This is a genomic window from Providencia sp. wls1943 (assembly GCF_009706275.1).
GTDB lineage: Bacteria > Pseudomonadota > Gammaproteobacteria > Enterobacterales > Enterobacteriaceae > Providencia > Providencia zhijiangensis.
The window spans coordinates 1-57671 of record NZ_WLTU01000017.1 but is presented as its reverse complement, the minus strand read 5'-3'; the positions used below and the strand labels follow the sequence as shown (position 1 = coordinate 57671).

The following is a 57671-nucleotide window of genomic DNA, read 5'->3' as shown; positions in this document are numbered from 1 at the left end:
CTTACTTTGAAAATAAGCAGCAGCAAACGCCTGTAGAAGCTTCGGATATCACCGTATTAGTGCGCAGTCGTCGTGAGGCGATATTGATCCGTGATGCGCTAAATCAACTGAATATCCCATCGGTGTTCCAATCAAATCGAGAAAGCGTGTTTGCGACCCAAGAAGCCAAAGAAATTCTCTGGCTATTATTGGCAGTATTAACACCAGAAAAAGAACGGGTGTTGCGCAGCGCCTTAGCGACGGGGTTATTAGGCTTAACAGCAGAAGATATTGATAACCTAAATTACGATGAAAAAGCGTGGGAAAACTTAGTTGATGAGTTTGCTCACTATGCTGTAATTTGGCGTAAACGCGGTGTTTTACCCATGTTACGTGGGATTATGTCTAAGCGACATATCGCTGAAACCTTGCTATCGGGTTCTGAAGGTGAACGCCGTTTGATGGATCTCATGCATATCGGCGAATTACTGCAAGAGACGTCTCTCCAACTTGAAGGTGAGCATACACTAACCCGTTGGTTAGCGCAGCAGATCGCTCACCCAGACCATCAATCAGATGCACAACAGATGCGCCTTGAAAGTGATAGACATTTGGTGCAAATCAGCACCATACATAAGTCTAAAGGGCTAGAATATAAAATTGTCTGGTTGCCGTTTGCGAGTAACTTTTTGCCTCAATCAAAAGGCCTGTTCCATGACCGTGATGATTACGTTACGAAGCTCGACCTTGATGATTCACAAGAGTATGTCGAATTAGCGGATGAAGAGCGTTTAGCTGAAGATTTACGCTTATTGTATGTGGCACTCACTCGCGCTATTTATCACTGTAGTGTTGGAGTCGCGCCGCTTATCAAAGGCAATCGTAAAAAAGCAGGTAATACGGATTTGCACCTATCCGCGCTGGGGTATTTGCTGCAACAAGGCCAAGAAGGCGACAGTGTTTTACTCAGCAGTACGCTTGAAGCACTCAGTAATGATGTGATTGATGTGCAACCGATAGATCTCCCTGAAATGGTAAAACTGGATTTAACTAAAGAGGCCAGTGATGAATTATCAGCAAGAGCGGTTTCTCGACACTTTGATGATAGCTGGCGTGTAACAAGCTATTCTGGTCTGAGTTATAGCACCTCCCATGGAGAAGAAGAGCAAACCTTATCTGCTGAGCAATTTGCTAACTCATTAGCCCCTAAGATGGATATTGAAGTCAGTCATGATGTTGAGGTGCAAGAAACACAAGAAAATACACTGACTCCGCACCAATTCCCTAAAGGTGCTGCGCCTGGCACATTTTTACATAGTTTGATGGAAGAAATTGATTTTTCAGGTGACATTTCATCCGAATGGCTAGAAGAAAAACTACAAGTATCAGGCTTTGATACTCAATGGGTTTCGATGTTACAAGGCTGGTTGAATGCCATTCTTAATGTACCGTTAGCTGATGATGGGCTCTGTTTGTCGGCTATTCCAGCTCAAGATAGGCTGGATGAAATGCAGTTCTATTTACCGATTGATAGCTTGCTCAATGCAAAAGAGGTTGATCGCGTTACCCACAAGCATGATCCTCTATCAAAACATTGTCCTCCGCTTAATTTTGAGCAGGTACAAGGTATTTTAAAAGGCTTTATAGACTTAACCTTTTGCTGGAAAGGGAAGTTTTATTTATTGGATTATAAGTCCAACTATTTAGGTGAAGATGCCTCTTATTACACTCAAGAGGCAATGGCTGAAGCGATGATTGACCATCGATATGATCTGCAATATCAGCTTTATTCGCTGGCATTACACCGTTTTTTACAACAGAGGATGCCAAATTACGATTATGAAACTCATTTTGGTGGCGTTTATTATCTATTTTTACGGGGAACTGAACGCATAGATTCTCAAAATGGCATCTTCTTTTATCGACCAACAATTGAATTTATCAGTGAGTTTGATGCGCTATTTCATGATGCTCAATCTAAGGAGCCACAATGATGAAAGCGTTATTTAATCAAGCTATTGAAGCGCGTATCTTCACGCCTCTTGATGTGCAATTCGCCTATAACGTTGCGAATGAAGATAACCCGATTTTATTGCTAGTGGCAGCGCTGCTTAGTGCAGAAACTATGTCTGGACATGTTTGCTTATCGTTGGAGGATATTCGCCCTGACGTGCTATTTATGGGAAGACATCCTGAGTTTACGGCGCAATTATGGCAAATGATTGGAGAGCCAAATCAAGCCGCTATCAGAGCTGCATTATTATCCAGTGAATCCGTGTGTGAAGTTGGGGGTGGGTCTGTTGCTCCATTGCTACTATCAGGTGATTTCCTTTATTTCCAGCGTATGTGGCAATACGAGCAGTGCGTAGCTCACTTCTTTTCAGAAACTGAGTTAGCCGATGTTAGGAATGATAATATTGTTAATGATTCGAAAATTCAGCCGATTTTAACGGAGCTTTTCCCTGAATCAACGCAGATAGATTGGCAAAAAATTGCCGCTGCTATTGCGTTAACTAGCCGAGTCTCGGTTATTTCAGGGGGACCTGGAACGGGGAAAACGACGACGGTCGCGAAAATTTTAGCGGGGCTGATTAAGTTAGGTCATCAACAGCAACATCGTTTGCGTATTGAATTAGCCGCCCCAACAGGTAAAGCTGCCGCTCGTTTAACCGAGTCATTAGGGTATGCGATGAAACAGCTGCCGCTAAATGACGATGAGCGTGAATCACTCCCCTCTCAAGCCAAAACATTGCACCGATTATTAGGGGCTCAGCCTGAAAGCCAGCAGTTTCGTTATCACCGTGATAATCCGCTTGCACTCGATATCTTGATTGTTGATGAAGCTTCAATGGTGGATTTACCCATGATGGGCAAGCTCATAGAAGCACTGCCTGACTCTGCCAAACTGATATTTTTAGGTGATAAAGATCAGCTTGCTTCCGTTGAGGCGGGGGCGGTTTTAGGGGATATCTGCCGCTTCGCGAATAAAGGCTATAGCCCTGAGCGAGCCGCTCAGCTGGAGCGATTGGCAGAATGCTCATTAAGTGAATTTACCTCAAATGAAGGGCCTGCTATCCGTGATAGTTTATGTCTATTAAGACACAGTTATCGTTTTTCAGCGGATTCAGGAATTGGCCAGCTGGCTTTCGCCGTCAATGCTGGAAATGTGAAACGGGTGGATGATATTCTTACACAGGGTTTCACGGATATTCATAACTATATCCCTAGCGCCATGCCAGATAACGAAAACGATGCTGAAGCTGAAATGAGCGAAAGCTACGCTAACATGTTATTAGATGCGGTCGGGTTCTATCAGCACTATTTACTAGCCGTTAAAGCAAGGGAAAACCCTGCTGATGTTCTACATAAATTTAATCAATACCGTCTACTTGCTGCATTGAGGGAAGGGGCTTACGGGGTTTCTGGTTTAAATGACAAACTTGAGAAATTACTCCATCGCCAAGGGTTAATTACAAAACCGTATAACTTGCAGCATAAGCATTATGTTGGAAGACCGATCATGATCAGCCGTAATGATAGCGCACTAGGTCTCTTTAATGGCGATATTGGTATTATCTTGTTAGATGAAGAGCGGCAAATGAGAGCTTATTTCCAGTTCCCTGATGGCTCCATTCGTGGGATCCAACCCAATCGACTGCCAACACATGAAACGGCGTACGTGATGACGGTTCATAAATCTCAAGGTTCAGAGTTTGCTCATACCGCCTTGGTTTTACCTTATGTATATTCGCCCGTAATCACCCGAGAGCTCGTCTATACCGCGATGACACGAGCTAAAAATGAACTTTCATTGTATGGCAGCAAGAAAGTGTTACGCCGTGCGATAGAAACACCGACTAAACGCCGTAGTGGCTTAGCGCTACAGTTTGAACACTACGGTTTGAGCAGTTAAATTAATTCTTAGACATTTAAGGTACCAATATGGAAAACCAGCAACAAATGACCGCTGTGACAGTAACATTGAATGCCAAAATTGATCCTGCTCGCCGTGCAGATTTGGAAGATGCATTTGATCAAGCCATGGAAAAATTAGGTAAAGAAGGGCAAATCCAAGTTAGTGGTGGAGGTACCCAATTAGCTGAAAATGGCGAAGTTGCTGAGTGTGATATTGAATTGGCACTAAGCGATGCAAGTGATGAGAATATCAGCCTGATTATTCAAATGTTTTCGGCGATGTTAGCCCCTAAAGGTTCCCGCTTAACTATTCATGGTGAAGACGTTCAAATCGATTTTGGAGCGGATGAAGGGTTGGCGATTTATTTCAATGGCACAGATTTAGCTGATGAAGTCTATGAAAATAATGATATTAACGATCTTTTTGATCAGCTTGATGAAGCGGTTGAAGATATCGGTGGGATCCACGGTGTTTGGGATGGCCCAACAGAAACCGCATTCTATTTTTACGGCACCTCTTTTGCTGAAATGGAAGCGATTTTACGTCCACTATTAGAGCAAAACCCACTGTGCGAGAAGTGCCGAGTTGTACAAATCGCTTAACTTAATATTAGGTCGCATCAAAGAAAAACCCAGAGTATTACTTGAATATCTGGGTTTATGAACGTTAGTTAGAGAGTATGGCGAACTAATTTGTTTGCCAACTTTCTGGGAGATTTCAAGCGGCTTGGCTTTTAATATCCAGCATTAAAATTTTCGATTTACGCTGATAGTTATAAAGTGCCTGCTTTTTGACAGGAAGCATCTCAATTTCTGCTGGAATAAAACCACGTTCTTGGAACCAATGAATGCTCCTTGTGGTTAAGACAAACAGTTTATCCAGTTCTAGTTGTTTAGCTTGTGCCATAACCCGTTGTAGTAATTCTTCACCGCGTGATGAGCTACGGTAATCAGGATGAACAGCCACGCAAGCCATTTCGCCTAGTTTCTCTTCAGGATAGGGGTAAAGTGCTGCGCAGGCGATCACCAAATTATCGCGTTCAATGATTGTGAACTTATCGATCTCCATTTCGAGTTGTTCCCGTGAGCGTCTAACTAGAATACCTTGCTGCTCAAGGGGTCTGATCAGCTCTAAAATCCCACCAATATCATTGATATTCGCACGGCGAGTCTTTTCTGAGCTTTCCATGACTATCTGTGTACCGATACCATCACGGGAGAAGAGTTCTTGGATCAGCGAGCCATTTTCTTGGTAGCTAAGTAAGTGGCTACGGCGTACGCCTCGGCGGCAGGCGGAAGCTGCACCACGCAAGAAGCGAATTGTTCCAGAATAATAATCCCCTTCAGACTCTAATTCTTGGATCCGTGTTTCCGCCTCATTTGGGAAGAGTTCAGACAGAATATTACCGTCTTTATCGGCTACCCCTTGAGATGAACAGAAACCAATCAGTTTTTCGGCTTTAATTTTAACGGCAAGCTGAGTCGCAATCTCTTCCGAGGTAAGATTAAAGCTTTCACCTGTTACAGAAACAGCCACGGGACCAATTAACACGATAGATCCATTATCGAGTTGGGCATTGATGGCATCTTCGTTGATGCGACGAATACGGCCGCTATGGCAATAATCAATCCCATCATCGACACCTAAAGGCTGCGCAATCACAAAATTACCACTCACGACGTTAATATGTGCCCCTTGTAATGGCGTATTGCCTAAACTCATCGATAAACGAGCGGTAATGTCGAGCTGCAATGCTCCAGAAGCTTGCTTAACGTATTCAAGGGTATTCGCATCAGTGACGCGGGTATGTTTATGATAAATGGCATCATAATTATGTTCAGCGAGGATCTCTTCAATTTGAGGTCGAGCGCCATAAACAACGACAATACGAATGCCAAGGCTATGCAGTAGACCTATATCGTTGACAATGCTAGGAAAATTTTCATGCGCAATTGCTTCACCGCCAAGCATGATGATAAATGTCTTGCCACGGTGGGCGTTTATATAAGGTACCGAATGGCGAAATTCATCAACCAACTCGGTGCTGCGCTCTTTCATAATTACCCTCTTAACTGAATTTTTATTCGCAATAACTGTATTTTTATTCTTTTTGGCGGAAAATATCAAGTAAAAGTTAGGACAATAAAAGTAACAAATTTATTTTTAAGGTTTACATATCTCTAAATATAAATGGATATAATCACAACAATACAATCTGCATATCAGATAATTGCCAATAAATGTTATTCGACAATTGAGCATCATTAACTATTTAAATTACGCAAGTGTGGCGTTTATATTGCATTGAATAGATGCGTGCTGGGATATAAATAGAATAGATTGGTAATGACAAAGGATGAAGAACTAGATAGAGTGCGAATTAGTCGCTAATATATTATCTCTTGTCTTAGATATTATTAAACTTTTCAGGATATAGATTCGGAATTATTGATGAGTCATCAAGATCACAGCCCATCAAAACGTCGCCTATTGCAAGGTGCGGCGGCAGTTATGCTATTAAGTGTCAGCCCATTCGGTTTTGCTGCCAGTAGTAGCGTTGTTGCCGTGCGTATTTGGCCAGCCTCGAGTTATACCCGTATTACGCTAGAATCCAGCATTCCTTTAAAGTATCGCCAGTTTGTTTTAAACAATCCTGAGCGTATTGTTGTTGATTTAGAGGGCGTTCAATTAAATAACGTTCTTAAGAATATGGGTAGCCAAATTCAGTCTAGAGACCCTTACTTAAAATTAGTGAGAGTCGGGCAGTTTGATCCTAAAACGGTACGTTTGGTTTTCGAAGTTAAAAACAAAGTATCTCCTCGATTCTTTACTCTACCGCCAGTTGCTGAATTTAAACACCGTTTAGTCATGGATTTCTATCCAGGTAAAGGTGTTGAAACCAACGACGACCCATTATTGGCACTCCTTGAAGATTACAACAAAGGTGATTTAGAAGAGAGTATGCCGGTACAGGCGAAAAAACCGGGGAAAGCGGGTACCGATAGGCCGATTGTCATTATGATTGACCCAGGTCACGGTGGGGAAGACCCCGGTGCGATTGGTAAGTATAAGACCCGTGAAAAAGATGTGGTTTTACAAATCGCCCGTCGCTTGAGAACGCTGATTGATAAAGATCCGAAAATGCGGGCCTATATGACGCGTAATGAGGATGTCTTTATTCCATTAAAAGTTCGCGTGGCGAAAGCGAGAAAGATGCAGGCCGATTTGTTTGTTTCTATTCATGCGGATGCATTTACCAACCGTTCAGCGAATGGTTCATCGGTTTTCGCATTGTCCACGAAAGGGGCAACCAGTAACACGGCGCGTTACCTTGCTCAAACTCAGAACGAAGCTGACTTAATTGGTGGTGTGAGTAAAAGCGGCGATGCGTATCTCGACCACACCATGTTAGATCTGGTGCAAACAGCCACGATCAATGACAGCTTGAAGTTTGGGGATGAAGTTTTAAAACGCATGGGCCGTGTTAACCGGCTACATAAAAACAAAGTGGACCAAGCTGGTTTCGCAGTATTAAAAGCCCCAGAAATTCCATCCATTTTAGTGGAAACAGCCTTTATCAGTAACTTAGAGGAAGAGCGCAAACTCAAAACCGCTAAGTTTCAACAGCAGATGGCTGAGTCGATTTTTGAAGGAATCAAAGCTTATTTCCGTAATGGTGGTGAGCTAGCTATCCGTAATTAATCGCGAGATTTTACATATCGAAGAAGGTGGCAAACAGCAATGTGAGTCGCCTTTTTTATTGGCTGAAAACAAGAAATTAAGTGATTAAGAATCAGTTTTGGTTTTGATATGGCTAAGGAAAATGAAGTAAAGGGTATATAAGAAAAGAAAAAAGAATTGGTTGCGGGGGCTGGATTTGAACCAACGACCTTCGGGTTATGAGCCCGACGAGCTACCATGCTGCTCCACCCCGCGACTGAAGAGGTTAAATATATCAGGAATTGGTTGCGGGAGCTGGATTTGAACCAACGACCTTCGGGTTATGAGCCCGACGAGCTACCATGCTGCTCCATCCCGCGCCTGAATATTTCACTACTTTGGGATACTACTTTGATTTTACTGCTGAATTTACTTTGACTGAATCAAGTTTGACTAAATCAAGAAATTGGTTGCGGGGGCTGGATTTGAACCAACGACCTTCGGGTTATGAGCCCGACGAGCTACCATGCTGCTCCACCCCGCGTCCGATAGCGGGCACTATACTCGGGATGAGATCTGATGCAAGTTTTTTCGTGTTTTTTTTTCATTTTTCATTAAGTGGCGTTTAAAAATCGCACAAAATGTAGTTTTTTTGTTCTTTAAAGGTTTCTAATCCAAAAATAACCTCACTAAATATTTATAGCCGTTTCATTCTCAATTTGGGTTTGCTATTGTGCGCTTCATATTGGATATGTGTTAGGTGGTATAAAGATGAATTCATGGCTGAAAGGGTTAATCGCGGGCGTCTTCTTTTCTTTACTGGCTGGGTGTCAATCTCATCCAACAGATAAAGGGCAACAATATAAAGACGGAAAATTGCATAGAGACTTGCAACAAGTTAATCAAGTTAACGTGCAAGGACGACCAATCAATGCGCCGGATTTTAATCGCCAGGTGACGGAAATTCAAAATGCATCGCCACGCTTATTCAACAACAATAATGAAACTTACCACGCAATAGAAAACTGGTTGATGGCAGGGGGCGATCCTGCTCAGTTATCGCGTTTCAATTTGTCGGCTTTCCAAATGGAAGGAATGGACAATTACGGAAACGTCCAATTCACGGGATACTACACGCCAGTCATTGAAGCTCGTCGCTCGCCGCAAGGTAATTACCGCCATCCATTGTATGGTATGCCGTCAAAAAGCAAGGGGCGCTTACCTAGCCGTGCGCAAATATATAATGGCGCACTCAGTAACAATTTGATCTTGGCTTACAGCGATTCTCCTGTCGACAATTTTATGATGGAAGTGCAAGGCAGTGGTTACGTGGATTTTGGCGATGGTAGCCCACTGAATTTCTTCGCTTATGCAGGCAAAAATGGTCATGCATATAAAAGTATTGGCAAGGTGCTAGTTGATAGAGGCGAAGTGCCTTTAGAAAAAATGTCCCTACAGGCTATTCACGACTGGACAAACACCCACAGTGAACAAGAAGTGCGTGAATTACTTGAAAGTAATCCATCGTTTGTTTTCTTTAAACCGCAATCTTTCGTCCCTGTCAGAGGCGCGAGTGCGGTGCCATTAGTGGCAAAAGCGTCGGTAGCATCGGATAAAACCTTGATCCCACCGGGAACCGCATTGCTAGCCGAAGTTCCTGTGTTAGATGGAAATGGGAAATTTACGGGTAGATACGAAATGCGTATGATGGTAGCTCTCGATGTGGGTGGCGCAATTAAAGGGCACCATTTCGATATTTATCATGGAACAGGGCACGATGCAGGTAAAATGGCCGGTTTTTATAACCACTATGGTCGAGTATGGGTTCTGAAAAAGAGCCAGCCTGTTTTTAGTGCGATGTAGCCCCATTTACTGTTTATTCGGTTTTCGTTTTAACTAAGGTTGTTTGTGATTATGCAAGCTCAGCTTTCTGATGCGTGGATGCAGCGATTCGCTGGAATCGGGCGTTTATATGGGCAACAAGCCCTTCATCTTTTTGCACGCTCACATGTGTGTGTTATTGGTGTAGGCGGCGTTGGTGTGTGGGCTGCTGAAGCATTGGCGCGTTCAGGTATTGGTACTATCACCCTGATAGATATGGATGATATCTGCGTGACAAATACGAATCGCCAACTTCATGCATTGAAATCAACGGTGGGGCTACCTAAAGTTGATGTGATGAAAGAGCGCATTTTGGCAATCAACCCTGAATGTACCGTGAATGTTATCGATGATTTCATTACGGTGGATAATGTGGCTGAATACCTCTCTTTGGGATTTGATTACGTTATTGATGCCATTGACAGTGTAAGACCGAAAGCGGCGCTGCTGGCATATTGTCGACGTTTTAAAATTCCTGTCGTGACGACGGGAGGTGCTGGTGGTCAAATCGATCCGACCCAAATTCAAGTCGCAGATTTAGCAAAGACAGTTCAAGATCCTTTGGCAGCAAAATTACGCGAACGTCTGAAATCAGACTTTAATGTCGTGAAAAATGGCAAAGGTAAATTGGGAATCGATTGTGTATTTTCGACGGAGCAGTTGGTCTATCCACAGAGTGATGGAACGGTGTGCGCAGCGAAAAGCACGGCAGATGGTTCAAAACGTATGGACTGTGCATCAGGATTTGGTGCGGTCACGATGGTGACGGCCAGTTTTGGCTTTATTGCGGTGTCCCATGCGTTGAAAAAGATGGTCGCAAAGGCACAAAGAGAAGCTAAACAGTAGAGTTGAGGCTAGGGTGTAGCCTCAACGGGATAATCATTCTGCTGGGGTCATTTCACCCGCAATGTTTTTGATTGCAGTAATCAATGCGTGGATCCCATTTTGGCGGGATTCACTCAGTTGCCCTGATAAGCCAGTCTGGCTGAAAATCTCATCGAAGTCAGTTGCTAAAATTTGCTGTGCATTTTTCTGTTCAACGCAGGCGAGCAAAATAGCAAATAATCCTTTTACTACACGTCCTTCGCTATCCCCATAAAAATGGAATGTGTCATCATCATTGAGAATAGCGCCAATCCATACACGGTTTTCACACCCATGAACTTCTTGAGTCTGCTGCTTTTCTTCTTCTGTGAGAGAGGGCAGTTTTTTCGCGAGTTGAATAAGTAAGCGATATTTATCTTCCCACGCTTTTTGTTTGGAAAACTGTTCAACGATTTCGTGAATGACAATTTCTGTGCCAAATGGATGAGAAGCCAGTTCATGTCGAGACAAAGTCATTAGATTACCTTTTAATCATTTAAAATCGAAAGTGCAAATTTCACTGAATCAATAAATTTATCAATATCTTGCCTGTTGTTATATGGCATGGCGGAGATACGTAAACACCCGCTGATATTGAGTGAATCCATCAAGGGTTGAGCACAATGTTGTCCATAGCGTAATGCAATTTTCTGTTCGGTCAAGAAAAGCCCTAAATCACTATGGTGAATATTGTGGAAATTGAAAGATAAAAGTGGCGAATTTTGCGTGCGATAGCAAATCGCACCTTCGAGTTGAGAAAGCTGCTCATAGGCATAGTCTATCAAGGCACAAGTATAGGCTTCTGCTTGCGCTAAGTTTTGCGTTGAAAGCCACTTGAGTACAGCAGAAAAGGCTATTACACCTGCGATATTCGGGGTTCCAGCTTCAAATCGTTGAGGTATTGGGGCGAGGGTGAAGCCTGAAAAATCAACGTAATTTAACATTTTACCGCCACCATGCCATGGACTCATATTGGCTAAATGTTCAGGTTTTCCATAGCAGATGCCTAAACCTGTTGGCCCATATAATTTGTGTGCTGAAAACGCGTAGAAATCTACATTAGTTTTCATGACGTTAAGAGGATGGTGTACAACGCCTTGAGCACCATCAACAACGACTTTTGCACCAAATTGATGAGCAAGTGTGGTTATCGCGCTAATGTCCGTCTGGTAGCCCGTTACGTTAGACATTTGCGTTACTGCAACAATTTTACTTTTGGCGTTCAAGATTGATTGCAGCGCATTGAGGTTTAAGGTTAAGTCAGGAGTCACCGACCATTTTACGATCTTTGCACCTGTTTGTTGTGCCAACATCAGCCACGGCAGTAAGTTTGAGTGATGCTCAGTCTCACTGACGATAATTTCATCACCTGCTTGAAGTTTCTCACGGAAATAGCTCTGCGCAATCAAGTTAATAGATTCAGTGGTGCCACGTGTCCAGATAATGGATTTTTCGTCTGGCGCTTGGATATATTTTGCCGTTAATACGCGACCTTGTTCGTACAAGCGAGTAATTTTTAATGCTTCAGGGGATTGCCCGCGATAGACCGAACTACCTGAAAAACGGTAGTAATCGTCAGAGGCGTTGATCATATCCAAGGGTTTTAGGGCGGTGGCGGCGCTATCAAGGAAAACAATGTCAGAGCCGATGGCTGGAAATTGCTGGCGAAATTGAGGAGCGTTAAAGTTATCCATTATGCTGATTCTTTGATGTTAGCTATCCAACAGGTGAATGTGGCTATAGTTGTGGTTATGAATATGCGTTGATTATGATAATAACGGAAAACAGTGAATAAGTAGATGGAGATAAAAAATGTTATTCAGTTATCGATTATTAGAAATAATTTGTTACACTTAATAGGAAGATTTTTGCGCAAATTTTTGAATAATTGCGCGCCTGAAAAAAGTTAACACACTCAGCTGATGAAGGTTTGCTTTTTAACTTAATGGTTAAATTTAATTTAAGATGCACTTTATGGGCTTTTTACTCGAAATCCGATGGGATAATGTTTTTTTATCTTTCATAATGGATTTTATGGCGCCCAAAATAAAAAAAGCACCGCGCTTAGGCGGTGCACTATAAAAATCACTATGGACAGACAGGGTAAATGTACAGGAAGTGAAAAAAACAGTAGCAATCGCTACAAAGCCTGGATTAACCAGACAACTTGCAAACACAACATCACAACCACAAAGCCAAAAGTTTCAAAGTAACTAAACTCTGCAACTTTTCGTTCCGGCTTAGGAAGTGCGCATACTATAGGTATTTACTGGCGTATCCTCAAGGGACAATTTATAATGCTTCGGATGAGAAAAACTAATGCGTATAACGAAGCTGAGTCGAAGAGATTATGTCTAAAAGATTACCGCCTTTAAATGCTCTGAGAGTGTTTGATGCCGCCGCCCGTCATTTAAGTTTTACTAAAGCGGCAGATGAATTATTTGTGACACAGGCTGCTGTCAGTCATCAAATAAAAAGCTTAGAAGATTTCCTCGGATTAAAACTATTTCGCCGTCGAAATCGTTCATTGCTGCTGACGGAAGAAGGGCAAAGTTATTACCTTGATATCAAAGAAATTTTCTCGTCTTTGAATGAAGCGACGAGAAAGCTTCAAGCCAGAAGCGCAAAAGGCGCACTAACTGTAAGCTTATCACCAAGTTTCGCGATACAATGGCTAGTTCCTCGGCTTTCAGGATTTAACCAAGCTTTTCCGGGCATTGATGTTCGTATTCAAGCAGTTGATCGGGAAGAAGATAAGCTAGCGGATGATGTGGATGTGGCCATTTTTTATGGCAGAGGAAACTGGACAGGCTTAAGAACGGACAGACTTTACGCCGAATATTTAATGCCAGTGTGTTCACCTTCGTTAATGACCGGAGGGAATCAACTGAAGAACCCGGAAGATTTAGCGAAGCATACGTTGCTTCATGACTCTTCTCGCCGTGATTGGCAAGCTTATGTTAAGCAATTAGATTTGCAAAATATTGTGAATGTGCAGCAAGGGCCCATTTTTAGCCATAGCGCTATGGTGATCCAAGCGGCAGTTCATGGGCAAGGGGTAGCATTAACCAATAATGTGATGGCAAAGAATGAGATTGATGCTGGCAGATTGGTGTGTCCGTTTAGCGAAGTATTAGTCAGTAAAAATGCATTCTATCTGGTCTGCCAAGAGAGTCAGGCCGATTTAGGGAAAATAGCGGCATTTCGTCAATGGATCCTTGCGCAAGCAGCCAGTGAGCAAGAAAAGCTTGGCTTTATTACCAATGACCAAGATTTGACGCATATACAATAATCAAACAGTTAAAACGAAGGTGCTATTGTGAATAGTCGTTTGATGTTAATTTTTGCAGGGATTAGTGGATTTTTTATTGTTGCATTTGGTGCCATTGGCTCTCATGCACTTTCTCCAATTATGAGCGCTCATCAAATGGCTTGGATTGATACAGGGTTACGTTATCAAATGTTTCATACCGTCTCATTAATGGTGCTGGGTGCGGTATTACTGCGTAAAGTCATTTTGTGGTTCTATTGGGCAGGTGTGTTTTTCTCCGTAGGGATACTTCTTTTTAGCGGTAGCCTTTATTGTATGGCCTTATTGCAGGTAAAATACTTCTCTTATTTTACGCCAATAGGTGGCGTTTGCTTCCTCGTTGGCTGGCTTTTAGTTGTTATTGGCGCTATGCGTCTAAGGAAATCGGCGTCACGCAATGAGTAATAAAATTGCATTATATTGCCGCCCGGGCTTTGAAAAAGAGTGCGCAGCAGAAATTACAGATAAAGCAGGGCAACGCGAAATATACGGTTTTGCCCGCGTTAAAGAAAATAGCGGTTATGTTATTTTCGAATGTTATCAATCTGAGGATGCAGACATCCTTGCGCGCACACTTCCATTTCGTGAATTGATTTTTGCTCGTCAAATGTTTGTGGTGGGTGATTTATTAAAAGATTTACCGCCAGAAGATAGAGTCACACCGATTGTGAACGCGCTTAGCCAGCAGGTTGAGAGAGCGGGTGATCTGCGTGTTGAGGTTGCGGATACCAACGAATCAAAAGAATTGATGAAATTCTGCCGTAAATTTACGGTGCCTCTGCGTAATGCATTACGCCAAGAGAAAGTCTTATTAGCGCAAGAGAACTTTAAACGCCCAGTCGTCCACGTGTTCTTTATTGCGCCGGGGTGCTGCTATACCGGTTATTCTTATTCGAATAATAGCTCGAATTTCTATATGGGTATTCCGCGCTTGAAGTTCCCATCGGATGCACCAAGCCGTTCGACGTTAAAGCTGGAAGAGGCTTTCCATGTGTTTATTCCTTATGAAGAGTGGGATGAGCGTTTAGCGAGTGGCATGAAAGCCGTGGATTTAGGGGCATGTCCGGGAGGATGGACTTACCAGCTCGTCAAACGCAGCATGATGGTGGAAGCGGTAGATAATGGTCCAATGGCAGAAAGCCTGATGGATACAGGACAAGTTCGACATCACCGCGAAGATGGTTTTAAATTTAAGACAACCTCTCAAAACATCACGTGGCTCGTATGTGATATGGTGGAAAAACCTGCCAAAGTGGCTGCATTAATGACTCAGTGGCTGCAAGAAGGCTGGTGCCGCGAGACCATTTTTAACTTGAAGCTGCCGATGAAAAAACGCTATGAAGAAGTGGCGCATATTCTGGAAAAAATGAAAGCTCAGCTGAAAGAGAATGGTATCAACGTTCTGATCCAAGCGAAACAGCTTTACCATGACCGTGAAGAAGTCACTGTGCATGTCCAACGTGTTTGGTCTGCAAACCCAATGGCACGTGAATATTATTAAGTCAAAGTTGGCTTGAATAGTAAAAAGGTCACTGTGAAGTGACCTTTTTTGTGCCTACTATTTAGCTTGATAGCGTAATTGATTCAGATTACCTTTCAAGGCAATGTCTGTTTTTAATGTGGCAATATCGCGACAGATAAGCGCGATTTCTTGTTGGTTAATCAGTTTTTTCTGCCATTTTTCTTCAAGACCATCAAAGTGGGCGTACAAATTTTCAATCGTGTGGAATCGCTGAAGTAGCTCCGTGGCACTTTTGGCACCAATCCCTGCCACCCCAGGAACTTTACTGCTGCTGATCCCCGCTAAACCCCAGTAATCAGGAAGTTGTTCAGGCGTGACTCCAAATTCATTCTCGATGAAAGGTACGTCCAACCAACGTTTTTGAAAATAGTCACGGATACGCAGGTTTGGAGAAAGTAGCTGGCAGTAACCTTTATCGGTAGAGACGATGGTGACGGTATGCCCAGAATCGGCAATACGTTTGGCAAGAGTGGCGGCTAAATCATCAGCTTCATCACCTTCAGATTGCCAGCAATGAATACCATTTTCCTCAAACTGAGCAACGAGCTGAGGTAACTCAGCTTGCAAGTTTTCAGGCATAGGCTGACGCCCGGCTTTATAGTCGGGCAGTTTCTCATGACGCCAACTATGGTGGCGACCTTCTTCATCAAATACCGCCACGATATGGGTGGCGTTAGTGTGGTTAATCAACTGAGAAATAGCGGACAAACAGGTCTCTCCACATGGGCTACCCTGAACCGCATGGATACGTCGAATTAAGTTTAAAGCATCAATAATTAATAAATGGATCATAAGCCGTTTGGTGGTTAAACGCGCCATCCTTGGCACGTAGGTGATTATTTCACAATTTCATAGCAAGGTTCGTAAGCGGTGCCACCCGGCAACTTCATACGATGCTGTTTCACGAAACCTTGGAGTAAAATGTCCATGCGTTTCATGATGTCGCTATCCCCATGAATTTTGAAAGGACCATGTTTTTCAATCGCTTTCATGCCGACTTCTTTGACGTTACCGGCGACAATTCCAGAGAAAGCACGGCGTAAATCGGAAGCCAGTTTTTCTGGGGATTGGCCCGGATGCAGATTCAGTGACGCCATATTTTCATGGGTTGGTTCAAACGGATGCTGTAGGTCAGGGGCGATTTTAATCGACCAGTTGAAGCTGTATGCATCACCCGTATTACGACGGCACTCTTTCACTGCAGACATACCTTTTTTCATCACGCGTGCCACTTCTTGCGGGTTGTCGATAATGATTTGGTAATGTTTGCTCGCTTCATCTCCCAGAGTATGGCGAATAAAATCATCCAAAACAGAGAAGTATTCAGCGCTCTCTTTTGGTCCAGTTAGGACTAATGGCAGCACCTGCTCGGTATTTTCAGGATCCATCATAATACCCAACAGATACAGCAGCTCTTCTGCGGTTCCCACACCACCAGGGAAAATAATGATCCCGTGGGCTAAACGGACAAATGCCTCAAGACGTTTTTCAATATCTGGCATGATGATCAGTTCATTCACTAATGGGTTAGGTGGTTCAGCCGCGATGATGGATGGCTCAGTTAACCCGATAAAACGACTGTCTTTATAACGTTGTTGAGCGTGACCTACCGCGGCACCTTTCATTGGTGCCTCCATGGCTCCCGGTCCACAACCGGTACAGATGTTCAGCTCGCGCAAGCCGAGTTCATTACCGACTTTACGACCATACAGGTATTCATTTTCATTAATGGAGTGACCACCCCAGCACACGATCATATTCGGTTCTTCACCAATATGTAGCGCACGAGCGTTACGTAAGATGGAAAAGATCATATTAGTGAGGTGGGTGCTATTTTCTAAATCGAGATGGAACTGCTGTTTGGCATTGGTGATTTGAGCGTGAACAAACAGGATGTCGCGCAGTACAGCAAACAAGTTTGCTTGCAACGAGCGAATAATTTTACCGTCAACGAACGCTTTTTCTGGCGGGTTGATAAGCTCTAATTTGATACCACGCTCACGGCGTAAAATATTGATATCAAAACCTGCACTTTTTTCTAAAAGCTCTTTACTGCTGTCAGTTAAGCTTCCTGAATGTAATACCGCTAAGGAGCAGTTTCGATATAGCTGATACAGATGGCTGCTCGCCGTACGTTTCAGCATATCGACTTCAAGTTGAGACAATAGATCCATAGATCCTAATGGACTGATATGAGTAATCAAGTAACACTCCTTTGCCCAATTGGGCTCTTGACGCGTGAATTACATTGAAAATGATTTAAATAGCATTCTCTTAAATTACACTGATTTTCAATTTAGTAGGTACTTATTGCCGTGCCAAACGACCCGTGTCAGGCTCGAATTGTTCATTACTGCGCCATGGGTTGATATCAAGCCCACCTCGGCGAGTATAGCGTGCATACACCGATAATTTTTCTGGTTTGCACAGTATTGTTATGTCGTTGAAGATGCGCTCCACGCACTGTTCGTGGAATTCATTATGATGACGAAATGAGACGAGGTAACGTAATAACGCTTCACGGTCAATTTTTGGACCGCGATAATGAATTTGTACTGAGCCCCAATCAGGTTGGTTGGTTATCAAACAATTTGATTTCAACAGGTGGCTGACGAGGGTTTCTTCGACGACCTCTGCTTGGGTGCAATCGACCAAATAGTCGCGATTAAATTCATAGTTATCGATGTCAATCTCTTGCTCATCAATACAAACACCTTGGAATTGGTGAATGGCTTGCTGAGTGAAGTCATCAAGTTTATAAAGTGTAACCTTAACCTCGCCATTAGCACAGCGGCTTAGGTCATTTTGCAAAACGCTTCGCACATTTTCCCACGTTTCGAATCGGGTCTGATTGAAACTATTGAGATAAAGCTTGAAGCTTTTTGACTCCACCAGATTTTCACTTGTCGCATCTACACTGACAGAGCCTATCGCCACTTGAGGAACGCCACGGGCATTTAGCCAAGAGAGTTCATACAGTGTCCAAATATCGGTACCGTGGAATGGCAGTGTATCAGCATGAATATTCAAAGGATCGCGATTAAGGCTACGCGGCACCGCTTGCAATAAAGTGGCATCATACTGGTCATGATAAGCCGTCTTTTTCCCGAGAGTTAAATTATCGAGAGCGGGGTTATTTTGATAGTGAGACATTGTGATCCTTATCTTTTCGGTGTGTCAGTGCTGAACATTGGCAAACTGAGTGCGTTTTATTCGCTGGTTAACTTCTGTCATAATACCACTTATCCGTAATATTGAGTCTGCCAATTTAAATTGGTTTCAATAATGTCATTTCTCACAATTGAAAAACGATGAATACAATAATCTCTGATTTAATTAAAAATTTTACCAGCCAGTATGTGGCTAAGTGGCAAGAAGCTACGGGGCTTCCGCCTGTGTCTGCCGAGTTGTATGGGGTACCTTCTCCTTGCATCGTTCGTACTGGTGATGATGTGGTTTATTGGGAGCCTCAACCGTTTCCATTAGAAGAGAAAAGCTTAAATAATGTAGCTAATGCGCTAGATCTCCAATTACAGGACGATATTCACGCTTTTTATACCACTCAGTTAGCTGGAGATATGAGTGCGACGTTTGGTGGCTTGTCATTGAATTTGGTGCAAGTGTGGAGCGAAGAGGACTTTATTCGCTTACAGGAAAACTTGATTGGGCATTTGGTGACTCAAAAGCGCTTAAAGTTAGCACCAACGCTGTTTATTGCTACGTTAGACTCTGAATTAGAGATGATTTCTCTGTGTAATTTAACCGGAGAAATTATTGTAGAAACGTTTGGAAGCAAGCAACGACAAGTTATTGCAGAAAATCTTGCGAGCTTTATTCAACAACTGAAGCCCGTGATATTATCTCAGGGGTAAGAGATTTATAGCATGGTGTTGTAGGTTATTGCCTACAATTGGGTTAAGCCATATCTTAATAATTTTTCATATTATCGAAATGAGAACTATTTAACTTTTAATTTCATAGCGTTACTATCCATTTTAAGTTTTTTACTATTTTTTGAATAACCCGAATGTAGAGTACTAGGTTGTTTGCTTAATGGATTTAATACATTCTTATCGGGCTGGACAGGGTAGTTGTTTAGCTTTTTTACATATAAAAAACAAGGGAATGGATAACCTAGCGGAACAGTTGGTCTGCTAAATTTTTATCTAACAGGATGTTAGGCGGCAGGAAGTCGCATTGCAGGATGCAAGTCAATTGAGAGATAAGTAGCCAGTTAGTTTTTAACTGGCTACTTTTTTTTTATTTTTGGGCTGCATTGGAGTGTTGAGCAAGGGATTCAATAATGCTTTGAGACATAGCTTCTCTCAGTGCTTCGCGCTTACGGAATTCGGAACGTCTCTGGCTTTTCACTGACTCAATATCACGCATCGGCTCTTGAAGTGGTAATTGATACCAACCTTCGGCATTTAAAACGCCGCCACACTCTTCCCAAAAAGTATCGTAGCTGGATTTTAAATGCTGGCTTTTGATATGGCTGTTATTTGAAATTCCGAGAATAGATTTGATTTGAAAATAAGCAGCTACCGCATAAATAGCAGACATCAAAAGGTTTTTAGGTCTCATTGCATGCATCTGCTTTGTGATGGATTTCACTTGCTCTACACTCTGCTCTGTCGATGGTCCTTGTAGAGAGCAGACATACAGCTGGCCTTGTTCACCAAATGAGAAACTCATCAAATAGATTTCATCACCCGTTTCATTGAGTAAATGGATGGAGAGATCCCCTTCACGTGGATATTGAGAATAAATCATTTTTAATTGGGCAAAATCACCGGATTTTAGCTCAATATTCGCCACCGTTAAGCCATCTCGTTTATCCGAAAACATGGCGTTAATAGCTTCAGGCGTAAAGGTTTTTTCAATTAAATCTAACGTGTGGCTTGCAGTTGATAATTTCTGTTTACCGCTCCATGCTTTATGCAGATATTTGTTGATTGGTCGCTCAATAAATTGAGGTACACCATCGATAGTCGCTGATAGCTGGGCGCTTTGGTATGTATCGCACATCGATTGATATTGCTGATATTGTTGTGAAGGCAACTTAGCAATGCGGATCTTTCTTTTTAGCTGTACGTATTTGTTAGTGAAAGATTTCCATGTCTTGTTTTGTTGACGCCACTGCTTTAATAGTCCCATAGATAAACCATCTTTATGTTAATAATGAAAAAAAAGCAAACTGTGTAGAAAAACATTTGATAATAAATGCTGAGCATACAACAAATGATAAATAAACATTCATTATTTTAATAAATGTTAAGAATGGAAAATTGAAAGTCAATTTTTAGGCTCATGATTGTTTTTTGCTTGTCTCATCCCCATGTTTGCGGCAGAGCTATATTTGCGACAGACTATGTTTATGACAGAACCATGTTTGCGACAAAACGGTGTCCAAAAATACGGTATATTTTGAATTATTATAGTTGAATAGGTTTTAGTATGAATATTGAGCAACGCATCCTTGAGAAACTCGGTCATCTTGAAATAGAGATGAGAGCCAAATCCTTATGGGAAGAAGTACCACCAAGTCCAGACGCGTTTGAAAGTGTAGAACCTTTCGCCATCGATACGATGGAAGCTGCGCAATGGTTACAGTGGATTTTAATTCCTCGGTTGACTGCGATGATTGATCAAGGTGCCATGTTGCCGAGCAATTTTGCTATCGCACCATATTTTGAAGAGATCTACAAAGACGATGAAGAAGGGCGCTTTATTGCATTCCTCGATCATTTGCGTGAGTTAGATAGCTACTTTCAATTCACCGTGATGGGTGAATAACGGATGCTGGATATTATCTACCAAGATGAGTATGTAGTTGCTGTTAATAAACCAGCAGGTATGTTGGTGCACCGCAGCTGGCTCGACAGCAAAGAAACGGTGTTTGTGATGCAAACACTGCGTGACCAAATTGGGCAGCATGTTTTTCCAATCCATCGTCTTGATAGGCCGACATCGGGTGTGTTGTTGTTTGCATTATCCAGTGAGGTAGCAAGGTCGCTCGCCGAGCAGTTCGAGCAGCATACCATGGAAAAAGTGTACCATGCGATTGTCCGAGGCTACGTTACACAAGGGGACAGATTGGATTATCCGTTGCTCGAGGAACTCGACAAAATTGCGGATAAACATGCCACTAAAGAGCCTCGGTTACAAGAGTGTGTCACCCATTACCAGCCTTTGGCGACAGTCGAATGCCCTGTGGCGATTGGCCGCTATGATACTGCGCGTTTTAGCCTTGTTGAGCTTAAACCTGAAACTGGACGCAAACACCAATTAAGACGCCACATGTCCCATTTACGTCATCCAATTATTGGGGATAGTAAACATGGAGATTTACGACAAAACCGCGGTGTGAGTGAGCATTTTTCAGTTTCTCGCTTGATGCTGCATGCTAGCCAGCTAATATTTATTCACCCTATAACAGAAGAAAAAATATCGTTAGTCGCGCCATGGGATGCACAATGGCTGTCATTAGTTGAGCAATTTGGATGGGTTGATACTGTTTCGAAGCTCGACATTAATGTGATTGATTATCTTATTTGACAGGTTTTTATAAGGAGGGCGTAATGTCCAAAATCGGAATTTTTGTCGGGACGGTGTATGGTAACGCATTAGCGGTTGCTGAAGTGGCGCAAGAGATTTTCGAACAGCAAGGCCATGAAATTGAAGTTTTTGAGGAGCCAACGCTGGCAGACTGGCAAACCTACAATGCGGGTGAAGGCGTTGCTTTAGTGATCACCTCCACCACCGGACAAGGCGACATTCCTGACACTATTGCACCTCTTTTCTATGAAATTAAAGATGTTGTCGGCTATCAGCCTGAATTGAAATATGGCGTGATTGCTTTAGGTGATAGCAGCTATGAGAACTTCTGCGGGGCTGGTAAACAGTTTGATGAGTTATTAGCTGAGCAATCTGGCAGCCGTATTGGTGATGTGCTGTTTATTGATGCGACAGAAGTGGAAGAGCCTGAAGAGTTTGCCAAAGCGTGGTTACAGTCTTGGGCGGACATGCTGTAAATAGCGAGCATTACGCATCTGCACTGTAAACATATTGGCTTACAGTGCAGTGAGGAAGCTGATTATTTACGAGTGAGTTTCTCGAGATCTGCTTCAATTTCCGCGATTTTATTGGACACCACGTGTTCTAAATGACGTAGGTCATCCAAAATTTTGTGTTTTAAATCAATATCAGTTTGGTCGTTTTGACAAATTTGATCCAGTTCTTCAATTACATAACGTAAGTTAGTATTGATTTCGTTAATTTCTTTGAAATTGTTGCTGCCATCAGTTGCTGCAACGGTCTTACGCTGACGTGGGTATTTAAACTTCACGCTTTTAGCGAAAAACTCGCCTTTATCTTTGCGAAAGTAAATTTTTAAAATATCGTTATTAGCTTCTTGGCGCAGGGAATAGCGGTCGATATCTTGCGGATTGCTGATGCCTAAACTTTTCAAATTGTCGTACATGTTAGCTCGCTTAATCGTAAGGGACTGTGTCGATGACTTTTAAGGTTATAAATAAGGGCTATAAACAAAGCGGTCTCTTTTTATAACCATTTACTGAGCCCTAATTGCTTATAAAATGATGAGTGACAAAATAACCATCTAATAATAGCAGCTAATTGACCAAGGGCAGTAAATTCTCGGTCATATTATGCGCGATTAATCCAGTTTGACCAACCTCTGTTTGTAATAGAATCTACTTTATTATTTACATTATCTATCTATAACCCAGAGGTTTCTGCTGACTCAATGCGAGGTTTATGCTTGAAATGCAGGATTTTCCATTGCGAATCAATGGAAAAGTGGAACAATAGCTTAATGGGACACTCGGCTACCCGATTCGCAGATGGACATGCGTTTCGGGGTAGCTTCGCGTTTTACACCTTATGTCCCTTAAAATGTCAGGGAAGGTGAGAGGGTGTAGAGTTTGATGAGTAATTGATTCGGTAACTTACGAGTAAGCCACTCATTTATAATTACTCGTCAATACTTCTTAGCAACTCATTGATGCCGACTTTCCCGCGGGTTTTTTCGTCGACTTTTTTCACGATCACGGCGCAGTACAGGCTGTAGCTACCATCTTTGGACGGTAAGTTACCAGAAACGACAACGGAGCCAGCAGGTACGCGACCATAGAAAATTTCACCCGTTTCACGGTCATAAATTTTGGTACTTTGACCCAGATAAACGCCCATAGAAATCACGGAGCCTTCTTCAACAATTACGCCTTCAACGACTTCAGAACGTGCGCCGATAAAACAGTTATCTTCGATAATTGTTGGGTTTGCTTGTAATGGCTCCAGAACACCGCCGATGCCAACGCCACCAGATAAGTGAACATTTTTACCGATTTGCGCACAAGAACCAACCGTTGCCCATGTATCAACCATAGTTCCTTCATCAACATACGCACCGATGTTGACGTAAGATGGCATCAATACGCTGTTTTTGGCGATATAAGCTCCTTGGCGTACGGCTGCTGGTGGAACAACACGGAAGCCTTCACGTTCAAAGCGAGCTTTGTCGTAATCCGCAAATTTCATCGGCACTTTGTCAAAATAGCGGCTTTCAGCGCCTTCGATGACTTGGTTATCATGAATACGGAAAGATAATAAAACGGCTTTTTTCAGCCACTGGTGAGTGACCCAAACACCTGCAATTTTTTCTGCAACACGCAGTTTACCGCTATCTAATAAAGCGATGGTTTCCATCACGGCTTGTTTAACCGCTGGGGTAACGGTATTTGGAGTAATGGATGCGCGATCTTCGAATGCTTGCTCAATAATTGTTTGTAATTGTTGCATTAATGCTGTTTCTCCTTCAATGGTTCTCAGTCAGGTAACATGCCATAAATTAGACTGGCACTATATTTTATCCTTCGATTTAAGGGCTTCTGTCAACCTTTCTGATAACTCTTGTTGCATATTTTTATCCAATGCTTTGTGTTCTTTATCTGCCAATACAAAAAAGTCTTCGACTTTTTCACCAATGGTTGTGATGCGGGCGCCGTATAAAGAAATCTCCATCTGAGCGAAAATGTGGCCTACTTTGGCGAGCAAGCCGGGTTGATCAAGGGCGAATAACTCCATGTAGGTACGGCGGTCATTATTGGAGTGTAGAAAATTCACTTTGGTTGGTACGCTGAAATGGCGTAGCTTCGCTGGGAGTGTTCGTGGTTTTGGTAACGGAATTTCAGGTTGCTGAACGGCAAGTAACAGCGCCTTGCGAATATGTTCATATCTATCTTTCGAAAGTGGCGAGCCGTTAGGTTCTAGCACCACGAAAGTATCCATCGCCATATTATCTTTATTGGTAAAAATTTGAGCGCTATGAATGCTTAGATTGCGTCTATCCAGCTCACTGGCAACGGCTGCAAATAAATGTGCTTTGTCGTGGCACCAGATAAAAATTTCTGTTCCGCCATGTTTCGGCTGAGTACTGATTAACACCAAAGGCTGGGTTAAATCGTGTTTGAGCAAATGGTTGGCGTGCCAAGCCAGTTGAATCGGCGTATGGCGCAGAAAATAATCTGCATGACAGCGTGACCACAGAGTGTTGAGCTGCTCTTCATCGACATGAGATTGGCGCAGTAGCGATAGCGCTTGGTAGCGATGGTGACGAATGCGCTCGCGAAGGTCGGGAGTGCTTTGCATACCCTGGTTGAGTTGATGCTCGGTTGAAAGATAAAGCTCGCGGATCAAGCTTTGCTTCCAGCTATTCCATAATGTGCTGTTGGTGGCACAAATATCGGCAACTGTTAAGCACATTAGGTAATTTAAGCGCGCTGTCGATTTTACTTCCCCTGCAAACTGTTTAATCACATCAGGGTCTTGAATATCTCGGCGTTGGGCTGTCACGGACATCAATAGATGATTTTTCACCAGCCATGATACAAGCTCGGCATCTTTGGTTGTAAAATCGTGTTGAAGGGCGAATTCATAGACAAATTCAGCGCCCAAATCGGAGTGATCCCCAGAGCGCCCTTTAGCAATATCATGAAACATCGCTGCTAAGCGCAACAGTTCCGGCTGCAAAATCTTAGGGTAAACACTGACGCATAGCGGGTGCTCGCGGCGATTCTCTTCCTGTGTAAAACTGTCGATTTTCTGTAAGACGCGAATAGTGTGCTCATCCACCGTATAGGCGTGGAACAGGTCGAATTGCATTTGTCCGACAATGTTGCTCCAAAATGGTGTATAGGCGCTGAGAACACTGTGTAAGTGCATCGGCACAAAGGCTCCCTTTATCGCTCTTGGGTGGCGCAATATTTTGATAAACATGCGGCGAGCTTCAGGGATTTCGCATAATGGGACTTTCAGATCGCGCCGTGCAAAGCGTAATTGACGTAATGTGGTGGAGTAGATCCCTTCAATATTGGGGTTGCGAGCCATTTGATAGAACATTTTCAAAATAGCTTCTGGCTGTTTAATAAACAGCATTTCGTCAATCACATCGATTAAGTTGCCACGTAGTTGAAAGTATTCATCAATAGGACGCGGTTTTTCATTGGGATTCAAGGCCAAAATAGCTTCATCAAACAGTTGCAGCAGCATTTGATTCAATTCCCTGACGCGGCGAGTGACGCGATAGAAATCTTTCATCATGCGCTCGACAGGTTGGTTCCGCTCGCCAGTGTAACCTAATGATTGTGCGACACTAAATTGACGATCAAACAGTAGTCGGTTGTCATAGCGCTTGACTACTAAATGCAAAGCAAAGCGGATTTTCCATAAAAACGATAAACACTCTTTGAGCTCTTGACGTTCTTCTTCGGTGAGGAAACCAAAGCCGACCATTTCATCGACGGTTGTCGCACCAAAATGACGGCGACCTACCCAAAGTAAGGTATGAATATCCCGTAATCCACCTGGGCTGCTTTTAATATCTGGCTCTAAGTTGTAGCTGGTACTGTGATAACGCTGATGGCGTTCCTGCTGTTCGGCTAATTTTGCGGCAAAAAATGTGGCGGAAGGCCAAAAATCATCACTAAAAATGGTTTTCTGTAAGCTTAAGAATAGGGTGATATCACCACATATTAAGCGCGATTCAATCAGATTAGTCGCTGTGGTTAAGTCTTGTTTTCCTGCTTCAATGCACTCTTCCAATGAGCGAACACTGTGCCCGATATCAAAACGTAAATCCCACAGTAAGGTAATAAATTGACCGACTTTAGCGGCAATTTCTTCAGGAAGTGGTTGCTGGCTGAGAATTAAAATGTCGATGTCTGATAGCGGGTGTAGCTCATGACGACCATAGCCACCGACGGCAATTAATGACATCCCTGAACATTGGTCAAAATGGTAACTCTGCCAAAGCTTGGTGAGCAGGGCATCAAGGTAGTCACTGCGAGCGCGGAGTAAATCCACGACATTTTTCCCTTGGTGAAAAGCAGATTCTAGCCAAGCATCAAATTGGTCAACGTGTTGCCGAAGCGCTGAGAGCTCAAGATCGGAAGGTTGGAATTGCGTGGGGGATAAATAGCTGTTTGAAGGTGCCGTCATCATCATCTGTCCGTGTTGAGAGCCATACAGAAATTATGATCAGCTTACGTTTTTTTAGGGGGGATGAACAGAAAAACTAAGCTCCCCCTAGGAGGAGCTTGAAATACGATTACTCGTTGATCAGAACCGCAGAAATAAATGGCTCTTCTTCTTTACGCAGAGTTAAAATTTCACAGCCGTTGTCAGTCACCGCTAAAGTGTGCTCGTACTGTGCAGACCAACCACGGTCTTTAGTTTTGACTGTCCAGCCATCTTTCATGGTACGAATACGGAAATCACCGGTATTCACCATTGGTTCGATAGTGAAAGTCATACCTTTTTGCAGCACAACGCCGCTGTCATCGGCATCATAATGCAGAACTTGTGGCTCTTCATGGAAGCCTTCACCGATACCGTGGCCGCAATATTCACGAACCACGGACAGGTCTTGTTTCTCAACAAATTCTTGAATGGCTTTACCAATGGTGCGTAAACGAATACCGGGTTTCACCATACGGATTGCCAGATACAGACTCTCTTGCGTCACTTGGCACAGGCGCTCACCTTGGATAGTCGGTTTACCAACGATGAACATTTTAGAGGTATCGCCGTGGAAACCATTTTTGATGACAGTGACGTCGATGTTAACTACATCACCATCTTTCAGAATTTTATCGTCGCTTGGAATGCCGTGGCAGATAACATCATTCACAGAAATACAAACAGACTTAGGGAAACCATGGTAGTCAAGGCAGGCAGGGATCGCTTGTTGTTGCTCAACAATGTGTTTGTGGCAAAGGCGATCCAATTCACCTGTACTGACTCCCGGCACAACATGCGGTGCGATCATTTCTAACACTTCAGCTGCTAGGCGACCAGCAACACGCATTTTCTGAATATCTTCTTCAGTTTTGATAATAATAGCCATGAGTTCAGTCCATATATGTCAGCAGGGATTTGCGACATGTTAAAAAAAGGGTTTGGAAATGGGCAATTGTTGCGACATTTTTACCGTTGATGCCGAGTATGGTAACAGTCACCGCATTTTCTGCCAACTAGTAGGCGATATGTTTAGATGCCCACAATTCGATTATACAAGCCGATTAAAAACAGATAATGGAGCACAGGGTAAGCCAAGCCGCAGGCGTGGTTTGTTCAAATTGAGCTTTTTAGAGCACAAATTGTCAAAATTATCAGTCGATTTTTGATGATGAGTTTTTCATCTTGGCTATTTTTCGCTATCGTTTTGTTGTTGCTCTATATTTGCTCAGTGGTTCTTTTGTAACGGGCAAAATTCGTTGAGATTTGAATAATGGTCTTGGTTTTTATCAGCGAAAAAAACAACAATTATTGGATTGTAACTGCATTTTATGGTATAAAGCGCGCCGGCAATCCATATTTTTCTCTTTATCTCATTTTTTAATCTAATTTGGATTAGTGAGTGAATCTTAAAGGCATCGATTGGATGTGCGTAAACTAAAACTCAATTGTGTAATAACACACACGAATCGGCACGTGCGCCGGGGTGCTCTTATGCGTTTAGACGCAGCTATAGAGTCGGTAGCATGGGATTCGTGGAGGCATAACCCCAATTACTTATATACAGAGGTATAAAATGGCAACTGTTTCCATGCGCGATATGTTACAAGCGGGCGTTCACTTTGGTCACCAGACTCGTTACTGGAACCCTAAAATGAAACCTTTCATTTTCGGCGCTCGTAACAAAGTTCATATCATCAACTTGGAAAAGACTGTTCCAATGTTCAACGAAGCTCTGGCTGAGTTGACTAAAATTGCTTCTCGTAAAGGCAAGATTCTGTTTGTTGGTACTAAACGTGCTGCAAGCGAAGCCGTTCAAGAAGCTGCTGGAAGCTGTGATCAATATTTCGTAAACCACCGTTGGTTAGGTGGGATGCTGACTAACTGGAAAACTGTTCGTCAGTCAATCAAACGTCTGAAAGATCTGGAAGTTCAGTCACAAGACGGTACTTTCGACAAACTGACCAAGAAAGAAGCGCTGATGCGTACTCGTGAACTTGGTAAGTTAGAAAACAGCTTAGGCGGTATCAAAGATATGGGCGGTTTACCAGACGCTCTGTTCGTTATCGATGCAGACCACGAACACATTGCTATCAAAGAAGCTAACAATCTGGGTATCCCAGTATTTGCTATCGTTGATACTAACTCTGATCCAGACGGTATCGACTTCGTTATCCCTGGTAACGACGATGCAATCCGTGCAATCAAACTGTATCTGGGCGCTGTTGCAAACACCGTTCGTGAAGGTCGTTCACAAGATCTGGCTGTTCAAGCAGAAGAAAGCTTAGTAGAAGCTGAATAATAAGGCAAAAGCCCTTATTAACCAGGTATTGCTATATATTGGTTAGAAGGGGCCTACTTAGGCCCCTTTTGTCTCTGTGAATCAGAATTATCCTTGTGGGAAAGTCCCGTGAGGCATATCGAGGAATAAATCACATGTCTGGAATTACCGCTGCATTGGTAAAAGAACTGCGCGAACGTACTGGCGCAGGTATGATGGAATGTAAAAAAGCATTAGTTGAAGCTAACGGTGACATCGAATTAGCAATCGACAACATGCGTAAATCAGGTCAAGCGAAAGCAGCTAAAAAAGCAGGCCGTGTTGCTGCTGAAGGCGTTATCCTGACTGAAGTTTTCAACGACGGTAAAACTGGTGCGCTGATCGAACTGAACTGCGAAACTGACTTCGTTGCTAAAGATGCTGGTTTCTTAGCATTCGGTAAAGAAGTTTTAGCTTCAGTTGTTGCTGATAAAAACGCTGACATCGACGCTCTGAAAGCAAAATTCGAAGAAGCTCGTACAGCTTTAGTTGCGAAAATTGGTGAAAACATCAATATCCGTCGCGTTGCTATTCTGGAAGGTGCACAAGTAGGTAGCTACCTGCACGGCGCTCGTATCGGTGTTCTGGTTGCTGGCGAAGGCGCAGATGAAGAACTGCTGAAACACATCGCTATGCACATTGCTGCAAGCAAGCCAGAATATGTAACTCCAGAAAACGTTCCAGCTGACGTTGTTGCTCACGAGCACCAAATTCAGTTAGACATCGCTATGCAATCTGGTAAACCACGCGAAATCGCTGAAAAAATGGTTATCGGTCGCATGAACAAATTCACTGGCGAAATCTCTCTGACTGGCCAGCCTTTCGTAATGGATCCAAGCAAATCTGTTGGTGACTTACTGAAAGAAAAAGGTGCTAACGTAACTAACTTCATCCGCTTTGAAGTTGGTGAAGGTATCGAGAAAGTTGAAACTGACTTCGCAGCAGAAGTTGCTGCAATGAGCAAGTAATCAACGAAAAGGGCCGCCGATTGGCGGCCTTTCTTTAATACACTGCATATTTCAAGCTGCATGCATTCGCCTCTTTTAGTGTAGCGATTCAACTTCCTGCAACTTGAACTATTTTTGTGTAGCATTCTGTATCAAATACATTTTTCGGCATATAGAGCGAGACTCTATATGTATGACTCCAATAATGACCTGTTAGGACACAACTCATGGCAACCAATGCAAAACCCGTTTATCAGCGTATTCTGCTAAAACTAAGTGGCGAGGCTCTACAAGGTGCAGAAGGTTTTGGTATCGATGCTAGCGTTTTAGATCGTATGGCTCAGGAAATCAAAGAACTTATAGAACTGGGTATACAGGTCGGTGTGGTTATTGGTGGTGGTAACTTGTTCCGTGGTGCCGGTCTGGCACAAGCTGGCATGAACCGCGTTGTTGGTGACCATATGGGGATGCTAGCAACTGTGATGAATGGCCTGGCAATGCGTGATGCGCTGCACCGTGCATACGTTAACGCAAGACTAATGTCTGCGATTCCACTCAATGGCGTGTGTGACAACTATAGCTGGGCTGAAGCTATCAGCTTACTACGTCACGGCCGTGTGGTTATCTTCTCTGCAGGAACAGGAAATCCATTCTTCACAACGGACTCAGCAGCTTGCTTACGCGGTATTGAAATTGAAGCTGATGTTGTACTGAAAGCCACAAAAGTTGATGGCGTTTACTCGTCAGATCCTGCCAAAGATCCTGATGCCGTTCTGTATGAAAACCTGAATTATCAAGAAGTTCTTGAGCGTGAATTGAAAGTTATGGATTTAGCTGCATTTACGCTAGCACGCGATCACAACCTGCCAATTCGTGTTTTCAACATGAATAAGCCAGGCGCATTACGCCGTGTTGTGATGGGTGAAAACGAAGGAACTCTGATTTCTCACAATTAATACTCAGAGACATGACCTGAGTTTGAATGTATTATCTAACATAAATTCAGACAATTTAAGCGAGGCTGCTTTGCGGCCTTTAATAACAAGTTCTTAAGGGTTGATAACGTGATTAACGAAATCCAAAAAGATGCTCAAGACCGTATGGAAAAGAGCCTTGAAGCACTAAAAAGTCAAATCAGCAAAGTTCGTACTGGCCGCGCTTCACCAAGCCTGTTAGACGGCATTTCTGTTGAATATTACGGTTCTGCGACGCCTCTGCGTCAATTAGCTAACGTGACTGTTGAAGATTCACGTACATTAGCAATTTCTGTTTTTGACCGTAGCATGTCACCTGCAATTGAAAAAGCGATCATGGCGTCTGACTTAGGTCTGAATCCATCTTCAGCAGGTACTGTTATTCGCGTTCCACTTCCTCCATTAACGGAAGAGCGTCGTAAAGACTTAATTAAAGTGGTTCGTGGTGATGCAGAGCAAGGTCGTATCGCGATTCGTAACGTTCGCCGTGACGCTAACGATAAAGTTAAAGCTTTACTGAAAGACAAAGAAATCAGTGAAGATGACGAGCGCCGTTCACAGGATGACATCCAAAAGCTGACTGATAACTTCATCAAAAAAGTGGATGAAGCATTAGCTCAGAAAGAAGCGGAGCTGATGGAGTTTTAATCCATCTTGATAATAAAGCCATCTGAACACATTTTTTAAAAGTGTGCTTTAGTATGGCTTTATTATTTATCATTTCTATTAAACAATCCTTTCTCATCGCTAAGCTGATATAATCTCAGTATTGAATTAATACAGAGCATCTGATCACTATGAAACGTCTTACTATCCTGGGTTCTACAGGTTCAATCGGTACAAGTACACTTTCTGTTGTTCGTCAAAATCCTGATCAATTCCAAATTCTTGCATTAGTCGCAGGTAAAAATGTGACTGAGATGGCAAGTCAATGCCTTGAATTTAATCCTAAGTATGTCTCAATGGCTGACGAAAGCGCAGCGAAAGCGTTACGCACTATTCTGACGGAAAATAACTGCAAAACAGAGGTTTTATCCGGTACAGAATCTGCAATTGAACTTGCTGGATTGGATGAAGCGGATCAAGTGATGTCAGCAATTACTGGCGTGGCGGGGCTACTCCCAACGTTGTCTGCAATCCGCAAAGGGAAAAGAATATTATTAGCGAATAAAGAGTCTCTGATTACCAGCGGCCGTTTATTCTTTAATGCGATTCGAGAGCACCAAGCGACAGTTTTTCCGATTGATAGCGAGCATAACGCGATTTTTCAAAGCCTACCTGAAGAGATTCAATTGAATTTAGGCTTTGCCGACCTGACGGCTTCTGGGATTTCCAGCATCGTATTAACTGGGTCTGGTGGGCCATTTAGAGATACGCCGTTATCTTATTTTGACCAGGTGACACCTGATGAGGCATGTAATCATCCTAATTGGTCAATGGGGCGTAAAATCTCAGTAGACTCCGCGACTATGATGAATAAAGGTCTGGAATATATTGAAGCCTGCTATTTCTTTAATGCTAACGAAAAACAGATGGAAGTGATTATTCACCCTCAATCTGTAATCCATTCTATGGTTCGTTACCGTGATGGAAGTGTTATCGCCCAGTTAGGAACGCCGGATATGCGCACGCCTATTTCGTACAGCATGGCTTATCCTCAGCGCATTATGTCGGGCGCTAAGCCATTGGATTTCACTACGTTATCTTCACTGACTTTTGTGGAGCCTGATTACCAACGTTATCCTTGTCTGAAACTGGCTATTGATGCATGTCACCAAGGGCAAGCGGCGACTACTGTATTAAATGGCGCGAATGAAATTACTGTCGGTGCTTTCTTAGAAGAGAAAATTCGCTTTACAGATATTGCAAAAATCAATCACAAGATTATGGATAAATTAGATTTTTCGGAACCCACGTCCATTGACGAGGTCTTAGAAATCGATGCTTGTGCTCGTCGTGAAGCAGCTCAGCTAATTGCTCAAGAATTTTAATCTTGATATGTGATTTATTTAGTTGCTGATAACTATAATATATCTTTAATATGTGGCGTGTTGAGAATAGAAAGCTTATCAACAATAAGCATATTAAGGATGTGTCTTATCAGCAATTATAATCATAAGAGTTATGATTGAGTCAGATTTCCCAAGTAGTACAGACAAGGATTAACATTTAATGAACTCTAGTGGTGAAAATCTCTCTGATTCTATGATGCCTAAGCATGTTGCCATCATTATGGATGGTAATGGGCGATGGGCAAAACAGAGAGGAAAATTCAGAATTACTGGTCATCGAGCAGGTGTTGAATCTGTACGTAGTTCTGTGCGTTTTGCAGTAAAGAATAATATTCGTTCCCTGACACTTTACGCATTCAGCAGTGAAAATTGGAAAAGACCAGAAAAAGAAGTCAGTTCGTTGATGGATCTGTTTGTTTTTGCATTAGATAATGAAGTCAAAAACCTGCATAAAAATAACGTAAAACTGAAAATTATTGGTGATGTTAGTCGCTTTAGTGAAACCTTAAGAAAAAGAATTGATAAAGCGGAAGCATTAACCGCAGGTAACACAGGTTTACAACTGAATATTGCCGCTAACTACGGTGGACGCTGGGATATTGTTAATAGCGTTAAACAAGTTTATGAAAAAGTGAGTCGTGGGGAGTTATCTATTGATGACGTAACTGAAAGTACGATTAGCGACCATGTTTGTATGCATGACCAAGAGTGTGTCGATTTGGTGATCCGTACAGGTGGAGAACATCGCATTAGTAATTTCTTGTTATGGCAGGTTGCTTATGCGGAATTTTATTTCACCAACGTTTTATGGCCAGATTTTGATGAAATGGTGTTTCAGGATGCAGTCGATGCTTTTAGTAAGCGAGAACGGCGCTATGGTGGAGCAGAATCAGATGACGAACTCGTCAAATAAAAGGGGATGGATGTGCTGAAGTATCGTTTACTCACTGCGGTGATTTTAATTCCAATTGTTATAGCTGCACTTTTTTTACTGTCCCCAGCAAATTTCGGTTTAGTGGTGATCGCAGTCTGCGCGTTGGGTGCATGGGAATGGGCGCAATTTGCAGGATGGCATTCACAAACTAAACGTATCGGTTTAGCGGTTGTATTTGCGGCGGCATTACTCGCAATTCAATTTTCTTTACCAGACATGATCGCACTTTCAAGTTCTCCGTTTATTTTATATAGCCTCTGGGCAGGTTTAATCTGGTGGGTTGCCGCCATTTTATTAGTTGTGACATACCCAACTTCTGCCTCATGGGGCAAATCGGTCATCATTCGCTTACTGTTCGGCGTATTAACTATTGTGCCTTTCTATAGTGGCATGATGGTATTAAGAACCATTGGTTACCAAGCTGATACTTCTGTAGGGGCATGGTGGTTACTCTACGTTATGTTATTGGTGTGGGGGGCTGACTCTGGTGCTTATGCATTTGGACGTACAATTGGTCGCAATAAAATGGCACCAAAAGTTTCTCCAGGGAAAACATGGGAAGGGTTAATCGGTGGTTTAATTACCGCTGGAATTATCTCATGGTTATTTAGCTTATATGCACCAATCCCTGCAATGCCAGATTATTTACTAGTGACTTCAATTATTGTTGTTGTAGTATCTGTGTTCGGTGACTTAACAGAGAGTATGTTTAAGCGCCAATCCGGTATTAAAGACAGCAGTCATTTAATTCCAGGTCACGGTGGGATACTCGATAGAATTGATAGTCTAACTGCGGCAATCCCTGTATTTGCAGGGCTGAATTTGTTAGTTTTTAACGGTTTTGGTCTTTAGGAAGATTAATGGGATTTATTTGGAGCTTAGCGGCGTTTATTATTGCGATTGGCGTGCTGATTACAGTGCACGAATTTGGGCATTATTGGGTCGCGCGCCGTTGCGGTGTTTATGTTGAAAAATTCTCTATAGGGTTTGGTAAGACGCTATGGCGTAAAGTCGATAAACATGGGACAGAGTTTGTTTTAGCGTTGATCCCACTTGGTGGCTACGTCAAAATGCTCGATGAGCGTGTTGGTGAAGTAAGCCCTGAACGCCGTCATTTAGCTTTCAATAATAAGACCGTTGGACAACGTGCCGCCATTATCAGCGCAGGGCCTCTTGCGAACTTTTTGCTCGCTATTGTTGTCTACTGGATTGTCTTTATGATTGGGATTCCGTCTGTTCGCCCAGTCATTGATAACATTAAGCCAAATTCCATTGCTGCTGAGGCAAATTTTGAGCCTAAAATGGAACTAAAATCGATAGACGGTATCGAAACACCTGATTGGAATTCAGTTCGTTTAGCGCTAGTGAGTAAAATTGGTGATAGGGAATTTACTGCACAAGTTTTACCTCAAGGATATAATGAGCCAGTTTCTAAAACAGTGGATTTAAGCGCATGGCAATTTGACCCTGAAAAGCAGGATCCTATTTTATCTATAGGGATTATGCCAGTGTCTGCGAAGGTTGACCCAGTCATCCATAAGGTGACGGAAGGCTTAGCGGGCGAGCGTGCCGGTTTAAAGCCAGGAGATAGAATTATCAGTGTCAACGGAGAGCTGCTGGATACTTGGAATCCAGTGACGAGAATAATCCGAAATAATCCGGGGACACCATTAAAATTAGCCGTACAACGTGATTCGACATTGATTGATTTAACCTTGGTTCCTGATGTTCAGGAAGGTAAAAAAGGTGAGCGTTTTGGCGTTGCAGGTGTCGAACTAACTGTATTACCGCTAGCTGATGAATATAAAATAGTGCAGCAATACAACCCTGTATCTGCACTGTTTCAAGCTAGCGACAAGACTTGGCAGTTAATGAAACTGACAGTCAATATGATGGGTAAACTGGTTGTTGGGGATGTCAAACTCAATAACTTGAGCGGGCCGGTATCTATCGCAAAAGGTGCGGGGGTTTCGGCGGAGTCAGGCTTGGTATATTATCTGATGTTTATTGCGCTGATTAGCGTGAACTTAGGTATCATCAATCTATTTCCATTGCCTGTGTTAGATGGGGGGCACTTACTCTTCTTATTAATTGAAAAAATTAAAGGGAGTCCAGTGTCTGAGCGAGTACAAGACTTTAGTTTTCGAATTGGTGCAATGGCATTGATTCTGTTAATGGGACTTGCACTTTTTAATGATTTCTCTCGCTTCTAATTTTGTAAGCTTGGGACCAGTAAGGAATACGCATAACAACGATGGCGATGAAAAAGTTGCTCATAGCGTCGCTGCTTTTAGGTAGCGCCACTGCATACGGTTCAGACGGATTCGTAGTTAAAGACATTCGTTTCGAAGGTCTACAACGCGTCGCCGTTGGTGCAGCATTATTGAACATGCCTGTCAGGGTCGGGGATTCAATCGATAACGAAGATATTAGTCGTTCGATTCGCTCACTATTCTCTACAGGTAACTTCGAAGATGTTAGGGTCCTGCGTGATGGAAATACGCTGATCGTTCAAGTTAAAGAACGACCAACCATCGCGAGTATCACTTTTACAGGTAACAAATCTGTAAAAGATGACATGCTAAAGCAGAACTTGGAAGCATCCAATGTCCGTGTGGGTGAAGCATTAGACCGCACTAAAATTGCGAATATTGAAAAAGGTTTAGAGGACTTTTACTACAGTGTTGGTAAATACAACGCGACAGTAAAAGCGGTGGTCACGCCATTACCACGTAACCGCGTGGATTTGAAATTTGTGTTCTCTGAAGGCGTGTCTGCAAAAATTCAGCAAATCAACATTGTGGGTAATAAAAACTACTCAACAGCGGAATTGGTGAATAAGCTCCAATTACGTGACGATGTGCCATGGTGGAACTTGGCGGCTGACCAAAAATATCAAAAACAAAAATTGGCGGGTGACTTAGAAACCCTGCGCAGTTTCTACCTTGATCGTGGTTATGCACGTTTCAATATCGACTCGACGCAAGTGAGTCTGACACCAGACAAAAAAGATATCTACATTACGATTAATGTCACTGAAGGAGATCAATATAAGATTTCTGGTGTGGATGTTAATGGTAATACGGCAGAGCATTTAGCGGATATCCAAGAGCTGATCACCATCACACCAGGTGAGTTATACAATGGTGCGCAAGTGACTCAGATGGAAAACCAAATTAAAGACCTGTTTGGTCGTTATGGTTATGCCTATCCGCGCGTAATGACTCAGCCAGAAATTAATGATGCTGATAAGACTGTTAAACTGCATGTTAACGTTGATGCAGGTAACCGTTTCTATGTTCGTCAAATTCGTTTCCAAGGTAACGATACCAGTAAAGATTCTGTTTTACGCCGTGAAATGCGTCAAATGGAAGGTGCTTGGTTAGGTAACGATTTAGTTGAATTAGGTAAAGAGCGTCTGAACCGTACTGGTTTCTTCGAAACGGTTGATGTTGAAACTCAGCGTATTCCGGGTAGCCCAGACCAAGTTGATGTTATCTATAAAGTTAAAGAACGTAATACCGGTTCAATGAACTTTGGTGTTGGTTTTGGTACTGAAAGTGGCGTGAGCTTCCAAGTCGGTGTCACTCAGGATAACTGGTTGGGTACAGGTAATGCGGTTGGAATTAACGCCAGCCGAAATGACTACTCAACAAACGTCGAGTTTTCAATGACAGACCCTTACTTCACGGTTAACGGTGTAAGTTTGGGTGGACGTATCTTCTATAACGACTTTAGTGCGAAAGATGCGGACTTATCTGGCTATAACAACAAAACGTATGGTTTAGATAGTACATTAAGCTTCCCATTCAATGAAAATAACTCCTTCCGTATTGGTGCGGGTTATGTTCATAACGACCTGTCTGACATGCGTGCGCAAGCCGCGATGTGGGATTATCTACAATCTATGGGTGAAAACCCACCAGTGACTAAAGACGGTCGTAACAAGGAAAGCTTTAGAGCAGATGACTTTACACTGAATTTAGGTTGGACGTACAACTCCTTAAACCGTGGTTTCTTCCCAACATCGGGTAACAAAACCAGTGTTTCAGGTAAAGTGACAATTCCAGGTTCGGATAACGAATACTACAAACTGCGTTTTGATACTGCCCAATATCTCCCACTGAATGATGATGAAACGTGGGTTGTGTTAGGTCGTGCGCAGGCGGGTTATGGTGATGGTATCGGCAGCAAGCAAATGCCATTCTATGAGAACTTCTATGCAGGGGGCTCTAGCACCATCCGTGGTTTCCGTTCGAATAACATTGGTCCTAAAGCTGTTTATTTGAAGAATGTGAACGGGAAAGATGGTCCAGAGCCAGGTAGCCCATCTAGCGATGCGGTTGGTGGTAATGCGATGTATGCAGGTTCATTTGAGCTGATTACACCAACGCCATTTATCGACGAAAAATATGCGAATACGATCCGTACATCTCTGTTTGTAGATGCAGGAACCGTATGGGATACCAATTGGAACAGTATTAACCCAGCATGGCGTGCAGGCATGCCTGACTACGGTACAGCAACTAACGTCCGTGTTTCTACGGGTATTGCTTTACAGTGGATTTCGCCACTTGGGCCTCTGGTCTTCTCCTATGCGCAACCTATCAAGGATTACGAAGGCGACAAATCAGAACAGTTCCAATTTAATATTGGTAGAACTTGGTAATAATTCAGTCTCTATCGAAATCAGCCCTCATAAGATAATGAGGGCTACCAAAATTTCCAGCCATAAGAATGGGTTAAGGAGTTTAGTGTGAAAAAATTGTTGTGTGCAGCGGGTGTGAGTATTGCTTTAGCAATGTCTGCGGGTGCGTATGCTGAAAAAATCGCTATTGTTAATGTTGGCGAAGTTTTCCAAAACATGCCTGCTCGTGAAGCCGTTGCTAAACAGCTTGAGAGTGAATTCAAAAGCCGTGCTACTGAACTGCAGAATCTGGAAAAAGACCTGCAATCACGCGTAGAAAAACTGCGTCGTGACGGTGCGACTATGAGCACTAGCGATCGTGAAAAGCAGGAAAAAGAATTAATCACTAAACGTGACCAGTTCGCTGAGAAAGCTCAAAAATTTGAAGAAGACAACCGTCGTCGTCAAGCTGAAGAGCGTAATAAGATCCTGAGCCGTATCCAAGATTCTATTAAATCTGTTGCAGCGAAAGAAGGCTATGACGTTGTTATCGATGCAAACGCGGTTGCGTATGCAAAAGATGGTATCGATATCACCAGTCAGGTTCAAAAACAGGTTAAATAATAGATGTCTTCAATTCGATTAGCTGACCTCGCTCAGCAGTTGAATGCACAGTTACACGGTGATGGCGATATCGTCATCACCGGTATTGCACCGATGTATTCAGCGAACAATCAGCAGATTACTTTTTTATCTGATAGCCGTTACAGCGATAAGTTGGCAGATTGCCAAGCTGCTGCTGTGGTATTAACTGAAAAAGATCTGAGTGCTTGTAAGGTTGCTGCACTGGTTGTAGATAATCCTTATCTTGCTTATGCGCATATGGCGCAAATTATGGATACCACTCCAGCCCCTGCTGAGAATATCCATACATCAGCGGTTATCGCTGATGATGCCCAGCTTGGCCAGAATGTTGCAATTGGCGCGAATGCTGTTATCGAAAGTGGCGTTGTGCTAGGCGATAACGTTGTGATTGGTGCAGGTTGTTTTATTGGTAAAAATACCCGCATTGGTGCAGGCACCCGTTTATGGGCGAATGTCAGTGTTTACCATCATGTTGAGATTGGTGAAAGTTGCTTGATCCAGTCAGGTACAGTGATCGGTTCTGATGGCTTTGGTTATGCCAATGATCGTGGTAATTGGATCAAGATCCCGCAATTAGGTACCGTGATCATCGGGTCTCGTGTTGAGATCGGCGCGTGTACAACAATTGACCGTGGCGCATTAGATAACACAGTCATTGGTAATGGCGTTATCATCGATAACCAATGCCAAATTGCGCACAATGTAACAATAGGTGATAATACCGCAGTTGCGGGTGGCGTCATCATGGCTGGTAGTTTAAAAATCGGTCGCTATTGTATGATTGGCGGAGCCAGTGTTATCAATGGTCATATGGAAATCTGTGACAAGGTTACCGTAACAGGTATGGGAATGGTCATGCGACCAATTACTGAGCCAGGAGTTTACTCTTCCGGTATTCCTTTACAGCCGAATAAAACATGGCGTAAAACCGCGGCTTTAGTCTTAAACATCAATGAGATGAATAAGCGTCTAAAGACACTTGAACGTGAATTAGATAGCCAAAATCAAAAAAATCAGTAATTATTTGGTAATTCAAGCTAAAATAGTTTCTTGAGTTACGTTTTTTCCGGCCTGCCTGTTAACTCACCCTTGAGTTAAAGCGGGCCGATTCATTAATTAGATAGTATTAATAGACAGGAAGAGTATTTCGATGAGTGATAATCATACTCTGAATATAGAAGAAATCTTAGAACTACTTCCGCACCGTTACCCATTCCTTTTGGTTGACCGTGTATTGGATTTTGAAGAAGGTAAATCTTTGCGCGCGGTAAAGAACGTCTCTTTTAACGAGCCATTCTTTCAGGGACATTTCCCTAGCAAACCAATTTTCCCAGGTGTTTTAATTTTAGAAGCAATGGCTCAGGCTACGGGTATCCTTGCGTTTAAAAGCGTAGGCAAACTTGAACCTGGCGAATTGTATTATTTTGCAGCGATTGATAATGCACGCTTTAAACGTCCCGTTCTGCCAGGAGACCAAATGATCCTGGAAGTTGAATTTATCAAAGAACGTCGCGGTGTTGCACGTTTTAAAGGTGTTGCAAAAGTTGATGGAGAAGTGGCCTGCGAAGCAGAAATGATGTGCGCCCGTCGTCGTGAGGTCTGATATGATTGACAAAACTGCCTATGTTCATCCCTCATCTATTGTAGAAGATGGAGCTGTTATTGGTGCCAATGTTCGCATTGGTCCTTTTTGCTATATCGGCGCTAATGTTGAAATTGGTGAAGGTACTGAGCTGAAATCTCACGTTGTTGTCAACGGACACACGAAAATTGGCCGCGACAACGTTATTTTTCAATTTGCTTCGATTGGTGAAATTAACCAAGACCTGAAATACCAAGGTGAGCCAACTCGCGTTGAGATTGGCGACCGTAACCGCATCCGTGAAAGTGTGACTATCCACCGTGGAACCACACAAGGCGGCGACCTAACTAAAATTGGTAATGATAATTTACTGATGGTTAACGTCCATATTGCGCATGACTGCATCATTGGTAACCGCTGTATTATCGCGAATAACGGAACGTTAGGTGGTCACGTCACTCTTGGTGATTTCGCTATTATTGGTGGCATGACTGCGGTGCATCAATTCTGTCAGATTGGTGCGCACGTAATGGTCGGTGGATGCTCTGGTGTTGCGCAAGATGTACCTCCATACGTTATTGCACAGGGCAACCATGCAACTCCATTTGGTTTAAACCTTGAAGGTTTAAAACGCCGTGGTTTTGAAAAAGAATCTCTGCATGCTATTCGTAACGCTTACAAAACGTTATATCGTTCAGGGAAATCTTTAGAAGAAGCACGTGAAGAAATTGCTGAAATGGCAAAAACTGACGAACACGTCAAAGTATTTAGTGATTTCTTAGAAGACTCAGCACAATCTAAGCGCGGAATTATTCGTTAATTTTTGCAGCTGTAGATGAACACAAGAAAAGGCCTTTAATAAGGAGCGAATTTTGGTGAATAGCAACCGCCCACTTACTATTGGCCTTGTTGCCGGAGAAACCTCTGGTGATATCTTAGGTGCAGGGCTTATCCGTGCCTTAAAACAACAAGTTCCCAATGCCCGTTTTGTCGGTGTTGCTGGCCCACTCATGCAAGCAGAAGGTTGTGAAGCTTGGTATGAAATGGAAGAGCTCGCCGTCATGGGGATTGTTGAAGTCCTTGGGCGTTTACCGCGTTTATTATCCATCCGTAAAGATTTAACTCAGCGTTTTACTGAGTTACAACCTGATGTGTTTGTCGGTATTGATGCGCCTGATTTTAATATCACCCTTGAAGGTCGTTTAAAATCAAAAGGTATCAAAACTATCCATTATGTCAGCCCATCGGTATGGGCATGGCGCCAAAAACGCGTGTTCAAAATCGGTCGCTCCACCAATTTAGTCTTAGCATTTCTCCCGTTTGAGAAAGCATTTTATGACCGTTTTGATGTTCCTTGCCGTTTTATCGGGCACACAATGGCGGATTCTATTCCTTTAAATCCGGATAAACAGGCCGCGCGTGAACGTTTGAATATCCCTGCGACTGCAAAATGTTTAGCATTGTTACCGGGGAGTCGCCATTCTGAAGTGGAAATGCTCAGTGCTGATTTCTTAAAAACCGCTACACTATTAAGTAGCCACTTTGTCGATCTACATATTGTTGTGCCTCTGGTAAATCAGAAACGACGCCAACAATTCGATGAGATAAAACAACAGGTTGCTCCAGAGTTGAATGTCCATATTCTGGATGGTCAGGCTCGCGACGCAATGACTGCGTCAGATGCGACATTACTCGCTTCAGGCACCGCTGCCTTAGAATGTATGCTAACCAAATGCCCAATGGTAGTGGGCTATCGTATGAAGCCCTTTACATTCTGGCTCGCGAAACGCTTAGTCAAAACGCCTTATGTTTCTTTGCCAAATTTATTGGCAGGGAAAGAAATCGTGAAAGAACTACTCCAAGAAGAGTGCCAGCCACAGCAGCTTGCCGACCAGTTACTTCCATTGTTGGAAGGCGGAGAGCAAGTCGATGCGCTGAAGGAAACCTTCTTACAATTGCATCAACTGATTCGTTGTGATGCAGATCAACAAGCCGCTGATGCTGTATTAGATTTGGTTAGAAAATAATGGAATTTATATACCCAAAAGCCAACTTAATTGCTGGCGTTGATGAAGTGGGGCGTGGGCCGCTTGTCGGTGCCGTCGTGACCGCTGCTGTGATTTTAGACCCCAACAATCCGATTGAAGGGCTTGCGGACTCAAAAAAACTTAGCGAAAAAAAGCGTGAAAAGCTGTTCGATGAGATCAAAGAAAAAGCGCTGTGTTGGTGTATTGGCCGCGCAGAACCAGAAGAAATCGATCAATTGAATATATTGCATGCCACAATGTTAGCTATGCAAAGAGCGGTAGAAGGTCTTTCCATTCAACCAGAGTTTGTTTTAGTCGATGGTAACCGTTGCCCTAAACTGACCATGCCATCACAGGCCGTTGTTAAAGGTGATAGTTTAGTCCAAGAGATCAGCGCTGCATCCATTCTGGCGAAAGTGGTCAGAGACAGAGAAATGGTCGAGCTTGATAAAGCTTTCCCTGAATATGGTTTTGCGAAACACAAAGGCTATCCCACAGCGTATCATTTAGAAAAATTAGCTGAGTTTGGCGCTACTGAGTTTCACCGTAAAAGCTTCGCGCCTGTAAGACGTGCGTTAGACATTAAATAGTCGGCATAAGAAAAATAGGTATAAGGTTAATGGCTTCTCCTCGTTTTATTCATCTACGTGTTCACAGTGACTACTCCATGATTGATGGACTGGCAAAAACCGGTCCATTAGTGAAAAAAGTCGCCGCCATGGGCATGCCTGCATTTGCCATCACGGATTTTACTAACCTTTGTGGGTTAGTGAAGTTTTATGGTGCGGCTCATGGTGCGGGTATCAAGCCAATCATTGGGGCTGATTTTTATATGGAAAGTGAGCAACTGGGTGATGAGGTTGCTCACTTAACCGTTCTAGCTCGCAATAACGAAGGCTATCAAAACCTCACTTTACTCATCTCCGAAGCATACCAAAAAGGCTATGGTGCCATTGGTCCAACGATTCACCGGGATTGGCTTGTCAAACATAAAGAAGGTTTAATCCTATTATCAGGCGGGCGAAAAGGAGATGTGGGGCAATTTTTACTGCGCGGTAATCAAGCGTTAGTGGATGAAAGCCTTGAGTTTTATCAAACCCATTTTCCAGATGCTTACTATCTTGAACTTATCCGGACAGGGCGGCCGGATGAAGAAAGCTACCTCCATGCAGCAGTTGAGCTAGCCACCCAACGTGGTCTGCCTGTAGTGGCAACCAACGATGTCTGCTTCATTGAAAGCAGCGACTTTGACGCCCATGAAATTCGTGTCGCTATTCATGATGGATTCACGTTAGCCGATCCGAAGCGCCCCAAAAATTATAGTCCTCAGCAATACTTACGTACTGAAGAAGAGATGTGCGAGCTGTTTGCCGACATCCCTGAAGCATTAGAAAATAGTGTAGAGATTGCTAAGCGCTGTAACGTCACTATTCGTCTTGGTGAATATTTCCTACCGAAATTCCCAACAGGGGATATGGAAACGGAAGACTTTCTGGTCATGCGTTCAAAAGAAGGTCTGGAGGAGCGCCTCAAATTCCTATTCCCAGATGAGAAAGTCCGAGCAGAAAGACGTCCTGAATATGATGAACGTTTAGAAATCGAACTCAACGTTATCAACCAAATGGGATTCCCAGGCTACTTCTTGATAGTGATGGAGTTTATCCAGTGGTCGAAAGATAACGGCGTTCCTGTTGGTCCGGGACGAGGTTCAGGTGCGGGTTCTTTAGTGGCCTATGCTCTAAAAATCACTGACCTAGACCCACTTGAACTTGACCTACTGTTTGAGCGTTTCTTGAACCCAGAGCGGGTATCAATGCCAGACTTCGACGTTGACTTCTGCATGGAAAAACGTGACCAAGTTATTGATCACGTTGCTCAAATGTATGGTCGGGACGCGGTATCCCAGATTATTACCTTTGGTACGATGGCAGCAAAAGCCGTTATTCGTGACGTGGGACGTGTACTGGGCCACCCTTACGGTTTCGTTGATAGAATTTCTAAACTTGTTCCCCCTGATCCGGGAATGACCCTTGAAAAAGCCTTTGAAGCAGAACCGCAGCTGCCTGAAATTTATGAAGCAGATGAAGAGGTTAAAGCGCTAATCGATATGGCGCGTAAGCTTGAAGGGGTAACGCGTAACGCCGGTAAGCACGCCGGTGGGGTAGTTATTGCACCAACTAAAATTACGGATTTTGCGCCGCTCTATTGCGATGCTGAAGGTAATAACCCCGTTACACAATTCGATAAGAACGATGTCGAATATGCTGGCTTGGTAAAATTCGATTTCTTAGGTCTGCGTACGCTAACCATTATTAACTGGGCATTGGAGATGATCAATGCCCGTCGAGCCAAGAAAAATTTAGAACCGATTGATATTGCAGCTATTCCTTTACAGGATAAGAAAAGCTTCGATATGTTGCAGCGCTCGGAAACCACGGCGGTATTCCAATTAGAATCCCGAGGAATGAAGGATCTGATTAAACGCCTGCAACCGGACTGTTTTGAAGATATGATCGCTCTGGTGGCGTTATTCCGCCCAGGCCCGCTGCAATCGGGGATGGTAGATAACTTTATTGACCGTAAACATGGTCGTGAAGAGATCTCATATCCTGATGTAAATTGGCAGCATGAATCATTAAAACCTGTTCTAGAGCCAACTTATGGTATTATCTTATACCAAGAACAGGTTATGCAGATTGCTCAGGTTTTAGCAGGCTATACCCTCGGTGGCGCGGATATGTTGCGTCGTGCGATGGGTAAAAAGAAACCTGAAGAGATGGCAAAACAGCGCTCTGTTTTTGAAGAAGGTTCCATCAAAAACGGGGTAGATGGCGAATTGTCGATGAAAATCTTTGACTTGGTGGAGAAATTCGCCGGTTATGGATTTAACAAATCACACTCCGCGGCCTATGCGCTGGTCTCGTACCAAACATTATGGCTAAAAGCCCACTATCCGGCTGAATTTATGGCTGCAGTAATGACTGCGGATATGGATAACACGGAAAAAGTGGTGGGGCTGGTTGATGAATGTTGGCGTATGGGCTTGAAAGTATTGCCACCAGATATCAATAGTGGGTTATATCACTTCCATGTGAATGATGAAGGTGAGATAGTTTACGGCATCGGCGCAATTAAAGGCGTTGGTGAAGGGCCAATCGAAGCGATTATTGAAGCTCGCCAACAAGGTGGGATCTTTAAAGAAATTTTCGATCTTTGTGCTCGTGTGGATATTAAAAAGATCAACCGCCGCGTGATGGAAAAGCTGATCATGGCTGGGGCATTCGATCATTTAGGTCCTCACCGAGCAGCCTTGATGTCATCCCTTGAAGACGCATTAAAAGCAGCAGATCAGCATGCGAAAGCAGAAGCTATCGGGCAAGGGGATATGTTTGGGGTGCTTGCTGAAGCGCCTGAGCAGGTTGAAAGTTCTTACGCGAGTGTGCCGAAGTGGCCTGAGCAAGTCGTGCTAGAAGGTGAGCGCGAAACGTTGGGTCTCTATTTGACAGGTCATCCAATAACGCGATACTTAAGTGAGATAGAGCGTTATACAAATGGTTTGAGATTGAAAGATGTGAACCCAACCCCTCGTGGTCAAGTGACAACTGTGGTAGGTTTAGTGCTCTCTGCAAAAGTGATCACCACGAAGCGTGGGAATAGAATTGGGATTTGTACGCTTGATGATCGTTCCGGTCGCCTGGATATTATGTTATTTTCAGATGCGCTGGATAAATACCAACATATGTTGGAAAAAGACAATATTTTGATTGCCACCGGTCAGGTCAGCTTTGATGATTTCAATGGTGGTAATAAAATGACAGTGCGCGAATTGATGGATATCGGAGAAGCAAGGGAGAAATATGCGCGCGGCCTTGCAATATCGCTGTCCGATAAACAAATTAACGATCAATTACTGAATCGGCTTCGCAATGCTCTTGAACCTCACCGCTCAGGCACGATACCGGTTCATTTGTATTATCAGAAGGATGATGCCAGAGCTAAGCTCAAGTTTGGCGTTGTTTGGCGTGTGACACCCGTGGATCCCCTTCTGAACGACCTTCGAACTCTGCTGGGTAGTGAGCAGGTAGAATTAGAATTTGACTAAAATAGGAATATTATGAGTCTGGACTTTCTTGATTTTGAACAGCCGATTGCTGAATTAGAGGCGAAAATCGATTCCCTAACTGCAGTTAGCCGTCAAGATAACAACTTAGAAGTCAACCTAGATGAAGAGGTTGCTCGTTTACGTGAAAAAAGTGTTGAACTGACACGTAAGATTTTCTCTGATCTGGGGGCTTGGCAAATTGCTAAACTCGCTCGTCACCCACGTCGTCCATACACTTTGGACTACATTTCCCGTATTTTTACAGATTACCAAGAGTTAGCGGGTGATCGTGCATATGCCGATGACAAAGCGATTATTGGTGGTCTGGCTCGTTTAGATGGCCGCCCAGTGATGGTTATTGGCCATCAAAAGGGTCGTGAAACGAAAGAGAAAATTCGCCGTAACTTTGGTATGCCAGCACCAGAAGGCTACCGTAAGGCACTGCGTCTGATGGAAATGGCTGAGCGTTTTAACCTACCAATTATTACGTTTATCGATACACCGGGTGCATATCCGGGTGTTGGTGCAGAAGAGCGCGGTCAATCCGAAGCGATTGCGCGTAACTTACGTGAAATGTCTCGCTTATCCGTTCCAGTGATCTGTACCGTGATCGGCGAAGGCGGTTCAGGTGGTGCGTTAGCGATTGGTGTGGGTGATAAAGTGAATATGCTGCAATACAGCACTTATTCCGTTATCTCACCAGAAGGCTGTGCATCTATTCTGTGGAAAAGCGCCGATAAAGCACCATTAGCGGCTGATGCGATGGGTATTACGGCGCCTCGCTTAAAAGAGCTGAAGCTGATTGATAGCGTGATCCCTGAACCTCTGGGCGGCGCTCATCGTAACTACGATGAAATTGCAGAATCTCTGAAAGCACAAATCACGCAAGACTTGAATGAGTTAGAAACTCTGGATGAAGAAGCACTGAAAAATCGTCGTTATCAACGTCTGATGGGATATGGTTACTGCTAATTAGCTAACCTATTAAGTGCAATCCATTCTATTTTGAAACGGGAGTCGGTTTAGCCAGCTCCCGTTTTTTATTATCTTTAATATAATATTGAATTAAGATGTGGGTGGAATAAAGGGAAGATAATGGCGAAATCCTCACAGCATATTCTCGCAACAGTTCGAGAAAAAATCGGAAGCTACCGAAAAATTCTGGTTGGATTCAGTGGTGGTATCGACTCCACGGTATTACTTCATGCTCTTTATCAGATAAAAATCAGTGAATTACCGTCATTAGAAATCCGCGCCATTCATATTCATCATGGTTTAAATATTCAAGCGGATAAGTGGGAAACTCACTGTGCTTCATTATGTCAACAATGGAATATCCCGTTTATTTGCCAGCGTGTAACCGTAGATAGCTCTCAGATTGGTGTTGAAGCGGCAGCAAGAACTGAACGTTATCAAGCATATCGTGATGAGCTACTCGACAATGAGATTTTGGTGACGGCTCAGCATCTTGATGATCAAGCTGAAACATTCATGCTGGCGCTTAAGCGAGGCAGTGGACCCGCAGGACTTTCCGCGATGCCGGAGTCACTTCCTTTTCAAGCGAAAAATGGAAAAACGATTCTATTACGACCTTTATTAGTCATTTCTCGCCATGAATTAGAAAACTATCGAGCGGAATATCAACTTCCTTGGGTTGAAGATGATAGTAATCAAGACGACCGATATGATCGTAACTTCCTGCGCTTGCATATTATGCCAAGATTATCTGAACGCTGGCCACATTTTGCGACTGCAGTTTCCCGAAGTGCCTCATTATGCGCAGAACAAGAGGCGCTGCTGGACGAGCTACTGCAAGATTCACTGGATGACATCATTGATTATCGAGGTGGATTATATATCGATGGGCTTATCCATTGTTCAGTTGCCAAGCGTAATGCCTTGATCCGCCGCTGGATAGGCTTTCACCAGTTACCTATGCCGCCATTTAATCAATTGGAACGGATTTGGCAGGAAGTGGCACTTGCTCGGCAGGATGCAGAACCTATCTGTCGTTTGGGTAACGTGGAAATTCGCCGTTATCAAGGGGCTCTGTGGGTGGTTAAGCGCATTAATAGCCTGATGGGAAAACAATATCAGTGGAATTATCCTGAGGATTATTTATTACCTGAATCACTGGGAATGCTGGTTGTGATGGATGGCGACGGGCAGATACGCCCACCACAAGAAACAGAAAAAGTGACAGTTCGCTTTGGATTACAAGGTTCGCTAAATATTGTCGGTCGCCACCATTCACGTAGCAGCAAGAAAATTTGGCAAGAGCTGGGTGTTGCACCGTGGATGAGGGAAAGAACCCCACTAATTTACTATAATGAAACGCTTATTTGTGCGGTAGGCTGCTTTATTACACCGGATGGATTTGTGGGTGAGGAGAATATTGGCATGGCTATTGATTGGAAAAATTCCGAACATTGGACAAATACCGATGAGTTTTCCTGCGAATAACGCGAATAAACTATCTATAAATTAGAAACCCCTTATGACTGTGACTATCATAAGGGGCATAGAAGAAACTCAGAAAAAGCGAGTATTAGTGGGAGTGGTCGACAACGATAGTGCCGATTTCAGGATGACTGAAGGATGAGATAATATCCAGTCGTAGCTCCTTAGTGCCTTCCTGTGTGATCAGGACGAGGTACTCAATTTTTTTTCGTAGGAGCAAATCACTGGCTTGCCCTTCAATATTCTCGCCGTCATTAAGCTTAATTTGCAGCTTTAATTGACGCTGGCATGCGATTTCTAGATATTCGTAATCATCACAATTGATTGGTTGATATTCATTATCTGTAGACATATTCCCTCACCACTGTGTTAGTGGCGGTTATTGCCGCCTTGAACATGTTTGTTTTATCTAAAAACACTAGCATTTATCGACTAAGCATTTACCGATGAAATAAAAAGCTAAATCAAAAAGTGCTTCGCTCGATAATAGCATAGTAATTTAATAACTATAATCAGTGACGTGGGAAAAGGAAAATTCTTATTCACTAAACTGATATCTTTAGCTGGTTATTTATCCGATTGTAAATTTTTGCATACCTTATTTTTTTATTTCTTGAAATGCTATGATGTATTAATAAGCGTAACAGTAATAATTGAATGATCTGAAAGGAATTATAATGAAGAAAGTACTTTTATTGGCTCTTATTTCGGCGGGTGCCGTGGCATTATCCGGTTGTCAAAGCAGCGTGAACGAAGCGAACTTCGCTCCTGTAGACCATGTTTATAGTGGTGTACTTCCTTGTGCAGATTGTTCAGGTATTGAAGCCACATTATTAGTCAATCCAGATGGCAGCTATGTTGAGCAACTGCTTTATTTAGAAACCCGTGAAGGGAATCAAATGTTCCATGAAACAGGAAACTGGTCTAGCACGGAAAATGTATTAACATTAACTAACTCGAAAGCAGAGCGAACATACTTCGCACAATCTCCTGATAACCAATCAATCACACTGCTAGATTTAGAAGGCAAAGCGATTGAGAGTTCAATGAACCATACCTTAAAACAGGTCACTCCAAGTAAAAAACGTGGTGAATATCGTTATATGGCCGATGCCGCTATATTTACTGAATGTGGTTCTGGACGTAAATATGCAACGTCAGGCATTGAACTAGAGAAAGCTTATAGTGATACTGATGTGGATGGAGGCACGCCAGTTTATTTAGAGGTGGATGGTTTCTACTCTATTCGCCCATCCATGGAAGATGGTCAATTTGATTCTGCATTTATTCCTACTGGGAATATTCAGTTCGATAAAACTCGCTCTTGCAAATAACCTGAATTCGTTTTGGTTATATTGTAAAAAGGCTTAGTGACAATAAAAAAGCTCAGAGACAGTAAAACTGAACTCTGAGCTTTTTGTATTTAGGCTAACGTAACGGTTATTTAGCTAGTTTTTCTTTCAGGAAGCTAACCACGTTATCTAAACCAACCAGTTGTTTGTCATCACTGCGGCGTGATTTATATTCAACTTGGTTAGTATCTAAATTACGGTCACCAATGACGATAGTGTATGGAACTCCAATCAGTTCCATATCGGCAAACATCACACCTGGGCGTTCTTTACGGTCATCGAAAATAACATCGATACCTTGTGCTTTCAGGTCTGCATACAGTTTTTCAGCAACTTCTTTAACGCGATAAGACTTATGCATGTTCATTGGCAGGATAGCAACGTGGAATGGTGCGATAGCATCTGGCCATACAATACCGCGTTCATCGTGGCTCTGCTCAATCGCTGCTGCAACAATACGAGTTACACCAATACCATAGCAACCCATTGTCACGATTTGGTTATGACCTTCTTCGTTCTGCACAGAGGCTTTCATTGCTTCAGAATATTTGGTGCCTAACTGGAAGATATGACCTACTTCGATACCGCGTTTGATTAACAGGGTACCTTTACCATCTGGGCTTGGGTCACCCGCTACCACATTACGCAGGTCGTAAACTTCTGGCAGTGGGAGGTCACGTTCCCAGTTGATGCCAAAGTAGTGTTTACCATCAACATTTGCACCTGCACCAAAGTCACTCATCACTGCAACGCTGCGGTCAATGACGATTGGCATTGGCATATTCACTGGACCTAAAGAGCCTGGACCAGCATTCACGACTTTACGGATTTCTTCTTCAGAAGCAAATTGCAATGGGCTTGCCACTAACGGGTGTTTCTCTGCTTTGATTTCGTTCAGTTCATGGTCACCACGAATTAACAGGGCAACTAAAGTATGACCAGAGTCTTTCACTGCATGAACAATCAGAGTTTTAACTGTTTTCTCGATTGGCAGATTGAACTGTTCAACTAATTCAGCAATCGTTTTTGCATTTGGTGTATCCACTAAATGCATTTCTTGGCTTGGTGCTGCACGTTGAACATTTGGTGCAACCGCTTCAGCAAATTCGATATTAGCTGCAAAATCAGATTCAGTAGAGAAGACAACATCATCTTCACCGCTTTGTGCTAAAACTTGGAATTCGTGAGACGCGTTACCACCGATAGAACCGGTGTCTGCTTGTACTGCACGGAAATCAAAGCCAATGCGGGTGAAGATTTTGCTATAAGCTTGGTACATTGCATCGTAAGTTTCTTGCAATGACTCTTGGTTTGTGTGGAACGAGTATGCATCTTTCATGATAAATTCACGAGAACGCATTACACCGAAACGAGGACGAACTTCATCACGGAATTTGGTTTGAATTTGGAATAAATTCAATGGTAATTGTTTGTATGAAGTGATCTCATTACGCACTAAGTCAGTGATAACTTCTTCGTGGGTTGGACCTAAAACAAATGGGCGCTCGCCACGATCTACAAAGCGCAGTAACTCAGGGCCATATTGTTCCCAACGTCCACTTTCTTGCCATAAGTCAGCAGGTTGAACGACGGGTAAAGATACCTCGATAGCGCCTGCATTTTCCATTTCTTCACGAACGATGTTTTCTACTTTACGCAGGACACGCACGCCAGTGGGTAACCAGTCATACAGACCAGAAGCAAGTTTACGGATCATCCCTGCACGCAGCATCAGCTTATGGCTGATAACTTCTGCATCCGCAGGGGTCTCTTTTAGAGTTGAGAGCAGATATTTGCTAGTACGCATTGTATAGGTTCCATTAGAACAACAAATTATGGTAGGGCTTATGCCTACCCAATAATTTAAAGCTGCTAAGCAGCGGAATAAACAGCTAGTCTACCAGTGACGATGCTTTGTCAAAAGAGGTTAACGCGATTTTTCATTACGTTCGATGGCAAATACTTCAGTGATATTATTAGTCACTCGCCAGCGCACATTGAAATCTAATAAATGAACCGCATAATCACGGGCTTCATTGGATTGTTTCTTATAGGCAGGACGTGGGTCTTGCTTTAATACTTGCTCAATAAAAGACGCTAATCCGGGATAGCGAGATTGGTATTTATCACATTCAATTTGAGCTTGTGAGCTAAATATAACCTGCATATCTTCTGATGGCGCTTCTTGAGCATAACCGGCTTTGGCTGTTGTAATAGCTTCAGCAAAAGGCAGATACGGTTTGATATCGACCACTGGTGTGCCATCAACTAAATCTAAGCTACCGAGTTCAAGAGTGACTTGGTTGTTTTCGATAGTCACGTCTTTTAATTCAACTAACGACATCCCTATAGGGTTTGGTCGAAAGGTTGAACGAGTGGCAAATACACCCATTTTATCATTGCCGCCTAAGCGGGGAGGGCGTACGAGAGGTTTCCAGCCACCTTCCATCGTTTGGTGAAAAACAAACAACACCCAAATATGACTAAATTGAGTTAATCCTCTAACGGCATTAGGGTCATTGTATGGCGGATGTAAATGCAAACGCCCAAAGCCGTTTTGAACCAGCCCGGGCTGGCGAGGAATGGCAAACTTTTCTTTATAAGGGGATTCGATATGCCCAATAACATTAAATTGAAAAGATTGCATAAGTTGATTATTCAACAATTTTAAGTGCACTACCTTCACATACCGTTGCTTGGTAACAACCCGGCGCTGATTTGGTTTGGCACTGATGTAATAACACGGCATCCGCAGCGATATAAGCGGCTTGCGTCAACATGCTGTTTTTAGCTGAATCAAGGTTAATAGGCGGACTCTTTGCATTTTTTCTGCATGACTCACCAGAGACAATACCTAAGTCACGAAATGGCATTCCTAATAACTCTTCAGGGCTGTTCATTAATTTAATGTTTTCTGCACTGACATCTTCTTCAGTTTCTACAGGTAAAGGGTTCGATAATTTCATGCTCGAAAACCCTTTATTCATGCTTGGACTGGTGTATTGATTAATTCCGCACCCAGCTAAAGCAAATGTAGCGAGGGCGAGCAAAAACAATCTCATAGATATTACCTTTTTATTATTTGCGCTAGCGCATTAATTATGTAATCGGTCTAAAGCTAATGTATTTGAAACAAATCGGTTTAAAGCATGTTGGTATAATACAAAAAAACTAGGTGACATAAAGTCACCTAGCATTTTATACACATTTTTTTTAAGAGAAAAGCTTACCAGCCTTTAACTGCTCCACCATCGAAAACTTCGTTGGCCTTTTCTGCCACTTCATTAGATTGATATGCTTGAATAAACTTCTTCACATTCTCGCTATCTTTATTATCTTCACGAGCCACAATAATGTTCACATATGGAGAATCTTTATCTTCAACAAACAGACCATCTTTTGCTGGAGTCAATTTAGGGGTTGCGCTGCTAGCCCAAGTTGTATTGATGATAGCCAGTGCAATTTTTTGATCATCCAGAGCACGCGGTAATTGTGGTGCTTCTAATTCAACAAATTTTAAGCCTTTTGGATTCTCAACAACATCCAACACGGTAGGCATTAAACCTGTGCCATCTTTTAACTTAATTAAACCTTGTTTTTGCAGTAACAGTAATGAACGACCTAAGTTAGTTGGGTCATTTGGCAGCGCAACTTGTGAACCATCAGCCAATTCATCAATAGATTTAATTTGCTTAGAATATCCCGCAATTGGATAAATGAAGGTATTTCCAACAGGCACTAATTTGTAGTTACGGTCTTTAATTTGCTGATCTAAATAAGGTTTATGTTGAAATGCGTTAGCATCAATATCACCTTTGCTTAATGCTTCGTTTGGTAGTACGAAGTCATTGAAAGAAACTAATTCAACATTCAGTCCATATTTTTCTTTAGCAACTTTTTGTGCAACTTCAGCAACTTCAAACTCTTTGCCCATGATCACACCGACTTTGATGCTATTTGGATCTTTTTGTTTTTCACCACAGCCAGCGAGAGCTAATGTTCCTAACAGCGCGCCAACTACTGCAATTGATTTCAACTTAATAGACATAATTTACCCCTTTAGACACTATTTATAGCACCTTAACTACTGTGTAGCGTTTTTTGGCGCTGCTATTGTTTCTGACTATCTAGATTACGGACTATTTATGTGACACTTTTTTCATTAAATATTCACCAGTGAACTGAATGATGAATACTAAGACAATCAATAGAACCAGAACGGTGTTCATAACTAATGGATTATAAGTATAGTAGCCGTATTGCATTGCAATTTGTCCTAATCCACCGGAACCTACTGCACCACCCATTGCGGAATAACCAACTAACATAATTAATGTAATGGTTGCTGCGTTAATTAACCCCGGTAAAGATTCTGGCAGTAATACTTTGCGGATAATCTGTAACGGTGTTGCACCCATAGCGCGTGATGCTTCAATTAAACCATTCGGTACTTCTAATAATGCGTTTTCAACCATGCGAGCAATAAATGGAATTGCACCAACAGTCAATGGAACAATCGCCCCTTCGATACCAATCGCAGAACCTACGATGAATTTGGTAAACGGGCTGATCCAGACTAATAAAATAATAAACGGTATTGAGCGGAATACGTTCACGACAGCAGAAATAACGCTATACAGAACGGTATTTTCCATCACTTGCCCACGACGAGTGACATAAAGTAGGACGCCTGTCGGGATACCTAAAATAAAACCTAAAATTGCAGAAACGAAAGTCATGATAATCGTATCAATCGTTCCTGAAATAAGCAGTGAAATCATTCCCTCAGACATAACCTAAAACCTCAACTTTCACGTGGTGCTCTTTCAAAAATGTAATGGTGGACTCAATGCCATTTTCTAAACCGTGTAATTCAGCCAGCATCACACCGAATTTAACGCCACCGGCATAATCAATCTGAGAGCTTAAAATATTAATATCGATATCAAATTTACGTACGGCCATTGAGATTAATGGCGCATCCACCGATTGCCCTGTGAACTCCAGTTTCAATAACGGGGAGAGATCTTTACCTGATTCTGGCTGCAAACGTTCTTTATAGTCATCTGGAATATCGATAACTAATGTTGACTTAATAAATGCTTGAGCAACAGGCGTTTTAGGATGAGAGAAAACTTCACTCACTTTATCTTGCTCAATAAGTTGACCGCCACTGATCACTGCCACTTGGTCACAAATGCGTTTCACGACATCCATTTCATGGGTGATTAATAAGATAGTTAAGCCTAAGCGACGGTTGATATCTTTCAATAATTCTAAAATAGAGCGCGTCGTTGCTGGATCTAATGCGCTTGTTGCTTCATCACACAGTAATACTTTTGGTGAGTTTGCTAAGGCGCGGGCAATAGCCACACGCTGTTTTTGACCACCAGAAAGATTCGCTGGATAAGCATCTTTCTTTTCAGATAAACCGACTAACTCTAATAATTCATTAACGCGCTGTTTAATGGTCTCTTTCGGTGTATTGTCTAATTCTAGTGGCAGAGCCACGTTATCAAACACAGTGCGCGAAGATAATAAATTAAAATGTTGAAAGATCATGCCAATTCCACGGCGTGCTTTTGTCACTTCTTTCTCTGGCAGAGACGTTAAATCTTGTCCATCAACAATGACTTGCCCTGATGTTGGACGCTCCAGCATATTCACGCAACGAATTAAGGTACTTTTACCTGCGCCGGATGCACCAATGACACCATATATTTGACCAGCAGGAACATGCAGGCTGATATCAGTCAGTGCCTGTATATTGCGGTTTCCTTGCTGGAACACTTTATTAATATTTGAGAGCTTTATCATTCTATCTTCTATTCTCTGACGAATTATATTCAAGATACTGTATCTAACATGCATTGGATGTTAAGGTGTCTAGACGTCTAAGTCAACAAGGTTTGATGGATTTATTCTATTCTCATTTCATTTCTTTTCATGAGATACTAAAAACCATTTTAGTTTGAGGAGTAAAGCAGTGAGCAAAGGCATTCCAGCAATCTTTCTAGATAGAGATGGCACAATTAATATCGACCATGGCTATGTACACCAAATCGATGACTTTGAATTTATCGATGGCGCTATTGAAGCCATGATTGAACTCAAAAAAATGGGATATGCATTAGTTGTCGTGACTAATCAATCTGGTATTGGCCGTGGTATCTATACTGAAGACCAGTTTATGACGCTAACTGAGTGGATGGATTGGTCTCTTGCCGACCGTGGTGTTGATTTAGATGGTATCTATTTCTGCCCTCATCACCCGGATGCAACAGTAGAAGAATATAAGCAAGAATGTAATTGCCGCAAACCAAAACCAGGAATGCTCTTAGATGCCCAGCAATTTTTAAACATTGATATGGCTTCTTCTATTATGGTTGGCGACAAGCTTGCAGATATGCAAGCGGGCAAAGCGGCTCTTGTGGGGACAAATGTATTAGTAAAAAGCGGAGAACCTGTTACAGATGACGCTATTGCGAGTGCAGATCTGGTGATTAATAGCCTTGCAGACCTGCCAAAAGCCTTAAAAAGCATCACAAAGTAACCGTTTTGGGTGATAAATCAGCACTTGGAAATTATTTTAAAAAAAACACTTGCGAGATTTTGGGAGCTCCCTATAATGCGCATCCGTTGTCACGACAAACCGGCTCGAAGAAAACCTCGAAGCCCCGTGATAACAGAGGTGAAGAAAGAAAATAGTTGAAAATAATCGCTTGACTTTCTAAATAAAAAACGTAGTATACGACACCTCGCGACAATGACCTAAAGTCGATAATCGAAAGATTAAGTCGCACCGCTCTTTAACAATTTATCAGACAATCTGTGTGGGCACTCACAGGACGCTATCAAAAAAATATTTGATTTTAAGTCTTGAAGAGTGACTAACACGTTAATTCATATATATGAACTAATAGGTAATTTGGTTTCTTCGGAAATCAAACGACAGTAACATTCTTTGAGCATCAAGCTTTTTAATTGAAGAGTTTGATCATGGCTCAGATTGAACGCTG

The 57671-nt window shown here is 42.8% G+C and carries 51 protein-coding genes and 3 tRNA genes (1 of these 54 running past the window's edge); 33 read left to right on the top strand and 21 right to left on the bottom strand.

The window, feature by feature from the left end; all coding sequences use genetic code 11:
* The 3 genes in view from recB to GKR48_RS07775 are tightly spaced (at most 29 nt apart) and all read left to right on the top strand, a layout consistent with a single transcriptional unit that may run on beyond the window.
* Positions 1 to 1973, top strand: partial view of an exodeoxyribonuclease V subunit beta gene (gene recB, locus GKR48_RS07785; RefSeq protein WP_442959363.1) — the 3' portion only. It extends 1639 nt beyond the left edge of the window; 1973 of the gene's 3612 nt are visible here — the last part of the coding sequence; its start codon lies beyond the left edge, outside the window; the stop codon is at positions 1971 to 1973.
* A complete protein-coding gene (gene recD / locus GKR48_RS07780; RefSeq protein WP_154627892.1) occupies positions 1973 to 3892 on the top strand; it encodes an exodeoxyribonuclease V subunit alpha in 1920 nt (639 codons plus the stop codon). The genes recB and recD overlap by 1 nt, the downstream gene beginning before the upstream one ends.
* 29 nt (positions 3893 to 3921) lie before the next feature.
* Positions 3922 to 4497, top strand: a complete 576-nt coding sequence (locus GKR48_RS07775) for a hypothetical protein (protein ID WP_154627662.1) — start codon at positions 3922 to 3924, stop codon at positions 4495 to 4497.
* Between the two features lie 115 nt (positions 4498 to 4612).
* On the opposite strand, the gene argA is transcribed toward GKR48_RS07775, so the two are convergent.
* Entirely contained in the window at positions 4613 to 5953 is a 1341-nt protein-coding gene (argA, locus tag GKR48_RS07770; RefSeq protein ID WP_154627661.1) for an amino-acid N-acetyltransferase, read from the bottom strand.
* A gap of 393 nt (positions 5954 to 6346) precedes the next feature.
* Here argA and amiC point away from each other — a divergent pair, with 393 nt between their 5' ends.
* Positions 6347 to 7597 carry an N-acetylmuramoyl-L-alanine amidase AmiC gene (amiC, locus tag GKR48_RS07765; protein WP_154627660.1) on the top strand — a complete coding sequence of 417 codons (1251 nt, stop codon included), beginning with the start codon at positions 6347 to 6349 and terminating at the stop codon, positions 7595 to 7597.
* A 157-nt stretch (positions 7598 to 7754) separates the two neighbouring features.
* Here the strand turns inward: amiC and GKR48_RS07760 are convergent.
* The 3 genes from GKR48_RS07760 to GKR48_RS07750 all read right to left on the bottom strand — a co-directional run bounded on the left by GKR48_RS07760 (position 7755) and on the right by GKR48_RS07750 (position 8099).
* A tRNA-Met gene (locus GKR48_RS07760) sits at positions 7755 to 7831 on the bottom strand.
* Positions 7832 to 7858: 27 nt separating this feature from the next.
* Positions 7859 to 7935 (bottom strand) — tRNA-Met (locus tag GKR48_RS07755).
* Positions 7936 to 8022: 87 nt separating this feature from the next.
* A tRNA-Met gene (locus GKR48_RS07750) sits at positions 8023 to 8099 on the bottom strand.
* Positions 8100 to 8326: 227 nt separating this feature from the next.
* On the opposite strand from GKR48_RS07750, the gene mltA reads away from it, so the two are divergent.
* Entirely contained in the window at positions 8327 to 9418 is a 1092-nt protein-coding gene (gene mltA, locus GKR48_RS07745) for a murein transglycosylase A (RefSeq protein ID WP_154603359.1), read from the top strand.
* A 51-nt stretch (positions 9419 to 9469) separates the two neighbouring features.
* On the top strand, positions 9470 to 10282 hold the full coding sequence (gene tcdA, locus GKR48_RS07740) for a tRNA cyclic N6-threonylcarbamoyladenosine(37) synthase TcdA (protein ID WP_154627659.1): 813 nt from the start codon (positions 9470 to 9472) through the stop codon (positions 10280 to 10282).
* A 33-nt stretch (positions 10283 to 10315) separates the two neighbouring features.
* Here tcdA and csdE read toward each other — a convergent pair whose 3' ends face one another.
* Positions 10316 to 10777, bottom strand: coding sequence for a cysteine desulfurase sulfur acceptor subunit CsdE (gene csdE / locus GKR48_RS07735; RefSeq protein WP_154603357.1), 462 nt, complete (start codon positions 10775 to 10777; stop codon positions 10316 to 10318).
* A gap of 11 nt (positions 10778 to 10788) precedes the next feature.
* Positions 10789 to 11994, bottom strand: a complete 1206-nt coding sequence (gene csdA, locus GKR48_RS07730; RefSeq protein WP_154627658.1) for a cysteine desulfurase CsdA — start codon at positions 11992 to 11994, stop codon at positions 10789 to 10791.
* A gap of 656 nt (positions 11995 to 12650) precedes the next feature.
* On the opposite strand from csdA, the gene GKR48_RS07725 reads away from it, so the two are divergent.
* From GKR48_RS07725 to rlmM, 3 genes are read left to right on the top strand one after another with little or no spacing between them, the layout of a single operon-like run.
* Positions 12651 to 13592 (top strand): transcriptional regulator GcvA, encoded by a 942-nt coding sequence (locus GKR48_RS07725; RefSeq protein ID WP_036956330.1) that lies wholly within the window; start codon positions 12651 to 12653, stop codon positions 13590 to 13592.
* Positions 13593 to 13619: 27 nt separating this feature from the next.
* Entirely contained in the window at positions 13620 to 14015 is a 396-nt protein-coding gene (locus GKR48_RS07720; RefSeq protein ID WP_336431131.1) for a DUF423 domain-containing protein, read from the top strand.
* The gene (gene rlmM, locus GKR48_RS07715) at positions 14008 to 15111 is read left to right on the top strand and encodes a 23S rRNA (cytidine(2498)-2'-O)-methyltransferase RlmM (protein WP_154627657.1); all 1104 of its coding nucleotides are present in this window, start codon (positions 14008 to 14010) and stop codon (positions 15109 to 15111) included. Before GKR48_RS07720 ends, rlmM begins: the two co-directional genes overlap by 8 nt.
* Before the next feature lie 57 nt (positions 15112 to 15168).
* Here the strand turns inward: rlmM and xni are convergent, their stop codons facing one another.
* The 3 genes from xni to queF form a co-directional block, all read right to left on the bottom strand.
* A complete protein-coding gene (gene xni / locus GKR48_RS07710) occupies positions 15169 to 15924 on the bottom strand; it encodes a flap endonuclease Xni (RefSeq protein ID WP_154627890.1) in 756 nt (251 codons plus the stop codon).
* A gap of 44 nt (positions 15925 to 15968) precedes the next feature.
* A complete protein-coding gene (gene ppnN, locus GKR48_RS07705; RefSeq protein WP_154627656.1) occupies positions 15969 to 17336 on the bottom strand; it encodes a nucleotide 5'-monophosphate nucleosidase PpnN in 1368 nt (455 codons plus the stop codon).
* A gap of 103 nt (positions 17337 to 17439) precedes the next feature.
* Positions 17440 to 18285 (bottom strand): NADPH-dependent 7-cyano-7-deazaguanine reductase QueF, encoded by an 846-nt coding sequence (queF, locus tag GKR48_RS07700; RefSeq protein ID WP_154627655.1) that lies wholly within the window; start codon positions 18283 to 18285, stop codon positions 17440 to 17442.
* 158 nt (positions 18286 to 18443) lie between these two features.
* Here queF and syd point away from each other — a divergent pair, with 158 nt between their 5' ends.
* Positions 18444 to 19004 (top strand): SecY-interacting protein, encoded by a 561-nt coding sequence (syd, locus tag GKR48_RS07695; RefSeq protein WP_154627654.1) that lies wholly within the window; start codon positions 18444 to 18446, stop codon positions 19002 to 19004.
* Positions 19005 to 19392: 388 nt separating this feature from the next.
* Here syd and GKR48_RS07690 read toward each other — a convergent pair whose 3' ends face one another.
* The gene (locus GKR48_RS07690) at positions 19393 to 20289 is read right to left on the bottom strand and encodes a VirK/YbjX family protein (protein WP_154627653.1); all 897 of its coding nucleotides are present in this window, start codon (positions 20287 to 20289) and stop codon (positions 19393 to 19395) included.
* A gap of 300 nt (positions 20290 to 20589) precedes the next feature.
* Here GKR48_RS07690 and GKR48_RS07685 point away from each other — a divergent pair, with 300 nt between their 5' ends.
* The 3 genes from GKR48_RS07685 to GKR48_RS07675 are packed head-to-tail and all read left to right on the top strand — an operon-like array spanning position 20590 to position 22166.
* Positions 20590 to 20928 (top strand): YqcC family protein, encoded by a 339-nt coding sequence (locus GKR48_RS07685; RefSeq protein WP_154603349.1) that lies wholly within the window; start codon positions 20590 to 20592, stop codon positions 20926 to 20928.
* A gap of 3 nt (positions 20929 to 20931) precedes the next feature.
* Positions 20932 to 21690, top strand: a complete 759-nt coding sequence (gene truC / locus GKR48_RS07680) for a tRNA pseudouridine(65) synthase TruC (RefSeq protein WP_154627652.1) — start codon at positions 20932 to 20934, stop codon at positions 21688 to 21690.
* 23 nt (positions 21691 to 21713) lie between these two features.
* The gene (locus GKR48_RS07675; RefSeq protein WP_154627651.1) at positions 21714 to 22166 is read left to right on the top strand and encodes a flavodoxin; all 453 of its coding nucleotides are present in this window, start codon (positions 21714 to 21716) and stop codon (positions 22164 to 22166) included.
* A gap of 62 nt (positions 22167 to 22228) precedes the next feature.
* Here the strand turns inward: GKR48_RS07675 and GKR48_RS07670 are convergent, their stop codons facing one another.
* The 4 genes from GKR48_RS07670 to map form a co-directional block, all read right to left on the bottom strand.
* The gene (locus GKR48_RS07670; RefSeq protein WP_154603346.1) at positions 22229 to 22615 is read right to left on the bottom strand and encodes a DUF3461 family protein; all 387 of its coding nucleotides are present in this window, start codon (positions 22613 to 22615) and stop codon (positions 22229 to 22231) included.
* A 512-nt stretch (positions 22616 to 23127) separates the two neighbouring features.
* Entirely contained in the window at positions 23128 to 23955 is an 828-nt protein-coding gene (gene dapD, locus GKR48_RS07665; protein ID WP_132496506.1) for a 2,3,4,5-tetrahydropyridine-2,6-dicarboxylate N-succinyltransferase, read from the bottom strand.
* Between the two features lie 60 nt (positions 23956 to 24015).
* Positions 24016 to 26655, bottom strand: coding sequence for a bifunctional uridylyltransferase/uridylyl-removing protein GlnD (gene glnD, locus GKR48_RS07660; protein WP_154627650.1), 2640 nt, complete (start codon positions 26653 to 26655; stop codon positions 24016 to 24018).
* A gap of 106 nt (positions 26656 to 26761) precedes the next feature.
* On the bottom strand, positions 26762 to 27559 hold the full coding sequence (gene map, locus GKR48_RS07655) for a type I methionyl aminopeptidase (protein WP_036956350.1): 798 nt from the start codon (positions 27557 to 27559) through the stop codon (positions 26762 to 26764).
* Positions 27560 to 28246: 687 nt separating this feature from the next.
* On the opposite strand from map, the gene rpsB reads away from it, so the two are divergent.
* The 18 genes from rpsB (at position 28247) to tilS (ending at position 49303) form a co-directional block, all read left to right on the top strand.
* Positions 28247 to 28972, top strand: a complete 726-nt coding sequence (rpsB, locus tag GKR48_RS07650) for a 30S ribosomal protein S2 (RefSeq protein ID WP_036956352.1) — start codon at positions 28247 to 28249, stop codon at positions 28970 to 28972.
* Positions 28973 to 29106: 134 nt separating this feature from the next.
* Positions 29107 to 29958 carry a translation elongation factor Ts gene (gene tsf, locus GKR48_RS07645; RefSeq protein ID WP_036956353.1) on the top strand — a complete coding sequence of 284 codons (852 nt, stop codon included), beginning with the start codon at positions 29107 to 29109 and terminating at the stop codon, positions 29956 to 29958.
* A 206-nt stretch (positions 29959 to 30164) separates the two neighbouring features.
* Positions 30165 to 30893 carry a UMP kinase gene (pyrH, locus tag GKR48_RS07640; RefSeq protein ID WP_006814045.1) on the top strand — a complete coding sequence of 243 codons (729 nt, stop codon included), beginning with the start codon at positions 30165 to 30167 and terminating at the stop codon, positions 30891 to 30893.
* Between the two features lie 108 nt (positions 30894 to 31001).
* Positions 31002 to 31559 carry a ribosome recycling factor gene (gene frr, locus GKR48_RS07635; RefSeq protein WP_036956356.1) on the top strand — a complete coding sequence of 186 codons (558 nt, stop codon included), beginning with the start codon at positions 31002 to 31004 and terminating at the stop codon, positions 31557 to 31559.
* Between the two features lie 149 nt (positions 31560 to 31708).
* Positions 31709 to 32902, top strand: a complete 1194-nt coding sequence (ispC, locus tag GKR48_RS07630; RefSeq protein WP_154603344.1) for a 1-deoxy-D-xylulose-5-phosphate reductoisomerase — start codon at positions 31709 to 31711, stop codon at positions 32900 to 32902.
* Between the two features lie 181 nt (positions 32903 to 33083).
* Positions 33084 to 33836 (top strand): polyprenyl diphosphate synthase, encoded by a 753-nt coding sequence (uppS, locus tag GKR48_RS07625; RefSeq protein WP_036956360.1) that lies wholly within the window; start codon positions 33084 to 33086, stop codon positions 33834 to 33836.
* Positions 33837 to 33842: 6 nt separating this feature from the next.
* A complete protein-coding gene (gene cdsA / locus GKR48_RS07620) occupies positions 33843 to 34709 on the top strand; it encodes a phosphatidate cytidylyltransferase (RefSeq protein ID WP_154627649.1) in 867 nt (288 codons plus the stop codon).
* Between the two features lie 8 nt (positions 34710 to 34717).
* Complete coding sequence (gene rseP, locus GKR48_RS07615) at positions 34718 to 36070, top strand: sigma E protease regulator RseP (RefSeq protein WP_154627648.1); 1353 nt, start codon at positions 34718 to 34720, stop codon at positions 36068 to 36070.
* A gap of 41 nt (positions 36071 to 36111) precedes the next feature.
* Positions 36112 to 38526, top strand: a complete 2415-nt coding sequence (gene bamA / locus GKR48_RS07610; protein WP_154627647.1) for an outer membrane protein assembly factor BamA — start codon at positions 36112 to 36114, stop codon at positions 38524 to 38526.
* A gap of 87 nt (positions 38527 to 38613) precedes the next feature.
* On the top strand, positions 38614 to 39108 hold the full coding sequence (gene skp, locus GKR48_RS07605; protein WP_036956365.1) for a molecular chaperone Skp: 495 nt from the start codon (positions 38614 to 38616) through the stop codon (positions 39106 to 39108).
* A gap of 3 nt (positions 39109 to 39111) precedes the next feature.
* Positions 39112 to 40149, top strand: a complete 1038-nt coding sequence (gene lpxD / locus GKR48_RS07600; RefSeq protein WP_154627646.1) for a UDP-3-O-(3-hydroxymyristoyl)glucosamine N-acyltransferase — start codon at positions 39112 to 39114, stop codon at positions 40147 to 40149.
* Between the two features lie 130 nt (positions 40150 to 40279).
* Positions 40280 to 40732 carry a 3-hydroxyacyl-ACP dehydratase FabZ gene (gene fabZ / locus GKR48_RS07595; protein ID WP_006658399.1) on the top strand — a complete coding sequence of 151 codons (453 nt, stop codon included), beginning with the start codon at positions 40280 to 40282 and terminating at the stop codon, positions 40730 to 40732.
* A gap of 1 nt (position 40733) precedes the next feature.
* Entirely contained in the window at positions 40734 to 41531 is a 798-nt protein-coding gene (gene lpxA, locus GKR48_RS07590; RefSeq protein ID WP_108478503.1) for an acyl-ACP--UDP-N-acetylglucosamine O-acyltransferase, read from the top strand.
* A 52-nt stretch (positions 41532 to 41583) separates the two neighbouring features.
* On the top strand, positions 41584 to 42738 hold the full coding sequence (lpxB, locus tag GKR48_RS07585) for a lipid-A-disaccharide synthase (RefSeq protein WP_154627645.1): 1155 nt from the start codon (positions 41584 to 41586) through the stop codon (positions 42736 to 42738).
* Entirely contained in the window at positions 42738 to 43328 is a 591-nt protein-coding gene (gene rnhB / locus GKR48_RS07580) for a ribonuclease HII (protein ID WP_154603340.1), read from the top strand. Before lpxB ends, rnhB begins: the two co-directional genes overlap by 1 nt.
* Before the next feature lie 29 nt (positions 43329 to 43357).
* Positions 43358 to 46840: a DNA polymerase III subunit alpha gene (gene dnaE, locus GKR48_RS07575; protein ID WP_154627644.1), complete on the top strand. Its 3483-nt coding sequence runs from the start codon at positions 43358 to 43360 to the stop codon at positions 46838 to 46840.
* A 12-nt stretch (positions 46841 to 46852) separates the two neighbouring features.
* Complete coding sequence (gene accA / locus GKR48_RS07570) at positions 46853 to 47812, top strand: acetyl-CoA carboxylase carboxyl transferase subunit alpha (RefSeq protein WP_154627643.1); 960 nt, start codon at positions 46853 to 46855, stop codon at positions 47810 to 47812.
* A 123-nt stretch (positions 47813 to 47935) separates the two neighbouring features.
* Positions 47936 to 49303 carry a tRNA lysidine(34) synthetase TilS gene (tilS, locus tag GKR48_RS07565; RefSeq protein WP_154627642.1) on the top strand — a complete coding sequence of 456 codons (1368 nt, stop codon included), beginning with the start codon at positions 47936 to 47938 and terminating at the stop codon, positions 49301 to 49303.
* An 85-nt stretch (positions 49304 to 49388) separates the two neighbouring features.
* Here the strand turns inward: tilS and rof are convergent, their stop codons facing one another.
* Positions 49389 to 49652 (bottom strand): Rho-binding antiterminator, encoded by a 264-nt coding sequence (gene rof / locus GKR48_RS07560; protein WP_006658392.1) that lies wholly within the window; start codon positions 49650 to 49652, stop codon positions 49389 to 49391.
* 325 nt (positions 49653 to 49977) lie between these two features.
* Here rof and GKR48_RS07555 point away from each other — a divergent pair, with 325 nt between their 5' ends.
* Positions 49978 to 50634, top strand: a complete 657-nt coding sequence (locus tag GKR48_RS07555) for a copper resistance protein NlpE N-terminal domain-containing protein (RefSeq protein ID WP_154603336.1) — start codon at positions 49978 to 49980, stop codon at positions 50632 to 50634.
* 106 nt (positions 50635 to 50740) lie between these two features.
* Here GKR48_RS07555 and proS read toward each other — a convergent pair whose 3' ends face one another.
* The 6 genes from proS to metN form a co-directional block, all read right to left on the bottom strand.
* Entirely contained in the window at positions 50741 to 52459 is a 1719-nt protein-coding gene (gene proS / locus GKR48_RS07550) for a proline--tRNA ligase (protein ID WP_154627641.1), read from the bottom strand.
* Between the two features lie 120 nt (positions 52460 to 52579).
* Complete coding sequence (gene tsaA, locus GKR48_RS07545) at positions 52580 to 53299, bottom strand: tRNA (N6-threonylcarbamoyladenosine(37)-N6)-methyltransferase TrmO (RefSeq protein WP_154627640.1); 720 nt, start codon at positions 53297 to 53299, stop codon at positions 52580 to 52582.
* Positions 53300 to 53306: 7 nt separating this feature from the next.
* Positions 53307 to 53714, bottom strand: coding sequence for an Rcs stress response system protein RcsF (gene rcsF / locus GKR48_RS07540; RefSeq protein WP_154627639.1), 408 nt, complete (start codon positions 53712 to 53714; stop codon positions 53307 to 53309).
* A gap of 164 nt (positions 53715 to 53878) precedes the next feature.
* Complete coding sequence (locus GKR48_RS07535) at positions 53879 to 54700, bottom strand: MetQ/NlpA family lipoprotein (RefSeq protein WP_036956390.1); 822 nt, start codon at positions 54698 to 54700, stop codon at positions 53879 to 53881.
* Positions 54701 to 54791: 91 nt separating this feature from the next.
* Positions 54792 to 55445: a methionine ABC transporter permease MetI gene (metI, locus tag GKR48_RS07530; RefSeq protein WP_036968878.1), complete on the bottom strand. Its 654-nt coding sequence runs from the start codon at positions 55443 to 55445 to the stop codon at positions 54792 to 54794.
* On the bottom strand, positions 55438 to 56469 hold the full coding sequence (metN, locus tag GKR48_RS07525) for a methionine ABC transporter ATP-binding protein MetN (RefSeq protein WP_006662999.1): 1032 nt from the start codon (positions 56467 to 56469) through the stop codon (positions 55438 to 55440). Before metN ends, metI begins: the two co-directional genes overlap by 8 nt.
* 169 nt (positions 56470 to 56638) lie before the next feature.
* Here metN and gmhB point away from each other — a divergent pair, with 169 nt between their 5' ends.
* Positions 56639 to 57205, top strand: a complete 567-nt coding sequence (gmhB, locus tag GKR48_RS07520; protein ID WP_179897019.1) for a D-glycero-beta-D-manno-heptose 1,7-bisphosphate 7-phosphatase — start codon at positions 56639 to 56641, stop codon at positions 57203 to 57205.
* The last annotated feature ends 466 nt before the right edge of the window (positions 57206 to 57671 follow it).

What these genes read in the sequence shown, in the direction of transcription:
- recD (WP_154627892.1), top strand. Translation starts at nt 1,973, where the DNA reads ATGAAAGCGTTATTTAATCAAGCTATTGAAGCGCGTATCTTCACGCCT.
- GKR48_RS07775 (WP_154627662.1), top strand. Translation starts at nt 3,922, where the DNA reads ATGGAAAACCAGCAACAAATGACCGCTGTGACAGTAACATTGAATGCC.
- argA (WP_154627661.1), bottom strand. Translation starts at nt 5,953, where the DNA reads ATGAAAGAGCGCAGCACCGAGTTGGTTGATGAATTTCGCCATTCGGTA.
- amiC (WP_154627660.1), top strand. Translation starts at nt 6,347, where the DNA reads ATGAGTCATCAAGATCACAGCCCATCAAAACGTCGCCTATTGCAAGGT.
- mltA (WP_154603359.1), top strand. Translation starts at nt 8,327, where the DNA reads ATGAATTCATGGCTGAAAGGGTTAATCGCGGGCGTCTTCTTTTCTTTA.
- tcdA (WP_154627659.1), top strand. Translation starts at nt 9,470, where the DNA reads ATGCAAGCTCAGCTTTCTGATGCGTGGATGCAGCGATTCGCTGGAATC.
- csdE (WP_154603357.1), bottom strand. Translation starts at nt 10,777, where the DNA reads ATGACTTTGTCTCGACATGAACTGGCTTCTCATCCATTTGGCACAGAA.
- csdA (WP_154627658.1), bottom strand. Translation starts at nt 11,994, where the DNA reads ATGGATAACTTTAACGCTCCTCAATTTCGCCAGCAATTTCCAGCCATC.
- GKR48_RS07725 (WP_036956330.1), top strand. Translation starts at nt 12,651, where the DNA reads ATGTCTAAAAGATTACCGCCTTTAAATGCTCTGAGAGTGTTTGATGCC.
- rlmM (WP_154627657.1), top strand. Translation starts at nt 14,008, where the DNA reads ATGAGTAATAAAATTGCATTATATTGCCGCCCGGGCTTTGAAAAAGAG.
- xni (WP_154627890.1), bottom strand. Translation starts at nt 15,924, where the DNA reads ATGATCCATTTATTAATTATTGATGCTTTAAACTTAATTCGACGTATC.
- queF (WP_154627655.1), bottom strand. Translation starts at nt 18,285, where the DNA reads ATGTCTCACTATCAAAATAACCCCGCTCTCGATAATTTAACTCTCGGG.
- syd (WP_154627654.1), top strand. Translation starts at nt 18,444, where the DNA reads ATGAATACAATAATCTCTGATTTAATTAAAAATTTTACCAGCCAGTAT.
- GKR48_RS07690 (WP_154627653.1), bottom strand. Translation starts at nt 20,289, where the DNA reads ATGGGACTATTAAAGCAGTGGCGTCAACAAAACAAGACATGGAAATCT.
- GKR48_RS07685 (WP_154603349.1), top strand. Translation starts at nt 20,590, where the DNA reads ATGAATATTGAGCAACGCATCCTTGAGAAACTCGGTCATCTTGAAATA.
- truC (WP_154627652.1), top strand. Translation starts at nt 20,932, where the DNA reads ATGCTGGATATTATCTACCAAGATGAGTATGTAGTTGCTGTTAATAAA.
- GKR48_RS07675 (WP_154627651.1), top strand. Translation starts at nt 21,714, where the DNA reads ATGTCCAAAATCGGAATTTTTGTCGGGACGGTGTATGGTAACGCATTA.
- GKR48_RS07670 (WP_154603346.1), bottom strand. Translation starts at nt 22,615, where the DNA reads ATGTACGACAATTTGAAAAGTTTAGGCATCAGCAATCCGCAAGATATC.
- dapD (WP_132496506.1), bottom strand. Translation starts at nt 23,955, where the DNA reads ATGCAACAATTACAAACAATTATTGAGCAAGCATTCGAAGATCGCGCA.
- glnD (WP_154627650.1), bottom strand. Translation starts at nt 26,655, where the DNA reads ATGATGACGGCACCTTCAAACAGCTATTTATCCCCCACGCAATTCCAA.
- map (WP_036956350.1), bottom strand. Translation starts at nt 27,559, where the DNA reads ATGGCTATTATTATCAAAACTGAAGAAGATATTCAGAAAATGCGTGTT.
- rpsB (WP_036956352.1), top strand. Translation starts at nt 28,247, where the DNA reads ATGGCAACTGTTTCCATGCGCGATATGTTACAAGCGGGCGTTCACTTT.
- tsf (WP_036956353.1), top strand. Translation starts at nt 29,107, where the DNA reads ATGTCTGGAATTACCGCTGCATTGGTAAAAGAACTGCGCGAACGTACT.
- pyrH (WP_006814045.1), top strand. Translation starts at nt 30,165, where the DNA reads ATGGCAACCAATGCAAAACCCGTTTATCAGCGTATTCTGCTAAAACTA.
- ispC (WP_154603344.1), top strand. Translation starts at nt 31,709, where the DNA reads ATGAAACGTCTTACTATCCTGGGTTCTACAGGTTCAATCGGTACAAGT.
- uppS (WP_036956360.1), top strand. Translation starts at nt 33,084, where the DNA reads ATGAACTCTAGTGGTGAAAATCTCTCTGATTCTATGATGCCTAAGCAT.
- cdsA (WP_154627649.1), top strand. Translation starts at nt 33,843, where the DNA reads ATGGATGTGCTGAAGTATCGTTTACTCACTGCGGTGATTTTAATTCCA.
- rseP (WP_154627648.1), top strand. Translation starts at nt 34,718, where the DNA reads ATGGGATTTATTTGGAGCTTAGCGGCGTTTATTATTGCGATTGGCGTG.
- bamA (WP_154627647.1), top strand. Translation starts at nt 36,112, where the DNA reads ATGGCGATGAAAAAGTTGCTCATAGCGTCGCTGCTTTTAGGTAGCGCC.
- lpxD (WP_154627646.1), top strand. Translation starts at nt 39,112, where the DNA reads ATGTCTTCAATTCGATTAGCTGACCTCGCTCAGCAGTTGAATGCACAG.
- fabZ (WP_006658399.1), top strand. Translation starts at nt 40,280, where the DNA reads ATGAGTGATAATCATACTCTGAATATAGAAGAAATCTTAGAACTACTT.
- lpxA (WP_108478503.1), top strand. Translation starts at nt 40,734, where the DNA reads ATGATTGACAAAACTGCCTATGTTCATCCCTCATCTATTGTAGAAGAT.
- rnhB (WP_154603340.1), top strand. Translation starts at nt 42,738, where the DNA reads ATGGAATTTATATACCCAAAAGCCAACTTAATTGCTGGCGTTGATGAA.
- dnaE (WP_154627644.1), top strand. Translation starts at nt 43,358, where the DNA reads ATGGCTTCTCCTCGTTTTATTCATCTACGTGTTCACAGTGACTACTCC.
- accA (WP_154627643.1), top strand. Translation starts at nt 46,853, where the DNA reads ATGAGTCTGGACTTTCTTGATTTTGAACAGCCGATTGCTGAATTAGAG.
- tilS (WP_154627642.1), top strand. Translation starts at nt 47,936, where the DNA reads ATGGCGAAATCCTCACAGCATATTCTCGCAACAGTTCGAGAAAAAATC.
- rof (WP_006658392.1), bottom strand. Translation starts at nt 49,652, where the DNA reads ATGTCTACAGATAATGAATATCAACCAATCAATTGTGATGATTACGAA.
- GKR48_RS07555 (WP_154603336.1), top strand. Translation starts at nt 49,978, where the DNA reads ATGAAGAAAGTACTTTTATTGGCTCTTATTTCGGCGGGTGCCGTGGCA.
- proS (WP_154627641.1), bottom strand. Translation starts at nt 52,459, where the DNA reads ATGCGTACTAGCAAATATCTGCTCTCAACTCTAAAAGAGACCCCTGCG.
- tsaA (WP_154627640.1), bottom strand. Translation starts at nt 53,299, where the DNA reads ATGCAATCTTTTCAATTTAATGTTATTGGGCATATCGAATCCCCTTAT.
- rcsF (WP_154627639.1), bottom strand. Translation starts at nt 53,714, where the DNA reads ATGAGATTGTTTTTGCTCGCCCTCGCTACATTTGCTTTAGCTGGGTGC.
- GKR48_RS07535 (WP_036956390.1), bottom strand. Translation starts at nt 54,700, where the DNA reads ATGTCTATTAAGTTGAAATCAATTGCAGTAGTTGGCGCGCTGTTAGGA.
- metI (WP_036968878.1), bottom strand. Translation starts at nt 55,445, where the DNA reads ATGTCTGAGGGAATGATTTCACTGCTTATTTCAGGAACGATTGATACG.
- metN (WP_006662999.1), bottom strand. Translation starts at nt 56,469, where the DNA reads ATGATAAAGCTCTCAAATATTAATAAAGTGTTCCAGCAAGGAAACCGC.